Raw genomic sequence first — 54,397 nt, forward strand, 5'->3', positions numbered from 1 at the left:
GCCCCAGCGCCCGTGGCGGCCCCGATCCCCGTGCCGGCGCCCGCACCGGCCGAAGCGCTCGAGCTGGTCCCGCCGCCCGCCCAGACTGCTGAAGCGAAGCTGGGCTGGATGCATCGGCTGCGTACCGGGCTGTCCAAGACCAGCCGCAACATCGGCACGCTGTTCGTCGGCGTCAAGGTCGACGAGGCCCTGTTCGAAGAACTGGAAACCGCGCTGCTGATGGCCGATGCCGGCGTGGAAGCCACCGAGTACCTGCTGGGCGAGTTGCGCAAGCGCGTCAAGGCCGAGCGCATCGAGACCGCCGAAGGCGTCAAGGCGGCGCTGCGCGAGCTGCTGACGCAGCTGCTGCGCCCGCTGGAAAAAACCATGGCGCTGGGCCGCGAGCAGCCGCTGGTGATGATGATCGCGGGCGTCAACGGCGCCGGCAAGACCACCAGCATCGGCAAGCTGTGCAAGCACTTCCAGCGCTATGACCAGAAGGTGCTGCTGGCCGCCGGCGATACCTTCCGCGCCGCCGCGCGCGAGCAACTGACGATCTGGGGCGAACGCAACAACGTCACCGTGGTGGCGCAGGAAAGCGGCGACCCGGCGGCGGTGATCTTCGACGCCGTCAATGCGGCCAAGGCGCGCGGCATCGACATCGTCATGGCCGACACCGCCGGCCGCCTGCCGACGCAGCTGCACCTGATGGAAGAGCTCAGGAAGGTCAAGCGCGTGATCAGCAAGGCCATGTCGAGCGCGCCGCACGAGGTGCTGCTGGTGATCGACGCCAATACCGGCCAGAACGCCCTGCAGCAAACCCGCGCCTTCGACGACGCGCTGGGCCTGACCGGCCTGATCGTGACCAAGCTCGACGGCACCGCCAAGGGCGGCATCCTGGCGGCGATCGCGCGCCAGCGCCCGGTGCCGGTTTATTTCATTGGCGTGGGCGAGAAGGTGGAGGACCTGCAGCCGTTCAAGGCGGATGAGTTCGCCGAAGCGCTGCTGGGGTAAGGCCCGGCAACCCGTGCAAAGCAAAAACGCCCCGGCAGTGCCGGGGCGTTTTGCCTTGCAGGCCTGCGAACGCTTATTCCGCGTCAGGCTGCGCCTTCGGCTCCGCCTTCTGGAAAGCAGGCAGCTCCATGCAGGTTTCATAGATCCTGGCGATCGCCGGGTAGCGGGCCAGGTCGATATTGAAGCGCTGCGCGTTGAATACCTGCGGCACCAGGCAGATATCGGCCAGCGTGGGCGTATCGCCAAAGCAGAAGCGCCCGGCCTTGCCGCCGCGCTCCAGGTTGGCCTGCAGCGACGCAAAGCCCAGCTCGATCCAGTGGTGGTACCACGCGTCCTTGACCTCGTCGGTCACGCCCACGGTGTGCTTCAGGTACTTCAGCACGCGCAGGTTGTTCAGCGGGTGGATCTCGCACGCGATCTCCTGGGCCAGTCCGCGCACATAGGCGCGGTCCAGCGCCGTGCCGGGCAGCAGCTTCGGCTCGGGATGGACCTCGTCCAGGTATTCGACGATGGCCAGCGATTGCTGCAGCACGTGCTCGCCGTCGGCGAGCGCCGGCACCAGGCCGTCGGGATTCACGGCGCGAAACTCCGGCTTGAGCTGCTGGCCGCCTTCCTTCAGCAGGTGCACCGGCACATAGTCATACGACAGCCCCTTGAGTTCCAGCGCAATGCGCACGCGGAATGAGGCCGAACTGCGGAAATAGCTGTAAAGCTTTAGCATCGGATCAGACTACCTTGATGGTGAGATCGCCCACGCCGCCGACGTGGCACTGCATGACATCGCCCTTGACCACCGGGCCCACGCCTTCGGGCGTGCCGCTGAAGATCAGGTCGCCCGGCTGCAGCTCGAACAGCTTCGACAGGTACGACACCATCTCCGGCACCGACCAGATCAGGTCGGACAGGTCGCCGCGCTGCCTCTCCACGCCGTTGACCGCCAGCGTCACCGCGCCCTTCTCCGGATGGCCGATGGCCGAGACCGGCACGATCGGGCCGATCGGCGCGGACTGGTCGAAGGCCTTGCCGGTCTCCCAGGGGCGGCCGGTCTTCTTCGATTCGTTCTGCAGGTCGCGGCGGGTCATGTCCAGGCCCACGGCGTAGCCGAACACGTGGCCGGCTGCCTGGTCGACCGGGATGTCCCGTCCGCCCTTGCCGATCGCCACCACCAGCTCCACTTCATAGTGGCAGTTGCTGGTGCCCGGCGGGTACGGGAAGGCACCTTCGGTGCCGTCGGCGACGTAGCTGACCGCGTCGGACGGCTTGCAGAAGAAGAACGGCGGCTCGCGGTCGGGGTCCGAGCCCATTTCACGGGCGTGGGCAGCATAGTTGCGGCCGACGCAGTACACGCGCCGGACCGGGAAACTAGCATTGCTGCCGCGCACCGGCACGCCAACGGGCGCGGCCGGGGCGAACACGAATTCGGTCATGCATCTCTCCAGATTGTTCTGATCGGTGCTGCGGCGCGGGTGGGCAGGATTGCAGGATGCAGCCATGCGCGGCGTCGCCAGCAGACGCCCCGGCGCAGCAGGGCAACAGGATACACCGCGAGAGTTGGCTCTGCGTACGACCGCATACAATGAATCCAGGCATCCTCGCAGCGCCAGCGCACCGGACTGGCGCAGGTACCGGATACTTGCCCGGCGCGAATCTTGCATGGCGCACTGCAACAGAGCCTAGCCATGACACGACGCCACCCGCCCCCATCGCCCACCGCTGCTGCACCTGCCCCGCCCACTGCCGGCGGCCGGGTGTTGCGGATCCTGCTCGTGCGCGACCCGCATGACGCCGACCCGCTGAACGTCGAAACCATCCGCGGCGGGCTGGTCAGCGCGGGCTTTACCGAGATCCAGATCGTCGACGCCGACCTGCGCCTGCCGGATGTGATCACGGCCACCCAGCCCGACATGCTGATCATCGCGTCCGAATCCGCCGCGCGCGACACCATCGAGCATGTCTGCGTCTCGACCCAGCATGCGCCACGTCCGATCGTGCTGTTCACCGACAACGACGACAGCCAGCGCATCAAGGCAGCGCTGACGGCGGGGATCACCGCCTATATCGTCGACGGCCTGCGCGCCGAGCGCGTCAAGACCGTGCTCGACGTGGCCTACGCGCGCTTCGAACTGGACCAGCAGCTGCGCGCCGAGCTCGATGCCACCCGGCTCAAGCTGGCCGAGCGCAAAGTGGTCGAGCGCGCCAAGGGGCTGCTGATGCAGGCGCGCGGCCTCAGCGAGGACGAGGCCTACAAGCGCCTGCGCAGCATGGCGATGGAGCGCGGCCTGAAGCTGGTGGACGCGGCCCAGCGCGTGATCGACGTGATGGGCTGAGCCGCTCCCGCCTGCCAGCCGTGGTGCGCTGCCGCACGCGACTGGTGCAATGCACGCTCCTGGCGCTGCCGCGCTGCTCCACCTCCCTCCTATGCTCCCCCGAATGTGGCGGCGGCCAGCGCGCGCGCACCGCATCCGATCATTACCTCCCGATCCGTCACAAATCCGCCCTCGAATGCTGCACTGCACAGGCTGGCACACGCCTTGCGTTATGCAGGTATCGGCCAACGGCGGCCGACCAACAATTTCGGCGGACACGGCCAACGCGGGCTGCGTCACGCCACGGACAACGGCGTCCCTGCGCCGCACCGGTCTTCTGGCGAAGCCGGTCGCGGAGGGGACGCCTTTTTTCTTGGAGCCATGCAATGCCCTCTCGCCTCAGGATTGCCAAGCCGCTGCACGCAGCCGTCCACGTTCCCGACGCGGCTGCCGACGCCGTGCCGGCCAGCAGCGGCCGCCGCCGCGCGCTGGCCACCATCGCCGGCGCCAGCGTGATGACGCTGGTCGATCCGCTGGTGCGCGCCGGTGCGTGGGCAGCGGGCTCGGACGCGCCCGAGAAGGCCGACGTGCGCATCGGCTTTATCCCGCTGACCGACTGCGCCTCGGTGGTGATGGCCGCCACGCTCGGGCTGGACAAGAAATACGGCATCAAGATCACGCCGACCAAGGAAGCCTCATGGGCCGGCGTGCGCGACAAGCTGGTCAACGGCGAGCTGGACGCGGCGCACGTGCTGTACGGCCTGATCTACGGCGTGCAGCTGGGCATCGGCGGCCCGAAGAAGGACATGGCCGTGCTGATGAACCTGAACCACAACGGCCAGGCCATCACGCTGTCGTCCAAGCTCGCCGAGAAAGGCGTCAAGGACGGCGCCAGCCTGAAGGCGCTGATGATGAAGGAGAAGCGCGACTACACCTTCGCCCAGACCTTCCCCACCGGCACGCACGCGATGTGGCTGTACTACTGGCTGGCGGCCAACGGCATCAACCCGATGCAGGACGCCAAGGCCATCACGGTGCCGCCGCCGCAGATGGTGGCCAATATGCGCGTGGGCAATATGGATGGCTTCTGCGTGGGCGAGCCCTGGGGCGCGCGCGCCATCGCCGACAAGATCGGCTTCACCGCAGAGACCACGCAGGCCATCTGGAAGAGCCACCCCGAGAAGACCCTGGGCACCACCGCGGAGTTCGTGCAGAAATACCCCAACACCGCGCGCGCGATGGTGGCCGCGGTGCTGGAGGCATCGAAGTTCATCGATGCGTCGACCTCCAACCGCCGCAAGACCGCCGAGACCATTGCCGCCAAGTCCTACGTCAACACCGACATGGACATCATCCTGGACCGCATGCTGGGCCGCTACACCAACGGCCTGGGCAAGACCTGGGACGACCCCGACGCGATGAAGTTCTACCAGGACGGCAGCGCCAACTACCCGTACCTGTCAGACGGCATGTGGTTCCTGACCCAGCACAAGCGCTGGGGCCTGCTGAAGGAACATCCGGACTATCTCGCCGTGGCCAGGCAGGTCAACCGCATCGACGTCTACAAGCAGGCCGCCGCCGCCGCGCAGGTGCCGCTGCCCAAGAGCGACATGCGCAGCGCCAAGCTGATCGACGGCGTGGTCTGGGACGGCAAGGACCCCAAGGCCTACGGCGACGGTTTCAAGATCAAGGCCTGACGCAAGCCTTCCCCCACTGATCCGCAGTGCCCCTGACGAAAGGAGCCAGACGTGAATGCCATAGCCCACCCCACGCCCGATGGTGCAACCGTAGCCGCCAGCGCCGACCCCGACACCAAGGAGCGGGCGCGCCGGCGCGAGCAGGAAATCGCCGCGCAGGCACGGCGCTCGCAACGCCGCGAGGCGGTCGCCGCGCTGGTGCTCAAGGCCGTGCCACCGGCACTGGGCTTTGCCCTGTTCGTGCTGGCCTGGCACGGCATCGCCACGATGATCCCGGCCATCCCCACGCCGCAGGCCACATGGAACGCCGCGGTGCCGCTGTTTGCCGACCCGTTCTACCGCAACGGGCCCAATGACCAGGGCATCGGCTGGAACGTGCTGGCATCGCTGGCGCGCGTCGCGGCGGGCTTCGGCCTGGCCGCGCTGGTCGGCATCCCGGCCGGCTTCCTGATCGGGCGCTTCGCCTTCCTGAACGCGATGACCGCGCCGGTGATCAGCCTGCTGCGGCCGGTCTCGCCGCTGGCGTGGCTGCCGATCGGCCTGCTGCTGTTCAAGGCCGCCAACCCGGCCGCGATCTGGGCGATCTTCATCTGCTCGATCTGGCCGATGGTGATCAACACCGCGGTCGGCGTCACGCGCGTGCCGCAGGACTACCTGAACGTGGCGCGCGTGCTGGACCTGTCGGAATGGAAGGTGTTCACGCGGGTGCTGTTCCCCGCGGTGCTGCCCTACATGTTGACCGGCGTGCGGCTGTCGATCGGCACCGCGTGGCTGGTGATCGTCGCGGCCGAGATGCTGACCGGCGGCACCGGCATCGGCTTCTGGCTGTGGGACGAATGGAACAACCTGAAGGTCGAGCACATCGTGATCGCGATCTTCGTGATCGGCATCATCGGGCTGCTGCTGGAGCACGCGCTGCTGGCGCTGGCCCGGCGCTTCAGCTACGGCACCAACTGACACGCGGGGAGAATCGCCATGGACAAGTTCGTCAGCATCGAAAACGTCGGCCAGACCTTCAAGACCCGCAAGGGCCCGTTCGTCGCCCTGCGCGATATCAACCTGCATATCGCCGAGGGCGAGTTCATCACGCTGATCGGCCATTCAGGCTGTGGCAAGTCCACGCTGCTGAACCTGGTCGCGGGACTGGCCACGCCCACCACCGGCGCGCTGATCTGCGCCGGGCGCGAGATCGCCGGGCCGGGGCCGGAGCGCGCGGTGGTGTTCCAGAACCATTCGCTGCTGCCGTGGCTGACGTGCTTCGAGAACGTCTACCTGGGCGTGGAGCGCGTCTTCGCCGCCAGCGAGAGCAAGCCGCAGCTCAAGGCGCGCACGCACGACACGCTGGCGCTGGTGGGCCTGACGCACGCCGAGAACAAGTACCCGCATGAGATCTCCGGCGGCATGAAGCAGCGCGTGGGCATTGCCCGCGCGCTGGCGATGGCGCCCAAGGTGCTGCTGATGGACGAGCCCTTCGGCGCGCTCGATGCGCTCACGCGCGCGCACCTGCAGGACGAGCTGATCAAGATCGTGGCGCGCACCCGCAGCACCGTGGTGATGGTGACCCACGATGTCGACGAGGCCGTGCTGCTGGCCGACCGCATCGTCATGATGACCAACGGTCCGGCCGCGACCATCGGCGAGATCCTGAAGGTGGAGCTGCCGCGTCCGCGCGACCGCGTCGCGCTGGCCGACGACAAGGGCTACCACGCCTGCCGCACCGCGGTGCTGGACTTCCTCTACCGCAAGCAGCGCAACCCGGCGCTGCAGGAAGCCGCGTAGTGCCCGCCGGCCGCGTGCGGGTGGGCGGCCCTATGTGGCACAGGCGGCGATGGGCGCGGCGGCCTGGCTCCGCTATCATGAACCCAGAACAGACTACCCCCACGCCGCCATGACCACGCCAGCCACGTCCTTCCCTGCTGCCCGCTATATCAAGGAGATCGGCCGCGGCGTCAACGGCGCGCGGGCGCTGCCGCGCGAAGACGCGCAGGCCCTGTTCGACGCCATGCTGGCCGGGCGCGTCTCGGACCTGGAGCTTGGCGCCATCCTGATGGCCTACCGCATCAAGGGCGAGGCCCCGCACGAGCTGGCCGGCATGCTGGAAGCCGCCCATGCGCACTGCCAGCCGCTGCCGGCGCCGCCTGACCGGCAGGTGGTGGTGATCCCCAGCTACAACGGCGCGCGCAAGCAACCCAACCTGGTGCCGCTGCTGGCGCTGCTGCTGGCGCGCGAAGATGTCCCCGTGCTGGTGCACGGCACGCGCCTGTTCAATGGCCGCGTGACCAGCATGACGCTGTTCGAGGCGCTGGGCGTGCCCTTGTGCGCGACTACCGGCGAGGCCTCGGCACGGCTGCGCGAGGGCAGCGACCTCGGGCCGCTGGCGGTGCTGCCGGTGGATGTGCTGTCGCCCGGGCTGTCGCAGCTGCTGGAGCGGCGCACCGTGATCGGCCTGCGCAATTCGGCGCACACGGTGGCCAAGATGCTGCAGCCGGTGGGCGAGCATTCGCCCGCGGAAGGGTTGCGCCTGTACAGCTACACCCACCCCGAATACCGCGAGACGCTGACCGACTACTTCTCGCATGAACCCGCCAACGTGCTGCTGGCACGCGGCACCGAGGGCGAAGTGGTGGCCGATGCGCGCCGCACCAGCCGCATCGACTGGCTGCACGAGGGGCACCAGCAGACGCTGGTCGATCCGGCCGTGGGTTCGCTGGCCGAAGTGCCTGAACTGCCGCCCGGCAGCGACGCCGGCCAGACCGTGGCCTGGATCCGGCGCGTGCTGGACGGCGCGGCGCCGGTGCCGGCGCCGATCGCGATCCAGGTCGAGGCTATCCGCGAATGCCTGCGGCAAGGCACCCGCGTGACCTGGGCCAGCCCGGTCTGAGCCAGCCCCGGGACCGCTGTCAGGGCTTGCGCGGGGGCAGCGGGATGCGCTCGGTCTCGCCCGGCACGTGCGGGAACTGGTCGTCCTCCCAGCGCTGGGCGGCGGCCTCGATCGCCACCTTGCTGCTGGCAACGAAATTCCAGTAGATAAAACGGTGCCCGTCGGTCGGGTCACCGCCCAGCAGCATTACGCGCGACGGTGTCGTGGCCGTCAGCGTTGCGGGCTGGCCCGGCGTGAGCACCACCATATGCTCGGCCGGCAGCGGCTCGCCGTCGAGCGCCACCGCGCCATCCACCGGATAGATGCCCCGCTCGGCATGATCGGCCGGGATCTCCACGCTCGCGCCCGCATCCAGCTCGATCGCCACATACAGGGTGCGGCTGAAGATCTTGACCGGAGAGACCTGGCCAAAGGCATCGCCCGCAATCACCACCATGCGCACGCCCGGCCGCTCGATCCGTGGCAGCGTGGCGGCTGGATGGTGGAAAAACGACGGCTCGGCACCCTCATGCTCCTGCGGCAGTGCCACCCAGGTCTGGATGCCGTGCAGGCGGGCCCCGGCGGGGCGCACATGCTCGGGCGAGCGCTCCGAGTGCACGATGCCGTGCCCGGCGGTCATCCAGTTGACATCGCCCGGGCGGATCGCCTGGTCGCTGCCCAGGCTGTCTCGGTGGATGATCTCGCCCTCGAACAGATAAGTGACCGTGGCCAGCCCGATATGTGGATGCGGGCGCACGTCGGCTCCGCCGCCCGGCGGCAGTTGCACCGGCCCCATATGGTCGAAGAAGATAAACGGCCCGACAGTCTGGGCGGCGGCGGCGGGCAACAGCCGGCGCACGGTAAAATCGCCCAGGTCGCGCACATGCGGCTTGAGCAAGTGTTCGATAGCAGACATAACTCCTCCGGTGGAATGAGAGAGGCTTGCAAGGATGCCAGCGCGCCGCAGCTTGGTCGAGTGTAGCCGCTGCTGCAACAAATCATTGCAGCAGCGGGCAGAACCGCCGTGCCCCGCACCGCTCTAACATCCAGTGCGCCGAACCGTGGGTATCGTTCCCGCCGCTCGAAGTGGCAAGTAGCTATGCCAGCAGCAAGAGCAATCGAGAGGAACTATCACGACCATCGGGGCTCCAATTAGCACTCACCCGGCCTGAGTGCTAATATGTGTTGCAGTGCCACCGCCCCAACAGGCGCGGCATCCCGGCAACCGAACCGCCGGATGCGAAAGGAGCCATTGAGTGAACGCAGTCTTGTCTGCCGACCAAACCCTGAATAACCGTCTGCCGACGGCACCCCGGAGCATGGGCAGCTTCGCGCTGACCTTCCCGGCCACCGTTGGCAACCTCGACAGCTATATCCAGGCTGTCCACCGGATTCCGCTGTTGACCGCGGAGGAAGAGCAGCGCCTGGCGCGCGAGCTCCGCGACCACGATTCCGTTGATGCTGCCCGCCAGATGGTGATGTCCCACCTGCGTCTGGTGGTGTCGATCGCCCGCCAGTACCTGGGCTATGGCCTGCCCCACGCCGACCTGATCCAGGAAGGCAATATCGGCCTGATGAAGGCGGTCAAGCGCTTCGACCCCGACCAGGGCGTGCGCCTGGTGTCGTACGCGATGCACTGGATCAAGGCCGAGATCCACGAATACGTGCTGAAGAACTGGCGCATGGTCAAGGTGGCCACCACCAAGGCCCAGCGCAAGCTGTTCTTCAACCTGCGCAGCCACAAGCAGGGCGCGCACACGTTCACGCCGGAGCAGGTCGAGGCCGTGGCGCGCGAGCTGAACGTCAAGCCCGAAGAAGTGATGGAGATGGAGACCCGCCTGTCGGGCGGCGACCTGGCGCTGGAAGGCCAGATCGACGACGGCGAAGAGGAATTCGCCCCCATCGCCTACCTGGCGGACAACCACAACGAGCCCACCCGCGTGCTGGAAGCCAAGCGCCACGACCGCATGCAGGTCGAGGGCCTGGAAGAAGCGCTGGGCAAGCTGGACGAACGCAGCCGCCGCATCATCGAGGCGCGCTGGCTGCACGTCGAGGACGATGGCTCGGGCGGGTCCACGCTGCATGAGCTGGCTGACGAGTTCGGCGTCTCGGCCGAGCGCATCCGCCAGATCGAGGCCGCGGCCATGAAGAAGATGAAGGGGGCGCTGCAGGCGTTCGCCTGATCCGCACCCCCAGCCATGCAAAAGGCCGGTCCACTGGACCGGCCTTTTTGTTGCCCGCGAGAGGGTGAGTGCGACCTTATGCCGCACCCCTTCCCTCCCTTTCACGTCACGACAGCAGCTGTTTCAGGTCGTGCGCGATCGGATCCGGACCCTGGCCGTGGCGGATGAACAGCCGCAGCTTGCCGTCCGGGTCGAACACATAGCTGCCCGCGGAGTGGTCAACCGTGTAGTTGGTCGGGGAGCTGCCCGGCACCTTGGCGTAGAACACCTTGAAGTCCTTGGTCAACTTCTGCAGTGCGGCTTCGTCGGCCGGGCGCAGCCCCAGGAAGCGCGCATCGAAGGCCGGCACGTACTGGGCCAGCAGCGCCTGCGTGTCGCGTTCCGGGTCGACCGTGACGAACAGCACCTGCACGCGGTCGGCGTCGGGGCCCAGTTTCTCCACCACCGCCTTCAGTTCGGCCATCGTCGTCGGGCACACGTCGGGACAGTGGGTGTAGCCGAAGAACATCACCACCGCCTTGCCCTTGAAGTCGGCGATGGTGCGCACCTTGCCGTGATGGTCGGTCAGCGAGAAGTCCTTGCCGAAGTCCGCCGCGCCGGTGATGTCGACATTGCGGAACGAGGCCTTCTGCTGCCCGCAGGCAGCCACGGCCAGCGCAAGCGCGGCCAGCAGGGAAAAGCGGCGGAAGGCGGCGAACAGGCCGGAGGCGGGGCTTAGGCGGGGCATGCGGCGGAGACCGGTCAGGGGTGGGAGGAAACAGCGGCAGCGGAGGGCGGCGACATCACGCAGTATCGCCGATCGTGCCGCCACGCTGCGCCGGCCGCGACAAGATGCCGCAGCCGGTCGGCCACAGGTCAGACCTGCGGCACGAACTTGAAGTAGTGGTCGACCAGCAGCGCGGCGAACAGCAGCGACAGGTACAGGATCGAGAAGCGGAAGGTGCGCTGCGCCAGCTCGTCTGAATAGTTGCGGTACATCTTCCAGGCGTAGGCCAGGAAACCCGCGCCCAGCGCCAGCGCGGCCGCCAGGTAGATATAGCCGCTCATGCCGTAGACAAAGGGCAGCAGCGTCGCGGCGATCATGATCAGCGTGTACAGCAGGATATGCAGCAGCGTGTAGCGCTCGCCGTGCGTGACCGGCAGCATCGGCAGGCCGGACTTGGCGTAGTCGGCGCGGCGGTACAGCGCCAGGGCCCAGAAGTGCGGCGGGGTCCAGGTGAAGATGATCAGCACCAGGAACCAGGCCTCGGCCGGCACCTCGCCCGCCACCGCGGCCCAGCCCAGCGCCGGCGGCATCGCCCCCGACAGCCCGCCGATCACGATGTTCTGCGGCGTGGCCGGCTTGAGCAGGATGGTGTAGACCACCGCGTAGCCGAGGAAGGTGGCAAAGGTCAGCCACATCGTCAGGTCGTTGGCGTAGACGTGCAGCAGCCACATGCCGGCGCCGCCCAGGATGGCGGAGAACACCAGGGTCTGCGGCGTGGTGATCTCGCCGGTGGCCGACGGGCGCCACGCGGTGCGGCGCATCAGCGCATCGATCTTCTGCTCGACCAGGCAATTGATGGCAAAGGCCGCACCGGCCAGCAGCCAGATGCCGGCGGCGCCGCCGATCAGCACGCGCCACGGCACCATGCCGGGCGTGGCGAGGAACATGCCGATGATGGCGCAGAACACGGCCAGCTGCGTCACGCGCGGCTTGGTCAGGGCGGCATATTGTCGGGCAAGGTGCCGTATCCGGCTCAACTTGCCCAGCGAATGGGGGTGGGTAGCGGTAACCACGGAAGGGGTCTTGTCTTTCATGTGGCGCGGGCGGCGTTCGGCACGGCAGCGGGCACGCCGGCGGCCCGCATGGTGAGCCCTGCGAGCCCTGTATTGTAGTGGAGGCGGACCAGCAGCAGCAGGAGCAGCGCCGCGCCGCCGTTGTGCGCAACCGCGGCCACCAGCGGCCAGTCGAACACGATATTGGACATCCCGGTGGCCAGTTGCAGCACCAGCGTGGCCAGCAGCCAGCTGGCCGCGCGCGCGAGCCCTTCAAGTCTGCGCGCGCGCAGGCCAAGCCACGCCAGGTAGCCCAGCACGACAAAGGCAAAGCCGCGGTGCACCCAGTGGATCGCCACCAGCGCCGCGTGCGGGATGTAGTCGCCGTCGGCGGTCATGCCAAGCTGGCGCCACAGCGTGAAGCCGTGGCGGAAATCCATCTCGGGCACCAGCTGGCCGTTGCACAGCGGGAAGTCGGTGCAGGCCAGCACCGCGTAGTTGGTGCTGACCCAGCCCCCCAGGAAGATCTGGATCACCAGCAGCAGCAGGCCGATGCGCACCGGCCAGCGCAGCCGCGCGGCCTGCGCCGCGACCGGGTGCGGTGGATCGTTGCGCGAACCCAGCTGGATCAGCACGGCCAGCAGAGCCATGCCCAGCATCAGGTGCGTGACCACGATGATCGGCTGCAGCTTCAGGGTCACGGTGAAAGCGCCGAACGCACCCTGCACGCACACCAGCAGCAGCACCCCGGTGGCGAACCACGGCGACTGCTTCAGCTCGCGCCGCTTGACCCACGCCAGCACCATCAGCGTGATGATCAGCACCCCGACCGCCATGGCGAAGTAGCGGTGGATCATCTCGATCCACGCCTTGGCCAGCGTCACCGGGCCGCTGGGCAGCGCGGTCTCGGCCGCGCGGATCGGCTCCATCGCGGCGTGCGGGTTGGAGTGCCCGTAGCAGCCGGGCCAGTCGGGGCAGCCCAGGCCGGAGTCGGTCAGGCGCGTGAAGCTGCCGAACATGATCAGGTCCAGCGTCAGGAACGCCGTGATCCAGGCGAGCTTGCGGTACTTGTTGCGGTCCCCCTTCACCAGCACGTAGGACAGCGGGAACAACGCGATCAGGATGCCGATGATGGCCAGTTGCAGCAGCATGCCGTCCCCTTTTAGCCGATGCGCGAGACCTTGAGCAGCTTCTTCAGGTCGCCGCTCATCTTCTTGGGGTCCGGGTCCTGCGGGAAACGCATCATCAGGTTGCCCAGCGGGTCGACCAGGAACAGGGTGTCCTCGGCGCGCTTGCCGGGTTCGGCCGGCAGCCACTGATGCGCGGCCTGGCGGTCGATGCGCAGGAAGCGCACACCCGCGTAGGGCTCGTTGTAGGCGGCGTTCAGGCGCTCGTCGATCTTGCCGTCGTCGGTCACCAGCCACACCGGCACGATGCGTTCGCGGTCCTGGCCCTGCCCCGCGCGGATCTGGCGGATGGTGAAGAGCTTCTTCGCGCAGGCCTCGTCGCAGGCGGACGGATCGGTGGTCACCAGCAGCCACTTGCCGCGGAACTGCTCCAGCGGCACGGCCCGGCCCTGCTCGTCGGTGACGCGCACCGGCGGCATCGGCCGCTGCGGGTCGACCAGCGCGCCGTAGTTGGTGGCGCCGCCACGCGGCTTGATGACGTAATAGGTGAAGTAAGAGGCGATCACCGGCGACGCGCACACCAGCAACAGCATCAGCATCTGCAGGCGGCCGCGGCGCGTGCGCGCATCGATGCGGGTATCCGGCGGCGAGGCCGCGGCGGCCGGGGCGGAGTCTTGCTGTGCCATGGAGTACGTCTGTCCTTTGTCTTCGGCGAGCGCATGCGCCCGGTTCATTCGAGTTACGGTGCTGCCACCCGGCGCGCGCGGCGCCAGCCCAGCACGACCACCAGCACCACCGTCAGCGCGGCCAGCCCGAACCACTGGAAGGCATAGCCGTAGTGCCGCTCCGCGCCCAGGTCGGCCGGGGCCCAGTCGCGCGCCAGGCCATCGCCGCTGTCGCTGCGCTGCTCCAGCACCAGCGGGTGCAGCGCCAGGCCGGTTTCGGCCGCATAGGCAGCGAGGTCCAGGTTCTGGCGGATCTTGCTGCCGGCGGCGTCCTGGCCCAGGCTATAGACCCGCGGCACGGCCGCCAGTGCCGTGCCTTCGATCGTCACCTCGCCCTCGGGCGTGGGGAACGGCGCAATCCGGGTGCGGTCCTGGGCGTCGCGCGGCAACCAGCCGCGCAGCACCAGCACCGCCTGCATGGCGCCGGCGGCACCTGCGGGCGCCGGCGAGGCGGCTGAAATCCGTAGCGGCGTCAGCACCAGGAAGCCGGCGCGGCTATCCCCGGGGCTGCTGCCATTGCCGTGGGGGCGATTATCCAGCAATACGGTGCGGGCTGTGTCAAAGCGCCCGGTCACGCGGACCGTGCGGTCGGTCACAACTTGCGGCAGCGGGGCCGTGCCCAGCACCACCGGCGGCTGCGCCGACAGCGCCTGCAGCCGCGCCGCGCGCGCCTCCTTGTCGTGCGCGCGGTTGAGCTGCCAGTTGCCCAGCGCGCAGGTCACGGCGATCACCACCAGCGCAGCGGCCAGCGGCAGCGGGCTGAACCAGCGGCGCACCGTCATCGCCAGGCGGGACCGCTACGCGGGCCGGTGCGATAATGGGCTTTTCCGTCGCTCCTGGCCCCGACCTGCCCCGCCATGCGCTTTGTCATCATCGTTGCCTTCATCCTGATCATCGCCAGCCTGGCCTCCGCCCTGTTCTTCATGATGCGCGACCGCGGCACGACCCCCAACATGATGCGCTCGCTGATGCTGCGCGTCGGCTTCTCGGTGGCGCTGTTCCTGTTCATCCTGTTCGCGAACTGGATGGGCTGGATCCACAGCACGGGCATCCGCATGGCGCCCTGAACGCCAGCAAGCGGGCACCAGGCTCGCAAAAGACAAACGCCGCAGGCTGGACCACCTCCTGCGGCGTTTCTCTTTTGCGTTGGCGCCGGCGGCCTCCGGGAGACGCGCCGGCGGGTACGGCAGCCGGATTTACAGCCAGTACACCACGACGTAGAGGAACAGCCACACCACGTCAACAAAGTGCCAGTACCAGGCAGCGCCTTCGAATGCAAAGTGGTGGTCAGGCGTGAAGTGGCCCTTCAGCACGCGGACCAGCACCACGGCCAGCATGATCGCGCCCATGGTCACGTGGAAGCCGTGGAAGCCGGTCAGCAGGAAGAAGGTCGAGCCGTAGATGCCCGAGGTCAGCTTCAGGTTCAGTTCCGAGTAGGCGTGCATGTACTCGTACACCTGGAAGCACATGAAGACCGCGCCCAGCAGGATGGTCAGCGACAGGCCCTGGATCAGCTGGTTGCGCTTGCCGGCCAGCAGCGCGTGGTGCGCCCAGGTCAGCGTCAGGCCGGACATCAGCAGCAGCGCGGTGTTGATGGTCGGGATCGGCCACGGACCCATGGTCTGGAAATTTTCCACCACGCCGGCCGGGCCGGTGTTGGGCCACACCGCGGCAAAGTCGGGCCACAGGATCTTGTTGTTCAGGTCGCCCAGCCAGGGCATGGCGATGGTGCGGGCATAGAACAGCGCGCCGAAGAAGGCCGCGAAGAACATCACCTCCGAGAAGATGAACCAGCCCATCGACCAGCGGAACGACAGGTCGATGTTCTTGCCGTACATGCCACCTTCGGACTCGCTGATGGCGTCGCCAAACCAGCTCTTGAGCACGAACAGGAACCACAGCAGGCCGAAGCCGCACAGGTACGGCGCCCAGGGCTGCCCGTTTACCCAACCGGCAGCTCCCGCGCCCGTCATCAGCAGGCCGAAGCTTGCCGTGATCGGGTGGCGCGACGGGCCCGGTACGAAGTAGTACGGAGCGTTTGCGCGATTCGCACTCATTCTTTTATCTCCAGCTCAGAGTCTTTGATTCAGTATTCGTGATCCGCGCTTTGGCACTGCGGGCCGTCCCCTCCTCCGGGCCAGCCCCGCCGCCGCGGTTGCTTTGTTCTGCGACTGCTTTTGTTGTCTACCCTTCCTGCCCTGCTATCCCGCTGCCTGCCCCACCACGGTGCGCACGATGAGCACCAGCACCGCGATGAAGATGGCCGCCGCGATCACGCCGGCGATCACCACATGCACCGGGTTCAGCCGGGCCATGTCGCGCTCGTGCTCGGCGCCTTTGCGCAGGCCGATGAACGACCACAACACCGCGCGCATGGTCTGCCCGAACGACATCTTGCGCTTGACCGCGTCCTTCATCTCATCCATCGCCCGTCCTCCTCAGCCCCGGCATGCACCGCGGCCGCCTCAGATGCCCTTGCCGGCCGGTGCCGGCTGCGGCGCCAGCTGGCCCTCGGGCGCCTGCGCCACCGGCGCACCCACCTCGAAGAAGGTGTACGACAGCGTAATATTCTTCACATCCTTGGGCAGCGCGGGATCGATCACGAACACCACCGGCATCTCGCGCGCCTCTTTCGCCTTGAGCGTCTGCTGCTTGAAGCAGAAGCACTCCAGCTTCATGAAATACTGGGTCGCCTGCTTGGGCGCGTAGCTCGGGATCGCCTGCGCCGAGATATCGCGCGGCTGCCCGTTGGCCACCTCGTAGACGATCGTCGCCATCTCGCCCGGATGCACTTCCATGCTGTTCTTCACCGGCCGGAAGGCGAAGGGCCCGCGCGCGTTGGAGTCGAACTCCACCGTGACGGTGCGGCTCTTGTCGACCTGCGTGTTCTTCACCGCGCCGTGCAGCTCGCGCGTGGTGATCACGTTGATGCCGGTGATCTCGCAGATCTTCTTGTACAGCGGCACCAGCGCATAGCCGAAGCCGAACATCACGGCCACGATCACGACCAGGCGCAGCATCATGCCGCGGTTGAACCGCTTATCCGCTTCTTTGCCAGCCTGCTGGTCGATGCTCATCTCGCTACCCTGCCGCCTCAGCCAAGAAACATCATCTTGGCGAAGAACCCCAGAAAGAAAACCACCACGATCGACAGCAGGATCAGGCCAAGGCGCCGGTTGGCGGCCTTCTGGTCCGGGCGTGATGGGCTTTTGTCTGGAGACTGCATAGCTGCTTCTGTTGCTTGCCGGCGCGGGAGGCGACGCTGCCGCCTCCCGCTGCCTGATTACGCTGGCCGCGCCTTAGCGGACCTGCGGGGGAACTTCAAAGGTGTGGAACGGCGCCGGCGACGGCACGGTCCACTCCAGGCCCTCGGCGCCATCCCAGGGCTTGTCGGCGGCCTTCTCGCCACCGCGGTACGACGGCAGCACCACGAAGAAGAAGAAGTACACCTGCATCAGGCCGAAGCCCAGCGCACCGATCGACGCGATCGCATTGAAGTCAGCGAACTGGGTCGGGTAGTCTGCATAGCGACGCGGCATGCCGGCCAGTCCCAGGAAGTGCATCGGGAAGAAGGTCACGTTGAAGAAGATGATCGAACCCCAGAAGTGGATCTGGCCGCGGGTTTCGTTGTACATGAAACCGCTCCACTTCGGACCCCAGTAGTAGAAGCCCGCGAACAGCGCGAACAGCGAGCCGGCCACCAGCACATAGTGGAAGTGCGCCACGATGAAGTAGGTGTCCTGCAACTGGATGTCGATCGGGGCCACGGCCGGCATCAGGCCGGTAAAGCCGCCGATGGTGAACACGAAGATGAAGCCGATCGAGAACAGCATCGGGGTCTCGAAGGTCATCGAGCCGCGCCACATGGTGGCGATCCAGTTGAAGATCTTCACGGCGGTGGGCACCGCGATCAGCATGGTCGCGTACATGAAGAACAGCTGGCCGGTCACCGGCATGCCGGTCGTGAACATGTGGTGGGCCCACACGATGAACGACAGGATGGCGATCGAGGCGGTGGCGTACACCATCGAGCTGTAGCCGAACAGGCGCTTGCGGGCAAACGCCGGCACCACCTGCGAGACGATCCCGAACGCCGGCAGGATCATGATGTACACCTCGGGGTGGCCGAAGAACCAGAAGATGTGCTGGTACATCACCGGGTCGCCGCCGCCGGCGGCCGAGAAGAAGCTCGTGCCGAAGTGGCGGTCGGTCAGCACCATGGTAATGGCGCCGGCCAGCACGGGCATCACGGCGATCAGCAGGTAGGCGGTGATCAGCCAGGTCCAGCAGAACATCGGCATCTTCATCAGCGTCATGCCCGGGGCGCGCATGTTGAGGATGGTCACGATGATGTTGATCGAGCCCATGATCGACGACGCACCCATGATGTGCATGGCGAAGATGGCCATGTCCATGCCCGGGCCCATCTGCACCGACAGCGGCGCGTACAGGGTCCAGCCGGCGGCGGTGGCGCCGCCCGGGACCAGGAACGAACCGGCCAGCAGCAGCGCGGCCGGCGGCATCAGCCAGAAGCTGAAGTTGTTCATGCGCGCGAACGCCATGTCGGACGCGCCGATCTGCAGCGGGATCATCCAGTTGGCGAAGCCGACGAAGGCCGGCATGATCGCGCCGAACACCATCACCAGGCCGTGCATGGTGGTGAACTGGTTGAACAGCTCGGGGCGGAAGAACTGCAGGCCCGGCTCGAACAGCTCCAGGCGGATCAGCAGTGCCAGCAAGCCGCCCGACAGCAGCATGATGAACGAGAACAGCAGGTACAGCGTACCGATGTCCTTGTGGTTGGTCGCGAACAGCCAGCGGCGCCAGCCATGCGGGTGGTCGTGCGCGTGGTCGTCATGCGCATGATCGTGCGGATGGGCGAGCGCGTCCGGGGTAGCAGTACTCATCGCAAATGCTCCTCTAATCCTGTTCTGTCTTCAGCGGGTCAGCCCGCGACGCGGTTGCCCGCGAGGCTGGCCTGCTTGTCAGCCTTGTCGGCCGGCGTGGCTTCGGCCTTCGGCGCCGCGCCGCCTGCCGCGCCGCCGCCCTCGGGGAACTTGCCCGCACGGGCACCCACGAAGTCGCTCGGCTGGACCACTTCACCCGTCTTGTTGCTCCAGGCGTTGCGCGTGTAGGTCATGACCGCGGCCAGCTCGGTGTCCGAGAGCTGCTTCCACGACGGCATGGCACCCTTGCCTTCCATCATGATGTGCATCTGGCCGGCCTTGGGGCCATTGACCAGCTTGGAGCCGTCCAGCGCCGGGAAGGCGCCGCCGCCCTTGCCGTTGGGCTGGTGGCAGACCGCGCAGTTGGCGGCGTAGACCTTCTCGCCACGCACCTTCGACTCGTCCAGCGTCCAGGTCTTGTTGGGATCGTCGGCCTTGGCCGCCAGCTCCTTCTTCTTGCCGTCGACCCACTTGGTGTAGTCGGCGTCCGAAACCACGCGCACCACGATCGGCATGAAGGCGTGTTCCTTGCCGCACAGCTCGGCGCACTGGCCGCGGTACACGCCGATCTTCTCGGCCTTGAACCAGGTGTCGCGCACGAAGCCGGGGATCGCATCCTGCTTGACGCCGAAGGCCGGGATCATCCAGGCGTGGATCACGTCGTTGGCGGTGGTGACGATGCGGATCTTCTTGTTGACCGGCACGACCAGCTCGTTGTCCACCTCCATCAGGTAGGTGTTCGACTTGGGCTGCTCGTTGTTGATCTGCTCGCGCGGGGTGGTCAGGGTCGACACGAAGGAGATGCCTTCGCCTTCGCCCTTCAGGTAGTCATAGCCCCACTTCCACTGGTAGCCGGTGGCCTTGATGGTGATGTCGGAGTTGGTGGTGTCCTTCATCGCCACCACGGTCTTGGTCGCCGGCAGGGCCATCGCGATCACGATGATGAACGGGACGATGGTCCAGATCACTTCGACCGTGATGCTCTCGTGGAAGGCAGCCGGCTTGGCACCTTTGGCCTTGCGGTGCTTGAAGACGGAATAAAACATCACGCTGAATACCGCGATGAAGATCACCGTGCACATGATCAACATCATCCAGTTCAGCCAGTGAATCTGTTCGGCGATCTTGGTTACCGGCTCGGTCAGGTTGAGCTGGCGCACGGCGGGGCCGCCCGGCATGTCGCTGACCGCGGACGCCGCCTGGCTGGCAAGCAGGGACGCGCCGGCCAGACAAACTGCGGATGCCTTCTTCCACATTTTCATTTGTTATCTACCCAATTTACAGATTCAAATCTGTCCCCGCCGCCGCCACCGCCGCCTCTCAGAGGCGGCGCAAGGCCGCTGCGAGCTCCTGCGCGAACTTGCGTCGCCGGTACGGGTCCACGTAACACCCCACCTGTACCTCACGTCCGCCCGAGCGCAGCGTCACCAGCGCGCGGAACGATTCACCCAGTTCGACCCGCACCCAGCGCGGGTTGAATTCCTGGCGCGTCACCTTTGTGCCGCTGGCTGTCTCCACGACCAGCATGCCGTCGGTAATGCTGACGCGCTCATAGTCTGTCGCATGGCGCGCATACACCAGCAGCGCAATCCCCAGCCCGATCAGCTCGATGCTGGCAAACGGCAGCACGAGCCAGGACCCTTGCCACGCGAAAAACAACGCGATGGCAAGCGAAACCGTGAGGATCGAGAGGTAAAACCAGCCGACCTGGCGTGGACTCAGCGAGCAATTCCGCTTCATCAGCCAGTCGTGGGGCGCGGGGGGAGGTCCGTCGAGATTTCCGCCGGAGTCACCACCTGCCGTCTGGAATGCGATACCCAAGTCTTGCATCGCCAACCACTCTGCATCGGATGCACACCCGGGACGATGGCGTCCGGGCCGCACAGTGCAAGTGCAAAACCAGGACGTTCTTGTGCCAGGGGACCACTGCGACAAACTGGCGCATTATAGGGCGCTTCCCATACACGGACAAGGGCGCGCCTTGACCGGACGGCTTGCGCGCCGCTTGATTCTGTGCATAGGGAAGGGCCCCGCCATCGCCCTGCCCGCCGCGCCGGCGCTATGTTTGCGGCAATCCCGCACCGGCGCAAGTTAACTCTGTTTTAACTTGTCCGACGCGGCCTTGCACGGCCGATCTGGTCCAGCGGCACCACCGCGCGGCCCTGGTCGTCGAGCGCCTGGCCGCCACGCGGGGCCAGCTTCCAGGCGTGGCCGTAGACGATCTCGAAGGTCAGCGGGATCACGCCGTCGGCGTTGCGCCGGCGCTCCAGCGCCTGCGCCAGCGCCTGGTACCAGCCGCGGCCGCGCAGGCCCTGCGGCAGCGCCCCGGCCGGCCCGCGCAGGCCGCCGAAGGCCTGCACCTCGCGCAGCAGCGTGGCGGGGGACTCGTAGGTCACGGTCAGCGCCTCCATGTCCATCACCGGGGTGGACCAGCCGCTGTGCACCAGCATGTCGCCGATATCGTGCATGTCGACAAAGCGCAACGTATGGGGTGCCTGGTCGACTTCGGCAAAGGCCGCGCGCAGCTCCTTCAGGGTATCCGGGCCGAACAGCGAGAACAGCACCAGACCTTCGTCCCGCGCCACGCGGTGCCACTCCGGAAACACGCGGTGCGGCTCCGGATGCCAGTGCAGCGCCAGGTTGGACCACAGCAGGTCGAAGCTCGCGGGCGCAAAAGGCAGTGTGGCAAGATCGCCCTGGACCAGGTCAAAGAGCGGCCGCTTGCCCAGCATGCGGCCGATCCAGCCGGGCCGGCGCTGCGGGTCGCGCTGGCCGGCCTCGGCCAGCATCGCGCCGGAGATGTCCAGCCCGGCGATCTGCGCATCCGGGAAGCGCGCGCGCAGCCCGGCCAGGCCCTGGCCGTGGCCGCAGCCGATATCCAGCGCGCGCTGCGGCGCCAGGCGGATCACTTCCATGCGCTCCTGCATGCGGCGGCCGATCTCGCCCAGCAGGAAGTCCAGCTGGCCGAAGCCGCGGCTGCGCCGGTCGAAGGCTAGCCGGGTCAGGCGCGCGGGCGGCAGGAAGGCATCGGGGGAATCAGCGGCATGCAGGGACACGGGCAGACAGGGCAGCAAGAAAACCAGGAACCGGCGCGGGGACAGATACAGGATCAGGCCCGGACGCCGGATGAACGCGGCCGCCGCGCCCGATGGGCCGCGGCCGGACGGCAAGTATACGCGCGCGCCGCGCTGGCTGCCGGCGCCGCCGGCAAGGTGCTGGCCGGCGCCGGCGAACTGCTGCTGCCGAGCGCCTGCGCGCTGTGCGGCGCGGTGCAGCGGCAGGTGGTCTGCGCGCCCTGTGCCGCCGACTTGCTGCGCCCGGTGCGGCGCTGCCCCGCCTGCGCGCTGGCGCTGGGGCGCCACTTCCACTGCCCGGCCTGCGCGGCATCGCCCCCGGCCTACGACCAAGCCCACACGCTGGGCGACTACGCTTCGCCGCAGGACCAGCTGGTGCTGGCGCTCAAGTTCGGCCACGCCCTGCCGCTGGCGGGCTGGCTCGCGGCCAGGCTGGCCGCAGGACTGCAGGGGGCCTGGGCCCGACAGCCCGCGCCCGACCTGCTGGCGCCGATCCCGCTGTCGCCGCAGCGGCTGGCCGCGCGCGGCTTCAACCAGGCCTGGGAAATCGCGCGGCCGCTGGCGCGCCGCCTGGGACTGCGCGCCGACCCGGTGCTGCTGCAGCGCCAGCGCGACACCGGCAGCCAGAGTGCGCTGGACCTGGCCGCCCGTCAGGTGAACCTGCGCGGCGCCTTCAGGCTGGCGCGCGCCGCGCGGCTGGACGGCCTGCACGTGGCACTGGTGGACGATGTGATGACCTCCGGCGCCACCCTGCACGAAGCCGCCGGCGTGCTCAAAGCGCATGGCGCGGCCCGCGTCAGCGTGATCGTCGCGCTGCGCACGCCGTAGCTTTGGATGACAGTGGCCGGTGCGCGCGGTAAGCTGCGCACCGTTCTGACGAAAGGCGCCGCGCGCCCGCCATCCCCCGCATCATGTTCAACGTCGTCCTGGTCGAACCGGAAATCCCGCCCAATACCGGCAATGTGATCCGCCTGTGCGCCAACACCGGCGCGCAGCTGCACCTGGTCAAACCGCTGGGTTTTCCGCTGGAAGACGCGCGCATGCGCCGCGCGGGACTGGATTACCACGAGTACGCCACCATGCGCGTGCATGAAAGCTGGGACGCGCTGATGGCCAGCGAGCAGCCCGACCCGGCGCGCATGTTCGCGCTGACCACGCGCGGCTCGACACCGTTCGGCCAGGTGGCGTTCCGCCCCGGGGACTGGTTCGTGTTCGGTTCCGAAACACGCGGGCTATCGCCGGAGCGGCGCGACTGGTTCCCGGCCGCGCAGCGCATCCGACTGCCGATGCGGCCCGACAACCGCAGCCTGAACCTGTCGAACACGGTCGCCGTGGTGGTGTTCGAGGCGTGGCGCCAGAACGGGTTCGAAGGCGGCAGCTGAGCCGCCCGGCCAGTGCCTACTCCGGCTGCACGCCGGCGGCGCGGATCACCTTGTCCCAGCGCGCCTTCTCGCTCACCATGGTCTGGCGCAGCGAGGCCGGCGCGGTGCCGGCCGGCACGAAATACTGCGCGCGCATCTTGTCGCGCACGTCGGCGCTGCCGATGATCGCCACCAGCTCGCGGTAGAGCCGGTCGATCACAGCCTGCGGCGTGCCCGCCGGCGCCAGCACCGCCTGCCAGGAAATCGCCTCGAAGCCCGGGTAGCCGGATTCCGCCACCGTCGGCACCGACGGCAACACCGCCGTGCGCCCCGTCGTGGTCACGGCCAGCACGCGCAGCTTGCCCGCGTTGACCTGCGGCATCGCGATCGCCGGCACCATGAAGCCCGCCTGCACCTGCCCGCCCACCATCGCCGTGGTGATCTGCGGGAAGCCGGGGTATGGCACGTGCTGCAGGTCGATGCCCGCCATCGCCTTGAGTTGCTCCATCGCCAGGTGCGAGGCGCTGCCGTTGCCGGGCGAGCCATAGTTCAGCTCGGCCGGCTTCGACCGGGCCAGCGCGACGAACTCGCGCAGGTTGTGCACCGGCAGGCGTGCATCCACCACCAGCACGTTGGGCGAGGTCGCCACCAGCGTGACCGGCGCCAGCTGGCGGAACGGGTCGTAGTTCAGGTTGCGCGACAGCGTCGGCGCTGTCACCAGCGGGCCGTTGATGGTGAACAGCAGCGTATAGCCATCGGGGGCGGCGCGCGCCACCATGCCGGTGCCGATATTGCCGCCGGCGCCGGGACGGTTTTCCACCACCACCGGCTGGCCCAGCGCGGCGGCCAGCTTTTCGGTCACGATGCGCGCGATCAGGTCGGGCGATGAGCCCGGCGGGAACGGCACCACCATGCGGACCGGGCGCGCGGGCCAGGGTTGGGCGAAGACGCTGCCGGAAGTCCCGGCGGCGCAGGCGGCAGCCAGCGCGATCAGCGCTTGTCGTCGTGTGGGCATGCGGTGCGGAGGATCAGAAGGTGGATACGCGAGTCATCATTCGTCGCGCGCGTCGCGCTGCAGCAGCTGCGCCACCGCATCGGCGGCGCTCAGCCCGTCGAACAGCACCGCGCAGACCGCGCGGGCGATCGGCATCTCGACACCGTTAGCCGAGGCTAGCTCTGCCACGGCCTGGGCGCAGCGCACGCCCTCGGCGACGTGGCCCAGACCGGCCAGGATCTGCTCCAGGCTCTGCCCCGCCGCCAGCTGCTGGCCAACCTTGCGGTTGCGCGACAGGTCGCCGGTGGCGGTCAGGATCAGGTCGCCCACGCCGGCCAGGCCCATGAAGGTCTCGACCCGGCCGCCCAGCGCCAGCCCCAGGCGCGTCATCTCGGCCAGCCCGCGCGTCACCAGCGCGGCGCGCGCGTTCAGGCCCAGGCCCAGCCCGTCGCTGGCGCCGGTGGCAATGGCCAGCACGTTCTTGACCGCACCGCCGACTTCCACGCCGGTCAGGTCGTCGCTGCCGTAGATGCGCATCGCATGATGGTGGAAGGCCGCCTGCGCGCGCTCCGCCAGCGACGGCTCGTTGCCCGCCACGGTCAGCGCGCACGGCAGCCCCAGCGCCACCTCGCGCGCGAAGCTGGGGCCGGTCAGCACGCCGTAGGCAAAGCCCTCGGTGCGCCCGGCGGCGTCGAGTTCGGCCCGCACCATCTGGTGCGGCAGCAGGTGGGTGCCGGACTCGAAGCCCTTGCACAGCCACAGCATCGACACCGGCCTGGCGCCGCGCGCGGCCAGCCGGCGCGTCATCTCGCGCAGGCCCGCCACCGGCGTGGCCACCACCACGATGCCGTCGGCATCGTCGGCGGCATGCGCCACGGCCTGCTCGAAGTCCGCCTGCACCGCCAGCCTCTCGGACAGCGTCACGCCGGGCAGGTAGGCGGCGTTCTCACGCGTGGCCGCGATGGCCGCGAGTTGCGCGGGGTCGCGCCCCCACAGCACCACGTCATTGGTGGCCGCGGCATGGCTGGCGAGGGCGGTGCCCCAGGCACCGGCACCGAGGAAGGTCAGTTTCATGGCAGCTCGATCCGAGGATGGACGCAGTCGATGGTAGCCCAAAGGCAAAACGGGGCCGCAGCCCCGTTTCGATGATGGCTCAGGACGCCGGAATCAGTGGCGGGCCTGGCTGCCGTCGGGCATCACGATGCCGCTGTTGCCGCCTTCGGCACCCTGGGCTTCTTCCATGGCGGCCTGCAGGCGTTGCTCATACAGCGCCTGGAAGTTGATTTCCGACAGGTGGATGGCCTGGAAGCCGGCGCGGGTGATCACGTCAGCGATATTGCCGCGCAGGTACGGGTACAGGATGGTCGGGCAGGCGATGCCCAGCAGCGGGTCCAGCTGCTCCACCGGCACGTTGCGGATATCGAAGATGCCGGCCTGGTGCGCTTCCACCAGGAAGGCAACCTTGTCCTGCACCTTGGTCGTCACGGTGCCCGTCACCACCACCTCGAAGATCCCTTCCTGCAGCTGCGAAGCGCCGACGTTGACCTGCACCTCCACCGACGGGGCTTCCGATTCCAGGAAGATGCCGGGCGAATTGGGCTGCTCCAGCGACATGTCTTTCAGGTAGACGCGCTGGATGTTGAAGAAGGGTTGATCGTCCTGCTGGGTGTTTTGCTGGTCGCTCATGAAAGGCTTCCGGGAGGATGGGCTGGATGTGCATCGGGCGCGGCGGCCGCAGTCCTTGCGTCGTGCAAGGCTGGCCGGTGCCCGCTTGGAAAACGCATATGGTACATGACGCGGGTGGCGAATTCACCCGCGCCGGGGTATGCCGGAACCAGCGCGGCGCGGAATCAGACGATTCCGCGCCAGCGCCGGCGCAACCGGCTCAGGCGGCCAGCAACGGCACCAGGCCGCCCTGGCGGTCCAGCGCCGAGAGGTCGTCGAAGCCGCCCACGTGGGTCTCGTCGATGTAGATCTGCGGCACGGTGCGGCGACCGGTACGGGCCATCATCTCTTCACGCTTGCCGGGTTCGCGGTCGATCAGGATCTTCTCGATCGTTTCCACGCCCCTGGACTTGAGCAGGCGTTCAGCCATCAGGCAATACGGGCACACCACGGTGCTGTACATGACGACACGGGCCATGCGGGTTCTCCTTGACTGCAATGCGCGCGCGGCCCGGCCTGGCCGGGCGCGCGCGCTGTGACGGATACGGCGGTGCTGCCCGGGATTACTTCACCAGCGGCAGGCCTGCCTGCTGCCAGGCGGCGATGCCGCCCTCGAGCGCGTAGATCTCACTGTAACCGGCTTCCTTCAACGCTGCCTGGGCCTTGCCCGAGCGCTGGCCGGTCTGGCATACGACGATGATGGGGGCAGCCTTGTCCTTTGCAAGGCCGGCCGCGCGCGAGGGCAGGTCGGCCAGCGGCGCGCTCTTGGCTTGCGGCAGGTGACCCTTGGCATACTCGGCGGGCTCGCGGATGTCGACCACGACCGCGCCGCGCTTGTTGATCAGCTGGGTCGCGGTGGCCGTATTGACGGTCTTGCCGCGGGTGCTGCGCGAGATCGCGGGCCAGGCCAGCAGGCCGCCCGAGACCACGGCAAGGGCGATCAGAGCGAGGTTGTTGTAGTCGGCGAAGAAATTCACGTTGGCATTCCGGTAGGTTGGGTCGGCGGCATTATAAAATACGCGGTTTGGCGTCCAGGCCCTGCCGTCGCATGGCCATCCGCCATTGTCGCCTGTCTGAGACATGGGATGTCCAAAAGGAACCCATCAGCCCCTCCAGGTGACGGCGCGGACGCATGCAGGTTACCTACTCTCTGGAAGCAGCAGCATGTACAAGCTCGTCCTCATCCGCCACGGCGAATCCACGTGGAACCTTGAAAACCGCTTTACCGGCTGGGTCGACGTCGACCTGACCGAAACCGGCGCCAACCAGGCGCGCCAGGCCGGCAAGCTGCTCAAGGATGCCGGCCTGGGCTTTGACGTGGCCTATACCTCGGTGCTCAAGCGCGCCATCCGCACGCTGTGGCATGTGCAGGATGAAATGGACCTGATGTGGATCCCGGTGCGCAACGAATGGCGCCTGAACGAGCGCCACTACGGCGCGCTGGCCGGCCTGAACAAGGCAGAAACGGCCGCCAAGTTCGGCGACGAGCAGGTGCTGGTGTGGCGCCGCAGCTATGACACGCCGCCGCCCGCGCTGGAGCCCACCGATCCGCGTGCCTCGTACGACGATCCGCGCTACGCCAATGTGCCGCGCAATGAGATCCCGCTGACCGAGTGCCTGAAGGACACCGTGGCCCGCGTGATGCCGCTGTGGAACGAATCCATCGCCCCCGACATCCAATCCGGCAAGCGCGTGGTCATTGCCGCCCATGGCAACAGCATCCGCGCGCTGGTGAAATACCTGGACCAGATCTCGGATGACGATATCGTCGGACTCAATATCCCCAACGGCACCCCGCTCGTCTATGAGCTGGACGCCGACCTGCGCCCCCTGCGCCACTACTACCTGGGTGACCAGGACGCCATCGCCGCCTCGCTGGCGGCCGTGGCCAGCCAGGGCAAGGCACGCTGAAGGCGGCCCGGGCGGCCGCGCGCGGATGTGCGGCCGCCCACCCTGAGCCGGGACGGGACAGGCCCTTTTCACCACTCGCACTTATACTGTCGGACAAACCGCCCGGCGCCGGGCGGCCGCAGCCGGCATAATCCCCATACCGTACACCAGTACTTCGAGTACACGTTCAGGCAGCCCTCATGCGCAAGACGCTCAAGAACATCAGCCTAGTTTCTGTCGGTCTCGTCGCCGGCGTGCTCGCCACGCTGCAGATTTCGGCGACCGCCCAGAATTCATCGGGGCCCTTGCCGCTTGACCAGCTGCGGCTCATGGCCGATATCTTCGGGCAGATCAAGCGCGAGTACGTGGAGCCGGTCGATGACAAGAAGCTGCTGACCGAAGCCATCAAGGGCATGGTCGCCAGCCTCGACCCGCATTCCTCCTATCTCGACGAGAAAGACTTCAAGGAACTGCAGGAAGGCACGCGCGGACGCTTCGCCGGCCTGGGCATCGAGATCTCGCAGGAAGAAGGCCTGGTCAAGGTGATCAACCCGATCGAGGACACCCCTGCCTTCCGCGCCGGCATCCAGCCGGGCGACCTGATCACCCGCATCGACGACAAGCCCGTGCGCGGCCTGCCGCTGGAGCAGGCGGTCAAGCGCATGCGCGGCGAACCCGGCACCAAGGTCACGCTGACCATCTACCGCAAGAGCGAGGAACGCACCTTCCCGGTCTCGATCACGCGCGCCGAGATCCGCGTGCAGTCGGTCAAGGCCAAGATGCTGGACAACAATATCGGCTGGATCCGCCTGACCAGCTTCCAGGAACGCACCATCGCCGACCTGTCCCGCAAGCTGGCCGAGCTGGCGCAGAAGAACCCCAACATGAAGGGCCTGGTGCTGGACCTGCGCAACAACGGCGGCGGCGTGCTGCAGGGCGCGGTCGGCGTGGCCGCGGCCTTCCTGCCGGAAGACGCCACGGTGGTGTCCACCAACGGCCAGGTGCCAGATGCCAAGCGCGTGTACAAGGCGACGTACAACAACTACCGCCTGTCGTCGCTGGAAGACGATCCGCTCAAGGACCTGCCCGCGCTCTACAAGAAGATCCCGATGGTGGTGCTGACCAACGCCTACTCGGCCTCGGCCTCCGAGATCGTGGCGGGCGCGCTGCAGGATCATCACCGTGCGCAGATCATGGGCAAGACCACCTTCGGCAAGGGCTCGGTGCAGACCGTGCGCCCGCTGACCAACGACACCGGCATCAAGCTGACGATCGCGTACTACTACACGCCGAGCGGCAAGTCGATCCAGGCCAAGGGCATCCGTCCGGACATCCCGGTCGACCAGAACCCCGAAGGCGATCCGGACGACGCGCTGATCACGCGCGAGATCGACACCGAGCGCCACCTGCACAACAAGCAGGAATCGGAACAGCCGGAAATGACCGAGCGCGAGCAGCGCCGCGTGGACGAGCTGCGCCGCCTGGAAGAAGAGAACGCGAAGAAGACGCCGGAAGAGCGCGAGAAGGATCGCCGCAAGAAGCCGGTGGAATTCGGCACGGCCGACGACTTCATGCTGCAGCAGGCCATCGCCCAGCTCAACGGCCAGCCGGTCAAGCGCTCCAAGTCGAAGCTGGAAACCAATCCGCCTGCCGACAATGGCAAGGCGGCAAAGCCCTCGGGCAAGAGCGGCGCCAAGGGCGCCAGCGCACCGGCAGCCAAGCCGGCGGCACCGGCCCCCGGCAAGCAGCCGCCGGCCAGCGCCCCGATCGGCGAGCCGCTGGGCACGCCGACGGGCAAGGCACCCTGAGACCCTGGGGCTTTAGTCAGGCTGCCGGTTTGCTCCCCGCTCCCGCTTGCGGGAGAGGGGCAGGGGGAGAGGGCAGGAGTGTCAAAGGCTGAGGGCGGTGGGTTAACACCCCTGGCTTCGCTTGAAGTGGTTCCTTGCCAGTCCACCCCTCTCCCCAACCCTCTCCCCCTGAGGGGAGAGGGAGAACACCTTGCTTGGGCTAGCTCGGGCGGCTTTGGAGCACCCAAAACCGCCCTCCCCTTCAGCACTCGAGGGATTACCTCATGAGCGACGACGGCCTCAACGACGAACAACTGCTGCGCTACTCGCGCCACATCCTGCTGGAAGAGCTCGGCATCGAGGGCCAGCGGCGCCTGCTTGCCGGCCATGCGCTGGTGATCGGCGCCGGCGGCCTGGGCGCAGCCGCGCTGCCCTTCCTGGCCTCGGCCGGGGTGGGCCGCATCACGGTGGTCGACAACGATGAAGTCGACCTGACCAACCTGCAGCGCCAGATCATCCACACCACCGCCAACGTGGGCCGGCCCAAGGTGGATTCGGCGCGCGAAGGCATGCTGCGCATCAACCCGGGGCTGGAGATCGTGACGGTGACCGCGCGCGTGGGCGACGCAGAGCTTGACCAGCTCGTCGCCACGGCCGACGTGGTGCTCGACTGCTGCGACAACTTCGCTACGCGCCAGGCAGTCAACCGCGCCTGCGTGCGCCACAAGGTGCCGCTGGTGTCAGGCGCGGCGCTGCGCTTCGATGGCCAGATCAGCGTGTTCGACCGGCGCCAGCCCGACGCGCCCTGCTACGCCTGCCTGTTCCCGCCGGCCGAACCCGCGCCGGAAGTGGCCTGCGCCACCATGGGCGTGTTCGCGCCGCTGGTCGGCATGGTCGGCACGGTGCAGGCGGCCGAGGCGCTCAAGCTGCTCGCGGGTGTCGGCGAGAGCCTGGCGGGCCGGCTGCTGATGGTCAATGCGCTGTCGATGGAATGGACCACGATGCGGCTGGCACGCACGCCGGATTGCCCGGTCTGCGCCGGGCACTGAAGCCGCAGACTAGTCGCGCTGCGCCGTGTGCGCCCGCAGCCAGTCGGTGACTGCGGCGCGGTCACCGCGAAAGACGATGCGCGCCTCACGCTGTTCGCGCTGGAAGGCGTACATCGGATCGTAGTACTCGCGCAGCAGCACTTCGATCCAGCCGCGGTGCAGATCCACCTCGCCCCGCTCCGCCTGCTGCGCCAGCGCCTGGTCCAGCAACGCCGACAGCTTGCCGTAGCGGGCACCGCCCAGCCGCGGCGAGATCCCGGCCATGGCCTCGCGCAGGCGCGTGGCGTAGGCTTCGAAGCCTTCCGTGCTGCCCTTCTCGGCAATGAACTCCGCCGCCAGCCCCTGCACATAGTCGCGCAGCACGCGCCCCACGCGTTCGTCGAACGACGCTTCCAGCCACACCAGCGGGCTGGCCTGCATGCGCTGCGTCAGCGCCTGCGGCACGTCGCGGCTGCCGATAAAGCGGCCCTCGTCCTCCACCAGCAGCGCGCGCCAGCCTGCGTCAATATGCCGCAGCACGTCGATGGCCAGCGCGTTCTCGAAATCGATCTGCGGCGGCTGCGCCAGCGCGCGCCGCCCGAAGGCCGAGCCGCGGTGCCGCGCATGGCCTTCGAGGTCGATCGCGGCGGGCACATCGGCCAGCACATCGGTCTTGCCGCTGCCGGTCAGGCCGCCCAGCACGAACCACTGCTGCTCGGCCGCCGCGGCATCGGTGGTCTCGATCAGGAAGCCGCGCATGGCCTTGTAGCCGCCGGTCACGCGGGGGTAATCGACACCGGCCGCGTGCAGCCATTGCTGCACCAGCTGCGAGCGCAGCCCGCCGCGGAAGCAATAGAGGTAGCCGTCCGGATGCGCGCGCGCAAACTCCGCCCAGGCCGCGATCCGCGCGGCCTTGCGCAGCCCGGCCACCAGCTGGTGGCCAAGTTCGATTGCCGCCTGCTGGCCCTTCTGCGCATAGCACAGGCCCACCTCGTGGCGCTCGGCATCATCCATCAGCGGCAGGTTGACCGCGCCGGGGAAGGCCCCGCGTGCGAATTCCAGCGGCGCGCGCACGTCCAGCATGGCCACGCCGCTGAGGAACAGGGTGCGGAAGTCCGCGGTGTCAGGGCGCATCATTGGTCATAGGGTGAGATTTGCGCGGCGCCATGGCGGGACAGGAGCCTTTGCCCGCCAGGGACGCCTGGATAAAGAACAGGAATCGGAATGAGAAGGGTTACTGCCTGCAGGCGAGCAACAAGGCGGAGCCGAACGGCGCCGCGCGCTGGGGCGGCCGCTCATCGAGAGCGCCCACGCCGGAGACCGGCTTATTGCTCGCCCGGCTCCATCTGCGACTGCAGGTAGTTCTGCAGCCCGACCTTGTCGATCAGGTCCAGCTGCGTTTCCAGGTATTCGATATGTTCCTCGGTATCGGTGAGGATATCGACCAGGATTTCGCGGCTGACGTAATCGCCCACGGATTCGCAGTAGGCGATGCCTTCCTTGACGGTGGCATGCGCGGTCTGCTCGAGCTTCAGGTCGCACTTGAGCATCTCGGGCGTGTCTTCGCCGAGCAGCAGCTTGTGCAGATCCTGCAGGTTGGGCAGGCCGTCCAGCATCAGGATGCGCTCGATCAGGCGGTCGGCGTGCTTCATTTCGCCGATCGATTCCTTGTACTCCACGTCGCCGAGCTTCTTCAGGCCCCAGTGGCGATACATGCGGGCGTGCAGGAAATACTGGTTGATCGCAGTCAGCTCGTTCTTGAGCTGGGCGTTCAGATGCTGGATGACCTTCTTGTCACCTTTCATTGGCGGCTCCTGTTGCATCGGGCCCGCGCAAAAACACGAAACGGCGCCAATGGCGCCGTGCAGTCAGTGAAAAAGGAAAAAGCACAAAAGCGCGCCGTGAACTGGATCTTCAGTTCATGGGCGCGTTCAGGCCACCAGCGCCTTGCGCTGGTCGTTCGCGACTGCCGGGTCCCGAGTGTCCATTATGGTACATGGGCCCGACGCGGAACAGGAAGAAATCTCCACAACCTGGATGTTGGCGAGGGTCGCCACGGTGACGTTGCGCACCGCCGCCACGCCTTCCTGCAACACCTGGTGCGCGCACTCGCGGCAGCGGCCGCAGCAGGTGCCGACGCCAAGCGTTTCGGCCAGTTCGTCGAGGGTTTCGATGCCCAGGTGCGCAGCACCGTGAATCTCACGATCGGTGATCTGGTTGCAGATGCAGACGTACACAAGTCCCTCCGTTGGGGCGCGTGGCACCGGCATGCCACTGCGAATGAACGTCAGAATATCAGAGATCAATAATGATAACAATTCCCATTAAGCCACATTGGGAGAGGTCGGGTAGACGCCACAGGATGCAAAAAGAAGGCGGCTTGGGCGGCACTTTCCGGCTTGCGGAAGTGCTGCACCAGCCGCCTTTCTGCATCAGAAAACCCTGATGGCTTCAGGGTCGTGCCAGCTGCCGCAGGGCGGCCGCCTGCTCCTCGGGATCGAAGGCCTGCAGGACCTGGTCGACCAGCGGCTCGAGCCGCTCGCAGTGGGCATGCAGGATCTCCTGCTTGACCCGCAGCAGCTGCGCCGGGTGCATCGAGAACTCGCGCAGCCCCATGCCCAGCAGCAGCCGGGTCATGGACGGGTCGCCCGCCATTTCGCCGCACACGGCCACCGGCACGCCGGCGCGGTTGGCCTCGCGGATGGTGCGCGCCACCAGCTGCAGCACCGCCGGGTGCAGCGGGTCGAACAGGTGCGCCACCGCGTTGTCGGCACGGTCGATCGCCAGCGTGTACTGGATCAGGTCGTTGGTGCCGATGGACAGGAAGTCCATCTTGCGCAGGAACAGCGGCAGCAGCAGCACCGCCGCCGGGATCTCGATCATGGCGCCGACCTTCATGCCCGGGTCGTAGGCCTCGCCGCGCTCGTCGAGCTGGCGCTTGGCCTTGGCGATCAGCGCCAGGGTCTGGTCGATCTCGCTGGCGTGCGCCAGCATCGGCACCAGCAGCCGCACCGGGCCGAAGGCCGAAGCCCGCAGCAGCGCGCGCAGCTGGGTCAGGAACATGCCCGGCTCGGACAGCGACCAGCGGATCGCGCGCAGGCCCAGCGCCGGGTTCAGCGCGGTCTCGAATTCATCGCCGCGGCCGTCGCCGCGGGCATCGAGCGGCTTGTCGGCGCCGATGTCGATGGTGCGGATGGTCACCGGCAGCCCGTGCATGGCATCGACCGCGCCGCGGTAGGCCTGGAACTGCTCGTCCTCGCCCGGCAACTCGTCGCGCCGGTTCATGAACAGGAATTCAGAACGGAACAGGCCCACGCCGACCGCGCCGGCCGACAGCGCCGCGCCGGCGTCCTCGGCCATCTCGATATTGGCCAGCAAGTCGATTTCCAGCCCGTCCAGCGTCACCGCCGGGGTATGCCGCAGCCGCTGCAGGCGCTTCTTTTCCAGCGCGCGCTCGCTCTGCCGGTGGCGGTATTCTTCCAGGATGATGGCGGTCGGGTCGACGATCACCAGCCCGGCATCGCCGTCGATGATGATCCAGTCGTCCTGGCGGATCAGCTCGCTCGCGCTCTGCACCCCGACCGCGGCCGGAATGTCCAGGCTGCGCGCGACGATGGCGGTATGCGAGGTGCGCCCGCCCATGTCGGTGACAAAGCCGTGGAAGATGGTATGGCGGAACTGCAGCATGTCGGCCGGGGCGATATCGTGGGCCACCACGATCACCCCGGTCGCGGCCTCGCCGTCGGCGGCCAGCGCCGGCACCGGCGCGGGCACCAGCACCGGAGCCCCGGCCAGCGCCTTCAGGATGCGCTCGACCACCTGCCGGATATCGGTCTTGCGCTCACGCAGGTATTCATCCTCGATCTCGTCGAACTGGCGCATCAGCTCTTCGAGGCGCGTGGTAAGTGCCCACTCTGCATTGTAGCGGCGGCCCCGGATCAGGGCCTCGGGCTCGCGCGCCAGCGCCTCGTCGTCGAGGATCATCGCGTGCACGTCCAGGAACGCGCCCAGCTCCTCGGGCGCATCGCGCGGCAGGTCGCGCTTGAGCGCGGCCAGTTCCGCGCGCACCGCGGCGCGCGCTGCGCGCAGCCGTTCGACCTCGGCGTCGAGCTGGTCTTCATCGACCAGGTAGTGCGACACGTCCAGCGCCGCGGGCGCAAGCAGGTGCGCGCGACCGATGGCGACGCCGCGCGAGACCGGGATGCCGTGCAGGGCGAAAGGCATGTACCGCTCCGTCAGGAACGTTTAAGAATTCGGGTCGAGGCCGCCGGCCTCACTCTCCCTCACCAAAGCGGTTGGCGATCAGCGCCAGCAGCGCGTCCATCGCCTCCTGCTCGTCGGGGCCGTCGGTCTCGAGGGTCACCGTGGAGCCGATCCCGGCGGCCAGCATCATGACACCCATGATGCTCTTGGCGTCGACCTGGCGACCATTGCGGGACATCTTGACCTGGCTGACAAAGTTGCCGGCGAGCTGGGTCAGCTTGGCGGACGCGCGCGCATGCAGGCCGAGCTTATTGATGATGGTGGTGTCCCTCTGCAGCATATTTGTCGGGATGGTTTGCGGTTTGGTTCTGGACAGTCGTGGTGCCGACCTGCAGCACACCCTGCGAGCCGCCGGCCAAGGCCTTGGTGGCAAGCTGGTCGAGCTTTTCGCCGCGGTAGCAGATCGCGCGCACGAGCATGGGAAGGTTGACGCCGGCCAGCACGCGCACGCGGCCCGGCTCGGCCAGGCGTGCGGCGATATTGGCGGGGGTGGCGCCGAAGATATCGGTGAGGACCAGCGCGCCGTTGTCTTCGCAGATGGCCGCCAGCCGGCGCCTGGCCTCGGCCAGCACGACGGCGGGGTCGGCATCGGGAAGGACGTCGATGGCTTCCAGCCGCTGCGGCTGGCCGCAGTAGACGTGGGCGGCGCAATCGCGCAGCGCCGAAGCCAGCGGGGTGTGCGCGATGATCAGAATGCCTGCCATGATGGTGAATCCGTTGGATTGCCCCGATTGTAGCAGGCGCCCCCGGCGCTCCCGCTGCCGGCCAGGCTCAGCGCCCGGCCGCGTCCACGGCGTGCTCCAGCGCGTCGATGAACATCGCCGCGACATGGAAGCCGGTTTGCTGGGTGATCTCCTGGAAACAGGTCGGACTCGTCACATTGACCTCGGTCAGGTAGTCGCCGATGACGTCCAGGCCCACCAGCAGCAGGCCCTGCTCCCACAGCCCCGGCGCCAGTGCCTCGGCGATCTCGCGGTCGCGCGGGCTCAGTTCCTGCGCGCGGCCGGTGCCACCGGCAGCCAGGTTGCCGCGCACCTCGCCGGCCATCGGCACGCGCGCCAGCGAATATGGCACCGGCACGCCGCCGATCAGCAGGATGCGCTTGTCGCCGTCCTTGATCGCCGGGATATAGCGCTGCACCATCAGCGTACGGGCGCCGTCGTGGCCCAGCGTCTCGACGATCGCGGCCAGGTTCATGCCGTCCGCGCCGACGCGGAACACACCCATGCCGCCCATGCCGTCCAGCGGCTTGACGATGATGTCGCGATGCTCGGCGTGGAAGTCGCGGATGCGTGCCAGGTCGCGCGTGACCAGGGTCGGCGTGATGTATTCCGGATACTGGGCAATGGCCAGCTTCTCGGAATGGTCGCGGATCGCGCGCGGCTTGTTGAACACGCGCGCGCCCTGCGTCTCGGCCAGCTCCAGCAGCCAGGTGCTGGTGACGTACTCCATGTCGAAGGGCGGGTCCTTGCGCATCAGCACCGCGTCGAAGGCCGACAGCGGCTCCAGCGCGCTGTTGCCCTCGCGGTACCAGGCGCTGTGGTCGGCGTCGCTGGTCTCGCCGGTCAGGTGCAGGCGCGTGGCCACGGTCTCGACGGTGCGGCCGGACAGCGCCAGCTGCGGCTGCAGGCACCAGTACAACTCGTGGCCGCGCGCGGCGGCCTCGGTCATCATGGCGTAGGTGGAGTCCTTGTATGTCTTGAAGGTCTCCAGCGGATCGGTGATGAAGAGGATGCGCATGGCGGCGGCTCAGATAATCGGGTTCGGGTCGGTCTTCTCGAGTTCCAGCGACGCCGCCAGCAGTGCCAGCCGGGCCACCACGCCATACATGTAGAAGCGGTTCGGCACGGCGGCGCCAGGCTTGGCGTGGCTGTCCGGGATGCCGTTGGGCGCAAACGCCAGCGGCACGAAATGCATGCCCGGCGCGTTCAGGTTCTCGTCGTTGCCGCGGCCCGTGTGCACGCGGTAGAAGCCGCCGACCACGTAGCGGTCGATCATGTACACCACCGGCTCGGCCACCGCTTCATTGACCTTCTCGAAGGTGTGCACGCCTTCCTGGATGATGACGTCGCTGACCTCAAGGCCTTCCTTGACGACGCTCATCTTGTTGCGCTCCTTCCGGTTCAGGCCCTTGACCTCGGACGGGTCGCGCACGGTCATGATGCCCATGCCGTAGGTGCCGGCATCGGCCTTGACCACCACGTACGGGGTCTCCTTGATGCCGTACTCGCGGTACTTCTTGGCCACCTTCTTGAGCACGCCCTCGACCGCGTCGGCGAGTTCTTCCTCGCCCACGCGCTCATGGAAGTCCACGCCGGAGCAGCGGGCGAAGTACGGGTTGACCATCCACTGGTCGATGTCGATCAGCTTGGCGAACTTCTTGGCAACCTCGTCATAGGCGGCAAAGTGGCTGCTCTTGCGGCGGGTGGACCAGCCGGCGTGCAGCGGCGGCAGCAGGTACTGCTCGTTGATGTTTTCCAGGATCGGCGGGATCCCGGCCGACAGGTCGTTGTTCAGCAGGATCGAACAGGGGTCGAAGTCCTTCAGCCCGAGCCGGCGGCCCTTGGTGCCCAGGCGCGCGAGCGGCTCGACCACCAGGGTCTGGCCGTCGGGCAGCTCGATCGGGGTCGGTTCGGTGATTTCCTCGGAGAGCGAGCCCAGGCGCACGTTCAAGCCCGCCTGGCGCATGATCAGCGACAGCCGCGCCACGTTCTGCAGGTAGAACATGTTGCGGGTATGCCGCTCGGGGATCAGCAGCAGGTTCTTGGCGTCCGGGCAGATCTTCTCGATCGCCGCCATCGCCGCCTGCACCGCCAGCGGCAGCATTTCCGGGGCCAGGTTGTTGAAGCCGCCCGGGAACAGGTTGGTGTCGACCGGCGCCAGCTTGAAGCCGGCGTTGCGCAGGTCCACCGAGCAATAGAACGGAGGGGTATGCTCCTGCCATTCCAGCCTGAACCAGCGCTCGATGGACGGCGTGGCGTCCAGGATCTTCTTTTCCAGTTCGAGCAGCGGACCGTTCAGCGCGGTGATGAGATGCGGGACCATATCCATCCTATAAATCGTCGTCTTAATCGTTCGCCCCGATTGTAGAGGAACGGCCAACCAGGCGCTGGCACCCCTTTATAAGGATATGCATGGCCGGGCCTAAGGGATAACGATATGGGGATGGGCGGCGCGAAATAAAGAGCCGGCCGCACAGGCAAAAAAAAGCGCGGCGATGCCGCGCTCTTAAATGGCCTGACAGATACGGGGAGCGTTCTGCAGGTGGAGGAAACTGCCTCACTGGCAATGTATGTGCCCCGCACATTAAAGACAATTGAAGCTTTTTAAGATCGGAGTTAAGCACTTTGCGAAAAACCCGCGCGGGGCGCGGGGGGATCGCCTGCCAGCCCTTGCCGGCACTCGGCTGGCGGGTTTTGCGAGGAACCACGGAAGTCCTCCAGGAGCATTCGCGACACGCGTGGTTCGGCGCGGCTGAGCGGCAAATGTCTGCAATCTCAGGCAATGCCGGAAAGAAAAAAGCCCGGCACGCGGCCGGGCGAAAACTCCTGAGAGAAGATTCCCAATCAGCTCTCCAGCACAACACTTTTGCGGTCAGACTTCATACGCGGTCTCGCCGTGCGAGGTGATATCCAGGCCCTCGCGTTCTTCGTCTTCCGGCACCCGCAGGCCGATCAGCATGTCCACCAGCTTGTAGGCCACGAAGGCGACCACGCCGGACCACACCACGGTGGTCAGCACGCCTTCGAACTGGATCCAGAGCTGGCCGGCGATCGAGTAGTCGTCCGCCACCTTGTTGGCCACGTAGTCGTAGATGCCCGTGCCGCCGAGGCTGGGCGCGGCAAACACGCCGGTCAGCAGCGCACCCACGATGCCGCCCACGCCGTGCACGCCGAACACATCCAGCGAGTCGTCCATGCCCAGCATGCGCTTCAGGCCGGTCACGCCCCACAGGCACAGCAGGCCGGCGATCAGGCCCATCACGATCGAGCCCATCGGGCCGACAAAGCCGGCCGCCGGGGTGATCGCCACCAGGCCGGCCACCGCACCCGAGGCACCGCCCAGCATCGACGGCTTGCCCTTGCCGATCCACTCGCCGAAGGTCCACGCCAGTACGGCGGCGCAGGTGGCCAGCAGCGTGTTGACGAAGGCCAGCGCGGCCGAGCCGTTGGCTTCCAGCGCCGAGCCGGCGTTGAAGCCGAACCAGCCGAACCACAGCAGCGAGGCACCCACCATGGTGAAGGTCAGGCTGTGCGGACGGATCGCCTCACGGCCGAAGCCGATGCGCTTGCCGAACATATAGGCGCCGACCAGGCCGGCCACGGCCGCGTTGATGTGCACCACGGTGCCACCAGCGAAGTCGAGCGCGCCCTTCTGGAACAGCCAGCCCGACTTGGCGGTCGCGGCGGCGCCGGCAGCAGCGTCGGTGTAGGCGTCAGGACCCGGCCAGAACCAGACCATGTGGGCCATCGGGATGTAGGAGAAGGTGAACCACAGCACCACGAACACCAGCACGGCCGAGAACTTGGCGCGTTCGGCGAAGGCGCCGATGATCAGGCCGCAGGTGATGCAGGCGAAGGCGCACTGGAAGGCGAAGTAGCCCAGTTCCGGCACCACCACGCCCTTGCTGAAGGTGGCAGCCACGGCCTCGACCGTCAGCCCCTTCATGAAGAGCCGGTCGGTGCCGCCGAAGAAGGCGTTGCCCTCGGTGAAGGCAAAGCTGTAGCCGTAGATCGCCCACAGCAGCGCCACCAGCGAGAAGATCACCAGGCACTGCATCAGCACCGACAGCATGTTCTTGGAGCGCACCAGGCCGCCGTAGAACAGCGCCAGGCCAGGCAGCGTCATCAGGATCACGAAGGCGGTCGAGACCAGCAGCCAGGCGGTGTCGCCCTTGTTGGGCACCGGTGCGGCCGGCGCGGCGGCAGCTTCCGCGGGGGCGGCGGCCGGTGCTGCCGCGGCAGGCGCAGCGGCAGCAGCCGGCGCCGACGCTTCGGCAGCGGCTGCGGCGGGGGCGGCGGAGGCGGCCGGGGCAGATGCCTCGGCGGCCGGCTTGTCCTGTGCGGCGGCCGGCGTGGAGATGCCCACGCCCGCCGTGCCGATGGCCAGCGCCATCGCGCCGGCCGTCAGGAATCGCTTGAACCAGGTTTTCATGTGCTTAACCTCTTGTGATGTGCTGTCTCGGGTCACAGGGCATCGCCGCCGGTCTCGCCGGTGCGGATGCGGATGACCTGCTCGATCGGTGCCACGAAGATCTTGCCGTCGCCGATCTTGCCGGTGCGGGCCGATTTCTCGACCGCCTCGATGGCGCGCTCGACCACGTCGTCGGGCACCGCCACCTCGATCTTCACCTTGGGCAGGAAGTCGACGATGTATTCGGCGCCGCGGTACAGCTCGGTGTGGCCCTTCTGGCGGCCGAAGCCTTTCACTTCGGTCACGGTAATGCCGGACACGCCCACGTCCGACAGCGCTTCGCGCACTTCGTCGAGCTTGAACGGCTTGATGACTGCGATGATGAGTTTCATCCGATTTCTCCTCGGGGCAGGCCGGTGCTGCCCGCCCGGCCTGCGGCAATGATTAGAAAGTCTTGGTGATCGAGGCCCAGGCCGTGGCCTTGCCCAGGTAGCGGCCGCGGTTGGCGCTGGTGTAGGCCACTTCCTTGGCGTTGGTATCGACATAGGCAACCGCCAGCGCGAAGCCCTTGCCCAGGTCCTTGGTCAGGCCGATCTTCCAGTCGGTGTACGAGGCGTCGCTGTTGTGCTTGACGCCCTGGTAGCCGACGTGCGCGTTCAGCGTCAGGTCCCAGAAATTCAGCGGGACATTGGCGCTCAGATCGACGTAGTAGCTGTTCTTGCTGTCGGCCCAGCCAAACAGGTTGGTGACCGAGTGCGAGTACTTGAGCATGACCGGGCCCCAGCCGATGCCGGCGTACAGTTCCGTGGTGTAGGGGCGCGGGTTGTTGTAGCCGCCCGGGTAGTAGTACTCGAGCACGCCCAGGTCATAGTTGAACTCGGTGCCGGCGACCTTGAAGGTGTTCTTGAAGCCGCCGTAGAAATCCATTTCGACCGGGGCCGAGACCGCCGGGTTGGCATCCTCGAGCCAGCTGATGCTGGAGTTCCAGTTGCCCACATAGAAGCCGCTTTCGTGGGCGTAGTCAAAGCCACCCTGGATGGCCGGGCGCAGGTTGGTCTGGCTGATGCCGCGATAGCGGTAGTCCGAGACCAGCGACACGTTGGCCGTGAACGTATGCGGCGATGCCGGCTCGGCAGCGGCGGCGGCCGGTGCCGGGGCCGCCGCTTCCGTGCTTTGCGCGTAGGCGGTGGCGGCGGCACTGGTCAGGACAACCGCGCTGACTGCAAGGGCCAACTTCTTCATGGGTTTCTTCTCCTTATTCCTGAGGCTCGGATTTCGTTTATTGGATTTCGGTGATTCAATGAGGCAGGCGCACCTACTACTGCAACTGCCATGCCAGCTCCCCGGAAATCTGCGGTCCATGGCGGCCGTGATGGCGTGCCGTGACCAAAGCCAGACTTGAATCTGCCCTGCAGCGAAGCCAGATCGGGTTAAAAGGTGTGAACGCCGATGCGCCGGAGCTTTCGCCCACGTGCCTCACGGGCGATAATTGAGTCCTGACGGTGGCTGCGTGCGCGACACCCAGGCTGCGCGCCCGCAATCGGGGCGCCCAATTCCTGTGCGAAAGCGCGCTAAACGCCAGATGCCCACCCGGATTGGCACCAGTTAGGTGCGCAAAGGAGAAACCATGAAACCGACCGATCTCTTCAACGACCTGCAGAACAAGGTCAGCGAGGCGCTGCGCAACTCGCCGGCAAGGGACATCGAAAAGAACGTGCGCAGCATGATGACCCAGGGCTTTGCCAAGCTGGACCTGGTCACGCGCGAGGAATTCGACGTCCAGTCGCAGGTGCTGGCCCGCACCCGCGCCCGCCTGGAGGAACTGGAGGGCCGCGTGGCGGAGCTTGAGCGCCGCGCCGGCATCACGCCCGGCGCCGGCTCGGTGGACTCGACCGGGGGCGCGTGAGCACGCCGGTCCTGCCCGATCCAACCCGCCGCCTGAAGGCCGCCACCCCTGGCGGCCTTTTTCGTTAACAGTTCGATGACATGAGCCTTGCCGTCCTACGCAGCCGGGCACTGACCGGCATCGCCGCGCCGTCGGTGCGGGTCGAGACCCACCTCGCCAACGGCCTGCCGGCATTCACCATCGTCGGCCTGGCCGACACCGGCGTGCGCGAAAGCCGCGAGCGCGTGCGCGCCGCCATCCTCAACAGCGGTTACGAGTTCCCCAACCGCCGCATCACCGTCAACCTGGCCCCGGCCGACCTGCCCAAGGAATCCGGCCGCTTCGACCTGGCCATCGCGCTGGGCATCCTGGCCGCCAGCGGCCAGATTCCGTCCGAGGCACTGGATGCACATGAGTTCGCCGCCGAGCTGTCCCTGTCCGGCGAACTGCGCCCCGTGCGCGGCGCGCTGGCCATGGCCATGGGCCTGGCGCGCGACAACGCCGCCGCCGGCGAGTCGCCGCGCGCCTTCCTGGTGGCCGCAGGCAATGGCGCCGAAGCCGCGCTGATCGAGGACCTGGCGGTGCATGCCGCGGCCACGCTGCGCCAGGCCTGCGACCACCTCTGCCCCGTGCCGGAGGCACGGCTGCCCCGCGCCATGCCGGCGTTGCTGCCCGCCACCACGGACCGCGGCCCCGACATGCGCGACGTGCGCGGCCAGGCCCAGGCGCGCCGGGCCATGGAAGTGGCCGCCGCCGGCCAGCACTCCGCCCTGCTGGTGGGGCCGCCGGGCACCGGCAAGTCGATGCTGGCGCAGCGCCTGCCCGGGCTGCTGCCGCCGATGACGCTGCAGGAAGCACTGGAGTCCGCCGCGGTCATGAGCCTGACGCCGGGCGGCTTCCGCACCGCGCTATGGGGCCAGCGCCCGTTCCGGTCGCCGCACCACACGGCATCCGGGCCGGCCATGGTCGGCGGCGGCGGCAACCCGCGCCCGGGCGAGATCTCGCTGGCGCACCACGGCGTGCTGTTCCTGGACGAGCTGCCCGAATTCGACCGCAGGGTGCTGGAAGTCCTGCGCGAGCCGCTGGAATCCGGCCGCATCACCATCGCCCGCGCCGCCGGCCACGCCGACTTCCCCGCCTGCTTCCAGTTCGTCGCGGCGATGAACCCCTGCCCGTGCGGCTACCTCGGCCATCCCGACCGCCCCTGCCGCTGCACGCCCGACCAGGTGCGGCGCTACCAGTCCCGCATCTCCGGCCCGATGCTCGACCGCATCGACCTGCAGGTGGAAGTCCCCGCGCAGGACCAGGGCGAGATGCTCGACGGCCCGCCCGGCGAACCCAGCGCCATGGTGCGCACCCGCGTGCTGGCCGCGCGCGAGCGCCAGCTGGCCCGGCAGGGCAAGCCCAACAATGAACTCGGCGGACGCGAGATCGAACAGCACTGCACGATGGAACCGCAGGCGCAGGCGCTGCTGCGCGGCGCGATGACGCGGCTGGCGTGGTCGGCGCGTTCGTACTACCGCGTGCTGAAGGTGGCCCGCACCATCGCGGACCTGGAAGGTGCCGAGGTGCTGACCGCCGCGCATGTGGGCGAGGCGATCCAGTACCGGCGGGCGTTGCGGATGGCGGGCGGTTGAATGCTTAACCTAAAAGCGATGCCAGCGTCGCAGCCCCCACCGGATCCATCTCCTTGGGCACCTCGCGCCGCGCCAGGCACCCCTGCATGTCCGACGCGATCGCCTTGCCCAGTTCCACACCCCACTGGTCATAGGCATGGATGCCCCAGATCGCGGCCTGCACGAAGACCTTGTGCTCGTACAGCGCGATCAGCGCGCCCAGCGATGCGGCGTCGAGCGTGTCGAGCCAGAGCAGGCTGACCGGCACGTTGCCGGGGAAGGTGCGATGCGGCGCGAGCCGCTCGGCTTCCTGCGGCGGCAGGCCGAATGCCGCCAGCGCGGCCAGCGTTTCATCGTGGGCGCGTCCTCGATGCCCGCGTCTTGCGCCAGGGCCAGCAGCGCTTCATGGACAGCGCGGTTGATGCGTTGCCGTGTGAAGTCCAGTTCGATGCCGGCAGCCGACAAGCGCGCGTAGTCGCCACGGCCCGGCTCGTGCACCAGTTCACGCAGATGCGGCAGCGGCTGCGCGGCCAGCGCGCCAAGAGCCCGCCATGCAGGGCATTCGGTCAGCCGCATCACGCCTCCTCCGACCACTGCACGCCTTCGCGCGCCATGAACGCCGACGATGCCGCCGGGCCCCAGGTGCCGGCGGTATAGGGGCGCGGACCTTGGTCCTGCTGGCGCCACGCTTCCAGGATCGGGTCGACCCAGGTCCAGGCGGCCTGCAGTTCGTCGCGCCGCACGAACAGCGCCAGCCGGCCGCGGATCACGTCGAGCAGCAGGCGCTCGTAGGCTTCGGCGCGCCGGGTGGTGAAGGCCGAGTCCAGGTTCAGCGCCAGGCTCAGCGGTTTCAGCTTCATGCCCTCGCCCGGCTGCTTGACCATCAGCGTCAGCCGCACCGATTCCTCCGGCTGCAGCCGGATCACCATGCGGTTGGGCTGCAGCGTGCTGCCGGCATCGAAGATCGAATGCGGCACCTCGGCGAAGTTGATCACCACCTCGGTCACGCGCTCCTGCATGCGCTTGCCGGTGCGCAGGTAGAACGGCACCTTGTTCCAGCGCCACGTGCCCAGCTCGGCGCGCATCGCGACGAAGGTCTCGGTGCGGCTGTCGGGCGGAATGCCTTGTTCCTGCAGGTAGCCGCGCACCAGCTCGCCGGCGATGGCGCCCGCGGTGTACTGGCCGCGCACGGTATTGCGGCGCACGTCCTCGGGCGACATCGGCCGCAGCGAGCGCAGCACCTTGAGCTTTTCATCGCGCACCGCATCGGAGGTGAGCGATGCCGGCGGCTCCATCGCCAGGATGCTGACCAGCTGCAGCAGGTGGTTCTGCACCATGTCGCGCATGGCGCCGGCCTCGTCGTAGAAGCCGCCGCGCGTGCCCACGCCCACGGTCTCGGCCACGGTGATCTGCACGCTGCGCACGAACGGCGTGCGCCACAGCGGCTCGAAGATCGAATTGCCGAAGCGCAGCGCCATCAGGTTCTGCACCGTTTCCTTGCCCAGGTAGTGGTCGATCCGGTAGGTGCGGTCCTCGCTGAAGTAGCGGCTGACCACCTCGCCGATGCCGATGGCCGAGGCCAGGTCCACGCCCAGCGGTTTTTCCAGCACCAGCCGCGTGTCGTTGGCGATCAGGCCATGGCTGGCAAGGTTGTCGCACGTGGCCGCGAACAAGCCGGGCGGCATCGCCATGTAGTAGATGCGCAGCGCGTCCTGGCGCAGCTGCGCGGCCAGCGCCGGATAGTCCCCGGACTGCGAGGCGTCAACGTGCACGAAATCCAGCCGCTGCAGGAAGGTCTGCCATTTGGCCGGCTCGAGATAGCGCGCTTCGACAAAGGGTTGCGCGCTTTCATCGGCAAAATTGACAAAGGCCTCGCGGTCCCAGCGGTGCCGGCCCACGCCGATGATGCGGGTGCCGTCGGGCAGGTTGCCGTCGCGGTGGCACATGTATAGCGATGGCAGCAGCTTGCGCGCCGACAGGTCGCCGGCGCCGCCGAAGATGACGAGGTCCAGCGGCCGCGCGTCGGCAGTGCCGGAAGAAGAGGCGGTTCGGGTGGTTTGCATGACGGACTCCTTGCTTGCCGGGGCGGCGTGGGGCGGTATTGGGGCAGTATTGGCCAGCTCAGCGCGTCTCGGTCACCTTGCGCAGGTACTGCGGCTGGTCGGGATTGCGGCCGCGCGCCAGCGCCAGCGCCTGCGCCGCGACATAGAAGCTCTGGATGGCGCAGACCGGATCGAGCTGCGGATGGCCGGCCGGCACCAGCGGCAATTCCAGGGGCAGCTCCGCATCAACCGTGCCAGGAGGCGCCGCCAGCAGCACGCGCGCGCCACGCTTGCGCATCTCGGCGGCCAGCGCCAGCAGCCCGGCCTGTTCCGGTCCGCGCGGCGCGAACACCAGCAGCGGGTAGCCGTCGCCGATGATTTCCATCGGACCGTGCCGCACTTCGGCGCCGGAGAAAGCCTCGGCCTGGATGCCGGAGGTCTCCTTGAGCTTGAGCGCCGCTTCCTGTGCGATCGCCAGGCCCGCGCCGCGGCCCAGCACGATCATGCGCTCGACGTCGCGCAGCGCGGGCACCAGCGCCGACCAGTCCTGCGCGGCCGCTTGCGCCAGCGCGGCCGGCAAGCCTGCGCAGGCATCGACCAGCTCGCGCTCGCCGCTGCGCGCGGCCTCGAGATGCCCCACCAGCAGCGCCGACATCGACAGCATGGCGATATAGCTCTTGGTCGCGGCCACGCTCTGCTCGGGGCCGGCAAGCAGCGGCAGTTCATGCGCGCACGCCTGCGCCAGCGGCGAATCCGGGGCGTTGACCAGCGCCACGGTGGCGGCGCCGCCGTCGCGCAGCGCCTGCATGGTCTCGACCAGGTCGGGGCTGCGGCCCGACTGCGAGAACGCCACCGCCAGCTGCCCGGCCACGCGCAGCGCGCTGTCGTGCAGCGTCACCGTCGACATCGGCAGCGAAGCCACCGGCACGCCCAGGCGGCGCGTGACCAGCGTGGCGAAGTAGCTGGCGGCATGGTCCGAGCTGCCGCGCGCCACGGTCAGCGCCGCGGGCCAGGCCTGCGCGGCGAGTTGCGCAGCGAGCGCGGCCACGCGCGGCGCCTGCGCCAGCTGCGCAGCCACCACGGCCGGCGCACTCAGCGCCTCTTCAAGCATTCTCGACACAGCATTCTCCTTCGACATAAACGGTGCGCACCGAGAGCGCGCGGTCCAGCACGACCACGTCGGCCCAGCAGCCCTGTGCCAGCAGGCCGCGGTCGGACATGCCCAGGTACTGGGCCGGATACAGCGACACGCGCCGCGACGCATCGGCCAGGTCCAGCCCGATCGAAACGAAGTTGCGCAGCGCCTGGTCCATGGTCAGCACGCTGCCGGCCAGGGTGCCGTCGGCCAGGCGCACGCTGCCGTGGACCTTGTAGACGGTCTGGCTGCCCAGGTGGTACACGCCGTCCGGCATGCCCGCGGCGGCGGTGGCATCAGTCACCGCATACAGCCGCGGGATCGCGCGCAGCGCGGCGCGGATGGCGCCGGGGTGTACGTGCAGCAGGTCGGGGATCAGCTCGGCAAATTCGGCATGGGCCAGCGCTGCCGCCACCATGCCGGGTGCGCGATGCTGCAGCGGGGTCATCGCGTTGAACAGGTGGGTGAAGCCGCTGGCGCCGGCGTCCAGCGCGGCCACCGCGTCTTCATAGGTGCCCAGCGTGTGGCCCAGCTGCACGCGCACGCCGCGCGCGGCCAGCAGGCGGATGATGTCCAGATGTCCCGGCAGTTCGGGCGCCAGCGTCACCACCTTCAGCGGCGCGGCGCCCAGGTACTGCTCCAGTTCTTCGGGCGTGGCAGTGGCCGAGGTATCCGGCTGCGCGCCCAGCTTGCCGGGGTTGATATACGGCCCTTCCAGGTGCACGCCCAGCATGCGCGCCGCGCCGGGCGGGCGCTGCGCGCAGGCCCGGTTCAGCGCCTGCAGTGCGGGCAGCAGCACGTCGCGCGGCGAGGTCATGGTGCTGCCCAGCAGGCTGGTGGTGCCAAAGCGCACATGCGCGCGCAGGATCACCGGCACCGCGGCCTCGCCATCCATGAAGTCCTTGCCGCCGCCGCCGTGGTTGAGCAGGTCGACAAACCCCGGCAGCACGTACGGGGCATCGTTGTGCTCAGGCGTGGCGGGCACGCCCTCGATGCGCGCGATGCGTCCGTCCGGGCCGGCATGGATCTCTCCGAAGATCCAGCCGGCCGGCGTCAGGATGTTCCCTTTCATGGCAATGCTCTCCAATACATTGGAATCACCGGCCAGCCGCCGTCAGAACAGGTGGATGATGCCGGCATAGGCGCCCTGCTGGTTCGCCCCGGCGCCCGGCATGGTGTCCGGCGACGCCTCCACCGAAAAGGTGGCATTGCGCGAGTTGAACACCGACGCCACCGTGCCATACAGCGAGGTGCGCTTCGACAAGTCATACTTTGCGCCCAGTGTGACAAGCGTGCCATGCCCGCCGCTCTTGTTCAGGGTGGCGTAGTAGACGCCGGACAGCAGCGTCAGCGCCGGCAGCAGGCGGTAGTTGGCGCCGACCCATGCCATCTGGCTGCGCGTGGCGGCGTAGGGGTTCTCCGGCGTGGCCACGGTACCGCCCGAGGACACGGTCAGGTTGTAGCCGGCGAACAGGCGCAGGTTGTTCAGCGCATAGCTGCTGCCGAGCGTGTACTGGCGCGAATTGCCATACAGGTTGTCCATGCGGCCCTGCGCGTCGCGCAGTTCCTCGTAGATGCCGGTCAGGTTCAGGTTGCCCTGCGCGTACTTGACGGCCGCGCTCAGCTGCTTGCCGCTGTTGAAGCTGCCCGCCACGCCGTCGCTGCCGGCCTGCGCGCGCACGCTCAGCCCGCCCCACACCGGCGAGTTGTAGGTCACGGCATTGGCGCGCGAGCCCCAGTTGCGGCCATAGACCAGCGTGGCGACCGAACTGGCCTGCAAGCCCATCGGGTCGATCGCGCCGCTCTCGTCGTCGGTCAGGCTCATGGCCCGGCCCAGCAGCAGCGCGCCCCAGTTGTTGCTGGCCAGGCCCACCTGCGCGCGGCGGTTGAACAGCGGATCGGAGCGCCCGGTGCCGGAGGTGATCATGCCCTCCAGGTTGAACACCCCGCGCAGGCCGCCGCCAAGATCCTCGGCGCCGCGCATGCCCCAGAAGCTGACGCCGTACTGGTTGCTGCCGAAGCGAAAGGTGTCCACGTCGCCGCCCGGGCGGGCGATGCCGCTGACATAGTCGAGGCCGGCCACGGCGCGGCCGTACAAGGTGATGCCGGTGCCGGCGGACTGGGCGCAGGCGCCCCCGGCCGACGCTGCGAGCAGCGCCGTCAGTGCAATGCGTTTCACGATCAATGACTCCTGGATAGGCAGACGGTATCCACCGGCGCGGCTGTCGTCGCGGCCGTCGTTGTTGTGGCCGATGGGAAAGGTCGACCGCAGCCGCGCACGGCTGCGGCGGCGGGGGTCAGGTGGGCATGGCTTGCAGGGCGCGCTCGAAGGCGGCCGCGTGTCCGTCGGCGGCATGGCCGAAGGCGATGTGGGCGGTGTCATCGCCGATCCACATCAGCTGGCTGCCGGCAAGGTGGTCGGCACGCACCCGGGCGCGCTCGCGCACCACCACGCGCAGCCGCGTCAGTGCCACCACGCCGACCGAGGCGATATTGGCGGCGCCGCCCAGTGCATCGATCCACCAGGCGGGATCGAAGGCGCCGGCAACCGGCACGGGCGCCTGGGTTGCAGCGGCGGGCGCAGCAGCCACCACGGCCGTGGCCTGCGGCGCCTGCTGCAGCACCGCGCGGATATCACCGGCAACCTGCTCGGCCTGCGGCCCGATCACCACCTGCACCACATTGGGCGGGCGCTTGAGCACGCCGCGCACGCCCAGCGCCTTGAGCCGCGGCTCTGACACCGCGCTGATATCGGCCACATTCAGCCGCAGACGCGTGGTGCAGGCATCGACCACGACCAGGTTGGCAAGGCCGCCCAGCGCTTCGACATACTGTTGCGCCACGCTGCCCGCGGCCGGCTGCGCGCCACCGTCGACGGCCGCCACGGGCACCACTTCATCGCGGCCCGGCGTCAGCAGGTTGAAGCGGCGGATGAAGAAGCGGAACAGCCCGTAATAGACCAGCGCATAGGCCAGCCCCAGCGGAATCGCCAGCCAGCCGCGGCTGGACAGCCCGTAGCCCAGCACATAGTCGATCGCGCCCGCCGAGAAGGTGAAGCCCAGCCGGATATCGAGCGCATGGCACAGCGCCATCGACAGCCCGGTCATCAGCGCATGCAGGCCGTACAGCACCGGCGCCAGGAACATGAAGCTGAACTCGATCGGCTCGGTGATGCCGGTCAGGAACGAGGTCAGCGCCATCGAGAACAGCATGCCGCCCACCAGCGCGCGCCGCGCCGGCGGCGTCTCGTGGTACATCGCCAGGCAGGCGGCGGGCAGGCCGAACATCATCACCGGGAAAAAGCCGGTCATGAACAGGCCCGCGCCGGGGTCGCCGGCAAAGTAGCGGTGCAGGTCGCCCGATACCGCCGCCCCCGTGGCCGGATCGGCGTAGCTGCCGAACACGAACCACGCCAGCATGTTGATCAGGTGGTGCAGCCCGGTCACCAGCAGCAGCCGGTTCAGCAGCCCGAACACAAAGGCGCCGGCCGAACCCGCCGTGGTCAGCCACGCGCCGGCCGCGTTGATGCCGGCCTGCACCGGCGCCCACGCATAGGCCAGCACGATGCCCAGCAGCAGGCAGCACAGGGCGGTGACGATGGGCACGAAGCGCTTGCCGGCGAAGAAGCCCAGATGGGGTGGCAGCGCGACGTTGCGATAGCGGTTGTAGAGCCCGCCCGCCACCGCTCCGGCGACGATGCCGGCCAGCACGCCCATGTCGAGCGACTTGTCGATGGTCTTCATCACCGTGGTCAGCACCAGGTAGCCGATGGTGCCGGCCAGCGCCGCCGCGCCGTTGTTGTCGCGCGCAAAGCCCACCGCCACGCCGATCGCGAACAGCAGGGCCAGGTTGGCAAAGACCGCATTGCCGGCCTCGGCCATCAGCTTGATGTCGAATACGTCGGGCTGGCCCAGGCGCAGCAGCAGGCCGGCCACCGGCAGCACCGCAATCGGCAGCATCAGCGTGGCGCCCAGGCGTTGCACCCTGGGCAGCAGGTCCATCTTCATTGGCGTTCTCCGAATCTGTGCGCGCGTGGCGCGTATTGGGTTGTGGTCGACCGGCGCTTATGCCGGCCAGTAGCGGCGGCACGCGTCGCGCACCGCTGCGGCTGACGGCAGCCGCAGCAGTTCGCCTGCGCGCTGCCGGCAATCGGCATGCGAGAGCGCGCGCACGCGCGCCTTGACGCCCGGCACCAGCCCGGCGTCGACGGAAAGCTCGGTCACGCCCAGCCCGACCAGCACCGGCACGGCCAGCGGGTCGCCCGCCAGCGCGCCGCACACGCCTACCCAGCGCCCGTGGCGCGCGGCGCCCTCGGTGGTGGCGGCGATCATGCGCAGCACCGCGGGATGCAGGCCGTCCATGCGCGCCGCCAGTTCCGGCTGGCAGCGGTCCATGGCCAGGGTGTACTGGGTCAGGTCGTTGGTGCCGATCGAGAAGAAATCGGCGTGCTCCGCCAGCTGGTCGGCCAGCAGCGCGGCGGACGGGACTTCGATCATCACGCCGACCTCGATCTCGGGATCGGCGCCGGCTTCGGCCGCCAGCGCACGGATGCGTTCGCGCCAGGCCAGCAGTTCGCCGACCTCGCTGACCATCGGCAGCAGGATGCGCAGCGGCGCGCTCGCGCGCACGGCCAGCAGGCCGCGCAGCTGGTCGTCCAGCAGTTGCGGGCGCACCTGTGCCAGGCGCACGCCGCGCAGGCCCAGGGCGGGGTTGTCTTCGGCAGGCAGGTGCAGCCAGGCGGCGTCCTTGTCGGCGCCGATATCAAGCGTGCGCACGATCGCGCTGCGGCCCTGCAGGGCATCGGCAATGGCCTGGCAACTGGCGGTATGGTCCGCCGCCGCGGGGGCTGCGTCGCCGTGCAGGAACAGCAGTTCGGTGCGCAGCAAGCCGACCGCATCGGCACCATGCGCCACGGCATTGCGGGCGTCGTCGAGGCTGCCGATATTCGCGGCCACCTCGACAGGCACGCCGTCGCGGGTACTGGCGGCGGCGTGCGCGGCGCGCAGGTCGGCCTCGTGCTGCTGCGTGCGCAGCCTGACGGCGCTGGCGGCGGCGGCCAGCAAATGCGCATCGGGGCAGGCGTGCAGGCGGGCGCTGTCGCCGTCGGCGATGACCGGCGTGCCGTCCTGCAGGCGCTCCAGCGCGCTGCCCAGCGCCACCAGGCAAGGGATGCCGAGCTGGCGCGCGATGATGGCCGCGTGCGAGGTCGGGCCGCCGCGCGCCATCACCAGTGCGGCAACCCGGGTGCGGTCCAGTCCGGTCAGGTCGGAGGGCGTGAATTCCCCGGCGGCCAGCACGATGACATCGCCGTCGGCGGCCGGTGCGGGCAGCTGGACCGGGACACTGCCCGCCGGGGCCAGCGCACGCAGCACGCGCTTGCCCAGATCCAGCAGGTCGGCGGCACGTTCGGCCATGCGGCGGTCGGCCATCGCGGAAAGCATGGCGGCTTCGGCCCGGGTGGCCTCGCGCCAGGCAAAGCCCGCGCTCTTGCCGGCGGCGATCATGGTCTCGGCCGCGGCCTGCAGGGCCGGGTCTTCCAGCAGCGCGCGATGCATGGCGAAGATGCCGGCCTCGGCGCCGGCGCGGCGCGCGGCGGCTTCGCTCTCATGGGCCAGCTGGGCGTCGATGGCCGCCAGCGCGGCGCGCAGGGTCTCGCGCTCGGCAGCAATGCCCTGGCCGGCCTCGGCCGGCTCCGGCGTGGTCTCGCGCCACCAGTGCAGCGTGCCGATCGCGATGCCGGGGGCGGCGGCCACGCCGGGGATGCCACCCGCCGGCAGGTCGGCGCCCGGGCCGGGCTGCGCCACCGATGCGGCCACCGTGGGTACGGGTTCTTCTTCGCCCACGCCGGCGCGTTGCAGTTCGTACGCGACCGCATCGAGCGCGGCGCCGGCATCGCGCCCGGTCGCGACCAGCTCGACCGTGGCGCCCTCGCCGGCGGCCAGGCCCAGCAGCGCCACCAGGCTGGCCAGGCTCGCCTGCCGGCCGCCGTAGTGCAATGCGACGGTGGCGTCCAGGCCGCGCGCGGCTTCGCGCGCCCGTGCCGCGGGCCGGGCGTGCAGGCCGCCCGGGCAGGCCAGCGTGACCGAGCGCCGCTGTTCGGCCGCGGTCGCGTGGTCTTCCCGCGCAGGCGCCGCAGCATTCGCGGCACGCACCTGCAGCAGCACCGTGCGGCCTGCCTCGGCCTGCGCCGCGTCGGTCCTGGCGGCGACCGTGAAGGCATCGCCATTGGCGATCGCCATCACCGTCACCAGGCTCGGCGCCTGCTGCGCGACGCGGTCGACATCGAAACGGATCAGCGCATCGCCCTGGCGCACGGCAGCGCCCTGCGCCACGCAAGGCGCAAAGCCTTCGCCGCGCAGCGACACCGTATCGATGCCGACATGCAGCAGCACCTGCGCCCCGCACGGGGCCTGCAGCGTCAGGGCGTGGCCGGTAGCAGCCAGGTGGACGATGGTGCCGTCGCAAGGCGCCACGAGCGTGTCGCTCAGGGGGTCGATGGCCAGGCCGTCGCCGAACATGCCGTCGGCAAAAACCGGGTCCGGCACCGCCGCGAGGGGAAGCAGCACTCCGCTCACCGGAGCCCGCAGCAACAGGGTTTCGCTCGTCTCAGCCATCTTGCTTCCAGAAATCGCGGCAGCCGGCGCGGGAATGCGGCGGCGCCAGGGTCAGGGGAAAGATAGACGGCCACCGACAATAAAAATACCAGTGAAAACCACTACAACGCTATTGTATCTAAGTGGCATCTTTATTGAGGTGAGGCAAAGCAGCGCTTGCACGGCCCGCACATTTGGCAGATTCATCACACAATCCTTGAAGACGGCCAGGATTTCCCTCAACCCCGGCAGCGCTTTCCGCCAGCATAATCAGTGAAACCTTTTTAATACCAATTGACGACAAGCGAGGCTGTGGCGCCTTCATCACCCAGGCGGCGCAAGTCCATCCACATCGACTTGACATGTCCTAAAGTGGTATCATCATCCCCCACATTCTGGTACCTACGAGGATTCGCAATGGATCAACGGCTGCAGGCCCTCAAGCCAGACGAAGCGGAGGCGACGCCGATCTACCTGCAAGTGGCGCGCAGGCTGGCTGCGGCCATCCAGGCCGGCCAATGGCGGGTGGGCGACGCGCTGCCGTCCGAGCGCACGCTGGTGGATTCACTGGGGATTTCACGCGTCACGGCCCGGCGCGCGCTGCAGATGCTGGCAGAGGAAGGCGCGATCACGCGCAGCCGCGGCGCGGGCACCTTTATCGCGCCGCGCCCTGAGCAGAAAGCGGCGCGGCTGGACAACTTCAGCGAGCTGGCGCGCCGGCGCGGCATGACGCCGGCCAGCGAGCTGGTGGCGTTCGAACGCCGCCGCGCCACGACGCAGGAGGCCGCGGCGCTGGCACTGCCGGAAGGCGAAGAGATCGTCAGGCTGACCCGGCTGCGCAAGGCCGACGGCCAGACCTTCTGGATGGACGTGACCACGCTGGCGCTGGCGGTTCTGCCGGACGCCAGCGCCATCGGCGAATCACTCTATGCCTACCTGGAGCGGATCGGCCAGCCAGTGCTGCGCGTGACCGAGAAGCTGCGCGCGATCGTCGCCAGCGAGGAACTGGCCACGCGCCTGAATATCGCGCCGGGGGAGCCGCTGCTGCATATCCTGCGCACCGGCTATACCCATGGCGACAAGCCGGTCGAACTGACCGACGCCTACTGCCTGAACGACTTCTACGAGCTCAAGCAGTAGCGGCCGGCCACAGGCGGCTCGACCGGGGATGGGGTCGGGTCTTCCTCTGGCGGCAACGGCAAGTTCGGAGGCACGCCCGGCGGCGCGGGCTCTTCGTCCGGGGGCACGGTATGGCGCGGCTGCAAGCGCGCACCGGCGTAGGGGTTCAGCGAGGCGGGCATGCGGAGTCTCCGTGACCGGGGTACCTCCTCATTGA

56 protein-coding genes are annotated in these 54,397 nt (G+C 68.1%); 16 read left to right on the forward strand and 40 right to left on the reverse strand.

All coding sequences use genetic code 11. From position 1 onward, the window contains the following. The coding region (ftsY, locus tag AC3WON_RS20995) for a signal recognition particle-docking protein FtsY (RefSeq protein ID WP_492352672.1) at nt 1–993 on the forward strand (993 nt) is incomplete at its 5' end. Between the two features lie 73 nt (nt 994–1,066). Here ftsY and maiA read toward each other — a convergent pair. Further along, nucleotides 1,067–1,714, reverse strand: coding sequence for a maleylacetoacetate isomerase (maiA, locus tag AC3WON_RS21000; protein ID WP_010814801.1), 648 nt, complete (start codon nt 1,712–1,714; stop codon nt 1,067–1,069). A 4-nt stretch (nt 1,715–1,718) separates the two neighbouring features. Next, on the reverse strand, nt 1,719–2,420 hold the full coding sequence (locus tag AC3WON_RS21005; RefSeq protein ID WP_492352673.1) for a fumarylacetoacetate hydrolase family protein: 702 nt from the start codon (nt 2,418–2,420) through the stop codon (nt 1,719–1,721). 252 nt (nt 2,421–2,672) lie between these two features. Between AC3WON_RS21005 and AC3WON_RS21010 the strand changes: the two genes are divergently transcribed. From AC3WON_RS21010 to ybiB, 5 genes are all read left to right on the forward strand, one after another. Then, entirely contained in the window at nt 2,673–3,320 is a 648-nt protein-coding gene (locus tag AC3WON_RS21010; RefSeq protein WP_035822600.1) for an ANTAR domain-containing response regulator, read from the forward strand. Nucleotides 3,321–3,685: 365 nt separating this feature from the next. Beyond that, nucleotides 3,686–4,996: a CmpA/NrtA family ABC transporter substrate-binding protein gene (locus tag AC3WON_RS21015; protein WP_492352674.1), complete on the forward strand. Its 1,311-nt coding sequence runs from the start codon at nt 3,686–3,688 to the stop codon at nt 4,994–4,996. 51 nt (nt 4,997–5,047) lie between these two features. After that, nucleotides 5,048–5,953 (forward strand): nitrate ABC transporter permease, encoded by a 906-nt coding sequence (gene ntrB, locus AC3WON_RS21020; RefSeq protein ID WP_492318945.1) that lies wholly within the window; start codon nt 5,048–5,050, stop codon nt 5,951–5,953. 18 nt (nt 5,954–5,971) lie between these two features. Continuing rightward, the gene (locus tag AC3WON_RS21025; protein ID WP_492318944.1) at nt 5,972–6,775 is read left to right on the forward strand and encodes an ABC transporter ATP-binding protein; all 804 of its coding nucleotides are present in this window, start codon (nt 5,972–5,974) and stop codon (nt 6,773–6,775) included. A gap of 109 nt (nt 6,776–6,884) precedes the next feature. Further along, entirely contained in the window at nt 6,885–7,877 is a 993-nt protein-coding gene (gene ybiB / locus AC3WON_RS21030; protein WP_492318943.1) for a DNA-binding protein YbiB, read from the forward strand. A 19-nt stretch (nt 7,878–7,896) separates the two neighbouring features. Here ybiB and AC3WON_RS21035 read toward each other — a convergent pair whose 3' ends face one another. Then, nucleotides 7,897–8,772, reverse strand: coding sequence for a pirin family protein (locus AC3WON_RS21035; RefSeq protein WP_492318942.1), 876 nt, complete (start codon nt 8,770–8,772; stop codon nt 7,897–7,899). 340 nt (nt 8,773–9,112) lie between these two features. On the opposite strand from AC3WON_RS21035, the gene rpoH reads away from it, so the two are divergent. Further along, on the forward strand, nt 9,113–10,039 hold the full coding sequence (rpoH, locus tag AC3WON_RS21040) for an RNA polymerase sigma factor RpoH (protein ID WP_492352675.1): 927 nt from the start codon (nt 9,113–9,115) through the stop codon (nt 10,037–10,039). A gap of 106 nt (nt 10,040–10,145) precedes the next feature. Here rpoH and AC3WON_RS21045 read toward each other — a convergent pair whose 3' ends face one another. The 5 genes from AC3WON_RS21045 to AC3WON_RS21065 form a co-directional block, all read right to left on the reverse strand. Beyond that, nucleotides 10,146–10,766 carry an SCO family protein gene (locus AC3WON_RS21045; RefSeq protein ID WP_492352676.1) on the reverse strand — a complete coding sequence of 207 codons (621 nt, stop codon included), beginning with the start codon at nt 10,764–10,766 and terminating at the stop codon, nt 10,146–10,148. 128 nt (nt 10,767–10,894) lie between these two features. After that, nucleotides 10,895–11,839: a heme o synthase gene (gene cyoE, locus AC3WON_RS21050; RefSeq protein WP_013955446.1), complete on the reverse strand. Its 945-nt coding sequence runs from the start codon at nt 11,837–11,839 to the stop codon at nt 10,895–10,897. Then, entirely contained in the window at nt 11,836–12,948 is a 1,113-nt protein-coding gene (locus tag AC3WON_RS21055) for a COX15/CtaA family protein (RefSeq protein WP_492352677.1), read from the reverse strand. The genes cyoE and AC3WON_RS21055 overlap by 4 nt, the downstream gene beginning before the upstream one ends. Before the next feature lie 11 nt (nt 12,949–12,959). Beyond that, on the reverse strand, nt 12,960–13,610 hold the full coding sequence (locus tag AC3WON_RS21060) for an SCO family protein (protein ID WP_492352678.1): 651 nt from the start codon (nt 13,608–13,610) through the stop codon (nt 12,960–12,962). A gap of 53 nt (nt 13,611–13,663) precedes the next feature. Beyond that, entirely contained in the window at nt 13,664–14,431 is a 768-nt protein-coding gene (locus AC3WON_RS21065; protein ID WP_492318937.1) for an SURF1 family protein, read from the reverse strand. Between the two features lie 75 nt (nt 14,432–14,506). On the opposite strand from AC3WON_RS21065, the gene AC3WON_RS21070 reads away from it, so the two are divergent. After that, nucleotides 14,507–14,716, forward strand: a complete 210-nt coding sequence (locus AC3WON_RS21070; RefSeq protein WP_492318936.1) for a twin transmembrane helix small protein — start codon at nt 14,507–14,509, stop codon at nt 14,714–14,716. Nucleotides 14,717–14,845: 129 nt separating this feature from the next. Here AC3WON_RS21070 and AC3WON_RS21075 read toward each other — a convergent pair whose 3' ends face one another. The 8 genes from AC3WON_RS21075 to AC3WON_RS21110 all read right to left on the reverse strand — a co-directional run bounded on the left by AC3WON_RS21075 (nt 14,846) and on the right by AC3WON_RS21110 (nt 21,651). Further along, on the reverse strand, nt 14,846–15,706 hold the full coding sequence (locus AC3WON_RS21075; RefSeq protein WP_492318935.1) for a cytochrome c oxidase subunit 3: 861 nt from the start codon (nt 15,704–15,706) through the stop codon (nt 14,846–14,848). Between the two features lie 144 nt (nt 15,707–15,850). Next, the gene (locus AC3WON_RS21080; protein ID WP_010814817.1) at nt 15,851–16,075 is read right to left on the reverse strand and encodes a DUF2970 domain-containing protein; all 225 of its coding nucleotides are present in this window, start codon (nt 16,073–16,075) and stop codon (nt 15,851–15,853) included. A 39-nt stretch (nt 16,076–16,114) separates the two neighbouring features. Next, the gene (locus AC3WON_RS21085; protein ID WP_492318934.1) at nt 16,115–16,726 is read right to left on the reverse strand and encodes a cytochrome c oxidase assembly protein; all 612 of its coding nucleotides are present in this window, start codon (nt 16,724–16,726) and stop codon (nt 16,115–16,117) included. Between the two features lie 17 nt (nt 16,727–16,743). Continuing rightward, complete coding sequence (locus AC3WON_RS21090) at nt 16,744–16,875, reverse strand: cytochrome oxidase small assembly protein (RefSeq protein WP_010814819.1); 132 nt, start codon at nt 16,873–16,875, stop codon at nt 16,744–16,746. Nucleotides 16,876–16,948: 73 nt separating this feature from the next. Continuing rightward, a complete protein-coding gene (gene ctaD / locus AC3WON_RS21095) occupies nt 16,949–18,556 on the reverse strand; it encodes a cytochrome c oxidase subunit I (protein ID WP_010814820.1) in 1,608 nt (535 codons plus the stop codon). 38 nt (nt 18,557–18,594) lie between these two features. After that, on the reverse strand, nt 18,595–19,857 hold the full coding sequence (gene coxB, locus AC3WON_RS21100; RefSeq protein WP_492352679.1) for a cytochrome c oxidase subunit II: 1,263 nt from the start codon (nt 19,855–19,857) through the stop codon (nt 18,595–18,597). A 58-nt stretch (nt 19,858–19,915) separates the two neighbouring features. Continuing rightward, complete coding sequence (locus AC3WON_RS21105) at nt 19,916–20,425, reverse strand: DUF2244 domain-containing protein (RefSeq protein ID WP_492319069.1); 510 nt, start codon at nt 20,423–20,425, stop codon at nt 19,916–19,918. Between the two features lie 272 nt (nt 20,426–20,697). Next, nucleotides 20,698–21,651, reverse strand: a complete 954-nt coding sequence (locus tag AC3WON_RS21110) for a methyltransferase domain-containing protein (protein ID WP_492318932.1) — start codon at nt 21,649–21,651, stop codon at nt 20,698–20,700. Between AC3WON_RS21110 and AC3WON_RS21115 the strand changes: the two genes are divergently transcribed. Continuing rightward, nucleotides 21,640–22,497 (forward strand): ComF family protein, encoded by an 858-nt coding sequence (locus AC3WON_RS21115; RefSeq protein WP_492352680.1) that lies wholly within the window; start codon nt 21,640–21,642, stop codon nt 22,495–22,497. The genes AC3WON_RS21110 and AC3WON_RS21115 overlap by 12 nt on opposite strands. Nucleotides 22,498–22,580: 83 nt before the next feature. Continuing rightward, complete coding sequence (gene trmL, locus AC3WON_RS21120) at nt 22,581–23,051, forward strand: tRNA (uridine(34)/cytosine(34)/5-carboxymethylaminomethyluridine(34)-2'-O)-methyltransferase TrmL (RefSeq protein WP_492318930.1); 471 nt, start codon at nt 22,581–22,583, stop codon at nt 23,049–23,051. A 16-nt stretch (nt 23,052–23,067) separates the two neighbouring features. On the opposite strand, the gene AC3WON_RS21125 is transcribed toward trmL, so the two are convergent. The 5 genes from AC3WON_RS21125 to AC3WON_RS21145 form a co-directional block, all read right to left on the reverse strand. Beyond that, the gene (locus AC3WON_RS21125) at nt 23,068–24,045 is read right to left on the reverse strand and encodes a Bug family tripartite tricarboxylate transporter substrate binding protein (protein WP_492318929.1); all 978 of its coding nucleotides are present in this window, start codon (nt 24,043–24,045) and stop codon (nt 23,068–23,070) included. A gap of 36 nt (nt 24,046–24,081) precedes the next feature. Further along, entirely contained in the window at nt 24,082–25,098 is a 1,017-nt protein-coding gene (locus tag AC3WON_RS21130) for an NAD(P)H-dependent glycerol-3-phosphate dehydrogenase (protein ID WP_492318928.1), read from the reverse strand. A 93-nt stretch (nt 25,099–25,191) separates the two neighbouring features. Beyond that, nucleotides 25,192–25,710, reverse strand: a complete 519-nt coding sequence (gene secB, locus AC3WON_RS21135) for a protein-export chaperone SecB (protein ID WP_010814828.1) — start codon at nt 25,708–25,710, stop codon at nt 25,192–25,194. A gap of 199 nt (nt 25,711–25,909) precedes the next feature. Beyond that, nucleotides 25,910–26,167, reverse strand: coding sequence for a glutaredoxin 3 (grxC, locus tag AC3WON_RS21140; RefSeq protein WP_492318927.1), 258 nt, complete (start codon nt 26,165–26,167; stop codon nt 25,910–25,912). Between the two features lie 85 nt (nt 26,168–26,252). Beyond that, nucleotides 26,253–26,666, reverse strand: coding sequence for a rhodanese-like domain-containing protein (locus AC3WON_RS21145; protein WP_010814830.1), 414 nt, complete (start codon nt 26,664–26,666; stop codon nt 26,253–26,255). A 187-nt stretch (nt 26,667–26,853) separates the two neighbouring features. On the opposite strand from AC3WON_RS21145, the gene gpmA reads away from it, so the two are divergent. From gpmA to AC3WON_RS21160, 3 genes are all read left to right on the forward strand, one after another. Continuing rightward, nucleotides 26,854–27,600 carry a 2,3-diphosphoglycerate-dependent phosphoglycerate mutase gene (gene gpmA / locus AC3WON_RS21150; protein WP_492318926.1) on the forward strand — a complete coding sequence of 249 codons (747 nt, stop codon included), beginning with the start codon at nt 26,854–26,856 and terminating at the stop codon, nt 27,598–27,600. A gap of 179 nt (nt 27,601–27,779) precedes the next feature. Continuing rightward, nucleotides 27,780–29,387 carry a S41 family peptidase gene (locus tag AC3WON_RS21155; RefSeq protein ID WP_010814832.1) on the forward strand — a complete coding sequence of 536 codons (1,608 nt, stop codon included), beginning with the start codon at nt 27,780–27,782 and terminating at the stop codon, nt 29,385–29,387. Between the two features lie 263 nt (nt 29,388–29,650). Next, nucleotides 29,651–30,415: a HesA/MoeB/ThiF family protein gene (locus AC3WON_RS21160; protein WP_492352681.1), complete on the forward strand. Its 765-nt coding sequence runs from the start codon at nt 29,651–29,653 to the stop codon at nt 30,413–30,415. A gap of 9 nt (nt 30,416–30,424) precedes the next feature. On the opposite strand, the gene mnmH is transcribed toward AC3WON_RS21160, so the two are convergent. The 11 genes from mnmH to AC3WON_RS21215 form a co-directional block, all read right to left on the reverse strand. Beyond that, nucleotides 30,425–31,528, reverse strand: coding sequence for a tRNA 2-selenouridine(34) synthase MnmH (mnmH, locus tag AC3WON_RS21165; RefSeq protein WP_492352693.1), 1,104 nt, complete (start codon nt 31,526–31,528; stop codon nt 30,425–30,427). A 191-nt stretch (nt 31,529–31,719) separates the two neighbouring features. Then, complete coding sequence (bfr, locus tag AC3WON_RS21170) at nt 31,720–32,199, reverse strand: bacterioferritin (RefSeq protein WP_010814835.1); 480 nt, start codon at nt 32,197–32,199, stop codon at nt 31,720–31,722. Nucleotides 32,200–32,325: 126 nt separating this feature from the next. Next, a complete protein-coding gene (locus AC3WON_RS21175; protein WP_010814836.1) occupies nt 32,326–32,631 on the reverse strand; it encodes a (2Fe-2S)-binding protein in 306 nt (101 codons plus the stop codon). Between the two features lie 214 nt (nt 32,632–32,845). Then, nucleotides 32,846–34,618 carry a phosphoenolpyruvate--protein phosphotransferase gene (gene ptsP, locus AC3WON_RS21180; RefSeq protein WP_492352682.1) on the reverse strand — a complete coding sequence of 591 codons (1,773 nt, stop codon included), beginning with the start codon at nt 34,616–34,618 and terminating at the stop codon, nt 32,846–32,848. 49 nt (nt 34,619–34,667) lie between these two features. Next, on the reverse strand, nt 34,668–34,937 hold the full coding sequence (locus AC3WON_RS21185) for an HPr family phosphocarrier protein (RefSeq protein ID WP_010814838.1): 270 nt from the start codon (nt 34,935–34,937) through the stop codon (nt 34,668–34,670). After that, nucleotides 34,906–35,361, reverse strand: coding sequence for a PTS sugar transporter subunit IIA (locus AC3WON_RS21190; protein ID WP_013955422.1), 456 nt, complete (start codon nt 35,359–35,361; stop codon nt 34,906–34,908). Before AC3WON_RS21190 ends, AC3WON_RS21185 begins: the two co-directional genes overlap by 32 nt. Nucleotides 35,362–35,428: 67 nt before the next feature. After that, the gene (gshB, locus tag AC3WON_RS21195) at nt 35,429–36,397 is read right to left on the reverse strand and encodes a glutathione synthase (protein WP_492318923.1); all 969 of its coding nucleotides are present in this window, start codon (nt 36,395–36,397) and stop codon (nt 35,429–35,431) included. A gap of 9 nt (nt 36,398–36,406) precedes the next feature. Further along, a complete protein-coding gene (gshA, locus tag AC3WON_RS21200; RefSeq protein WP_492318922.1) occupies nt 36,407–37,702 on the reverse strand; it encodes a glutamate--cysteine ligase in 1,296 nt (431 codons plus the stop codon). Nucleotides 37,703–38,251: 549 nt separating this feature from the next. Beyond that, nucleotides 38,252–39,811, reverse strand: a complete 1,560-nt coding sequence (gene amt, locus AC3WON_RS21205) for an ammonium transporter (protein ID WP_492318921.1) — start codon at nt 39,809–39,811, stop codon at nt 38,252–38,254. Nucleotides 39,812–39,843: 32 nt separating this feature from the next. Continuing rightward, nucleotides 39,844–40,182 (reverse strand): P-II family nitrogen regulator, encoded by a 339-nt coding sequence (locus tag AC3WON_RS21210; protein WP_010814843.1) that lies wholly within the window; start codon nt 40,180–40,182, stop codon nt 39,844–39,846. A 52-nt stretch (nt 40,183–40,234) separates the two neighbouring features. Next, complete coding sequence (locus AC3WON_RS21215) at nt 40,235–41,032, reverse strand: TorF family putative porin (protein ID WP_492318920.1); 798 nt, start codon at nt 41,030–41,032, stop codon at nt 40,235–40,237. A gap of 385 nt (nt 41,033–41,417) precedes the next feature. Between AC3WON_RS21215 and AC3WON_RS21220 the strand changes: the two genes are divergently transcribed. Continuing rightward, nucleotides 41,418–41,696, forward strand: a complete 279-nt coding sequence (locus AC3WON_RS21220) for an accessory factor UbiK family protein (RefSeq protein WP_010814845.1) — start codon at nt 41,418–41,420, stop codon at nt 41,694–41,696. 80 nt (nt 41,697–41,776) lie between these two features. Then, nucleotides 41,777–43,312, forward strand: coding sequence for a YifB family Mg chelatase-like AAA ATPase (locus AC3WON_RS21225; protein ID WP_492352683.1), 1,536 nt, complete (start codon nt 41,777–41,779; stop codon nt 43,310–43,312). A gap of 4 nt (nt 43,313–43,316) precedes the next feature. Here AC3WON_RS21225 and AC3WON_RS21230 read toward each other — a convergent pair whose 3' ends face one another. The 8 genes from AC3WON_RS21230 to ptsP (AC3WON_RS21265) form a co-directional block, all read right to left on the reverse strand. Further along, entirely contained in the window at nt 43,317–43,559 is a 243-nt protein-coding gene (locus AC3WON_RS21230; RefSeq protein WP_492352684.1) for a phosphoglucose isomerase-related protein, read from the reverse strand. Then, nucleotides 43,502–43,867, reverse strand: coding sequence for a hypothetical protein (locus AC3WON_RS21235; RefSeq protein ID WP_492352685.1), 366 nt, complete (start codon nt 43,865–43,867; stop codon nt 43,502–43,504). Before AC3WON_RS21235 ends, AC3WON_RS21230 begins: the two co-directional genes overlap by 58 nt. Further along, nucleotides 43,867–45,354, reverse strand: a complete 1,488-nt coding sequence (gene zwf / locus AC3WON_RS21240) for a glucose-6-phosphate dehydrogenase (RefSeq protein WP_492340227.1) — start codon at nt 45,352–45,354, stop codon at nt 43,867–43,869. The genes AC3WON_RS21235 and zwf overlap by 1 nt, the downstream gene beginning before the upstream one ends. 58 nt (nt 45,355–45,412) lie before the next feature. After that, the gene (locus tag AC3WON_RS21245) at nt 45,413–46,444 is read right to left on the reverse strand and encodes an SIS domain-containing protein (protein WP_492352694.1); all 1,032 of its coding nucleotides are present in this window, start codon (nt 46,442–46,444) and stop codon (nt 45,413–45,415) included. Continuing rightward, the gene (gene nagA, locus AC3WON_RS21250; protein WP_492352686.1) at nt 46,437–47,540 is read right to left on the reverse strand and encodes an N-acetylglucosamine-6-phosphate deacetylase; all 1,104 of its coding nucleotides are present in this window, start codon (nt 47,538–47,540) and stop codon (nt 46,437–46,439) included. The genes AC3WON_RS21245 and nagA overlap by 8 nt, the downstream gene beginning before the upstream one ends. A gap of 42 nt (nt 47,541–47,582) precedes the next feature. Further along, nucleotides 47,583–48,647: a porin gene (locus AC3WON_RS21255; RefSeq protein ID WP_492352687.1), complete on the reverse strand. Its 1,065-nt coding sequence runs from the start codon at nt 48,645–48,647 to the stop codon at nt 47,583–47,585. A gap of 118 nt (nt 48,648–48,765) precedes the next feature. Beyond that, nucleotides 48,766–50,469: an N-acetylglucosamine-specific PTS transporter subunit IIBC gene (gene nagE / locus AC3WON_RS21260; protein ID WP_492352695.1), complete on the reverse strand. Its 1,704-nt coding sequence runs from the start codon at nt 50,467–50,469 to the stop codon at nt 48,766–48,768. A gap of 63 nt (nt 50,470–50,532) precedes the next feature. Continuing rightward, entirely contained in the window at nt 50,533–53,082 is a 2,550-nt protein-coding gene (ptsP, locus tag AC3WON_RS21265) for a phosphoenolpyruvate--protein phosphotransferase (RefSeq protein WP_492352688.1), read from the reverse strand. A 396-nt stretch (nt 53,083–53,478) separates the two neighbouring features. On the opposite strand from ptsP (AC3WON_RS21265), the gene AC3WON_RS21270 reads away from it, so the two are divergent. Further along, entirely contained in the window at nt 53,479–54,201 is a 723-nt protein-coding gene (locus AC3WON_RS21270; protein WP_492318912.1) for a GntR family transcriptional regulator, read from the forward strand. Nucleotides 54,202–54,397: the final 196 nt, after the last annotated feature.

It is taken from the genome of Cupriavidus sp. FW305-46 (assembly GCF_058787075.1).

What these genes read in the sequence shown, in the direction of transcription:
- nagE (WP_492352695.1), bottom strand. Translation starts at nt 50,469, where the DNA reads ATGGACCTGCTGCCCAGGGTGCAACGCCTGGGCGCCACGCTGATGCTG.
- ptsP (WP_492352682.1), bottom strand. Translation starts at nt 34,618, where the DNA reads ATGCCTTTCGCCCTGCACGGCATCCCGGTCTCGCGCGGCGTCGCCATC.
- AC3WON_RS21035 (WP_492318942.1), bottom strand. Translation starts at nt 8,772, where the DNA reads ATGTCTGCTATCGAACACTTGCTCAAGCCGCATGTGCGCGACCTGGGC.
- AC3WON_RS21235 (WP_492352685.1), bottom strand. Translation starts at nt 43,867, where the DNA reads ATGCGGCTGACCGAATGCCCTGCATGGCGGGCTCTTGGCGCGCTGGCC.
- mnmH (WP_492352693.1), bottom strand. Translation starts at nt 31,528, where the DNA reads ATGCGCCCTGACACCGCGGACTTCCGCACCCTGTTCCTCAGCGGCGTG.
- AC3WON_RS21075 (WP_492318935.1), bottom strand. Translation starts at nt 15,706, where the DNA reads ATGAGTGCGAATCGCGCAAACGCTCCGTACTACTTCGTACCGGGCCCG.
- coxB (WP_492352679.1), bottom strand. Translation starts at nt 19,857, where the DNA reads ATGAAAATGTGGAAGAAGGCATCCGCAGTTTGTCTGGCCGGCGCGTCC.
- AC3WON_RS21105 (WP_492319069.1), bottom strand. Translation starts at nt 20,425, where the DNA reads ATGCAAGACTTGGGTATCGCATTCCAGACGGCAGGTGGTGACTCCGGC.
- amt (WP_492318921.1), bottom strand. Translation starts at nt 39,811, where the DNA reads ATGAAAACCTGGTTCAAGCGATTCCTGACGGCCGGCGCGATGGCGCTG.
- AC3WON_RS21270 (WP_492318912.1), top strand. Translation starts at nt 53,479, where the DNA reads ATGGATCAACGGCTGCAGGCCCTCAAGCCAGACGAAGCGGAGGCGACG.
- AC3WON_RS21010 (WP_035822600.1), top strand. Translation starts at nt 2,673, where the DNA reads ATGACACGACGCCACCCGCCCCCATCGCCCACCGCTGCTGCACCTGCC.
- AC3WON_RS21125 (WP_492318929.1), bottom strand. Translation starts at nt 24,045, where the DNA reads ATGCCCACACGACGACAAGCGCTGATCGCGCTGGCTGCCGCCTGCGCC.
- AC3WON_RS21245 (WP_492352694.1), bottom strand. Translation starts at nt 46,444, where the DNA reads ATGCTTGAAGAGGCGCTGAGTGCGCCGGCCGTGGTGGCTGCGCAGCTG.
- ptsP (WP_492352688.1), bottom strand. Translation starts at nt 53,082, where the DNA reads ATGGCTGAGACGAGCGAAACCCTGTTGCTGCGGGCTCCGGTGAGCGGA.
- AC3WON_RS21220 (WP_010814845.1), top strand. Translation starts at nt 41,418, where the DNA reads ATGAAACCGACCGATCTCTTCAACGACCTGCAGAACAAGGTCAGCGAG.
- ctaD (WP_010814820.1), bottom strand. Translation starts at nt 18,556, where the DNA reads ATGAGTACTGCTACCCCGGACGCGCTCGCCCATCCGCACGATCATGCG.
- AC3WON_RS21070 (WP_492318936.1), top strand. Translation starts at nt 14,507, where the DNA reads ATGCGCTTTGTCATCATCGTTGCCTTCATCCTGATCATCGCCAGCCTG.
- AC3WON_RS21185 (WP_010814838.1), bottom strand. Translation starts at nt 34,937, where the DNA reads ATGCTGCAGAGGGACACCACCATCATCAATAAGCTCGGCCTGCATGCG.
- AC3WON_RS21055 (WP_492352677.1), bottom strand. Translation starts at nt 12,948, where the DNA reads ATGCTGCTGCAACTGGCCATCATCGGCATCCTGATCGCGTTGTTCCCG.
- AC3WON_RS21045 (WP_492352676.1), bottom strand. Translation starts at nt 10,766, where the DNA reads ATGCCCCGCCTAAGCCCCGCCTCCGGCCTGTTCGCCGCCTTCCGCCGC.
- gshB (WP_492318923.1), bottom strand. Translation starts at nt 36,397, where the DNA reads ATGCGCATCCTCTTCATCACCGATCCGCTGGAGACCTTCAAGACATAC.
- trmL (WP_492318930.1), top strand. Translation starts at nt 22,581, where the DNA reads ATGTTCAACGTCGTCCTGGTCGAACCGGAAATCCCGCCCAATACCGGC.
- AC3WON_RS21160 (WP_492352681.1), top strand. Translation starts at nt 29,651, where the DNA reads ATGAGCGACGACGGCCTCAACGACGAACAACTGCTGCGCTACTCGCGC.
- AC3WON_RS21065 (WP_492318937.1), bottom strand. Translation starts at nt 14,431, where the DNA reads ATGACGGTGCGCCGCTGGTTCAGCCCGCTGCCGCTGGCCGCTGCGCTG.
- AC3WON_RS21155 (WP_010814832.1), top strand. Translation starts at nt 27,780, where the DNA reads ATGCGCAAGACGCTCAAGAACATCAGCCTAGTTTCTGTCGGTCTCGTC.
- AC3WON_RS21015 (WP_492352674.1), top strand. Translation starts at nt 3,686, where the DNA reads ATGCCCTCTCGCCTCAGGATTGCCAAGCCGCTGCACGCAGCCGTCCAC.
- AC3WON_RS21115 (WP_492352680.1), top strand. Translation starts at nt 21,640, where the DNA reads ATGCAGGGACACGGGCAGACAGGGCAGCAAGAAAACCAGGAACCGGCG.
- AC3WON_RS21025 (WP_492318944.1), top strand. Translation starts at nt 5,972, where the DNA reads ATGGACAAGTTCGTCAGCATCGAAAACGTCGGCCAGACCTTCAAGACC.
- AC3WON_RS21225 (WP_492352683.1), top strand. Translation starts at nt 41,777, where the DNA reads ATGAGCCTTGCCGTCCTACGCAGCCGGGCACTGACCGGCATCGCCGCG.
- maiA (WP_010814801.1), bottom strand. Translation starts at nt 1,714, where the DNA reads ATGCTAAAGCTTTACAGCTATTTCCGCAGTTCGGCCTCATTCCGCGTG.
- cyoE (WP_013955446.1), bottom strand. Translation starts at nt 11,839, where the DNA reads ATGAAAGACAAGACCCCTTCCGTGGTTACCGCTACCCACCCCCATTCG.
- AC3WON_RS21130 (WP_492318928.1), bottom strand. Translation starts at nt 25,098, where the DNA reads ATGAAACTGACCTTCCTCGGTGCCGGTGCCTGGGGCACCGCCCTCGCC.
- bfr (WP_010814835.1), bottom strand. Translation starts at nt 32,199, where the DNA reads ATGAAAGGTGACAAGAAGGTCATCCAGCATCTGAACGCCCAGCTCAAG.
- AC3WON_RS21210 (WP_010814843.1), bottom strand. Translation starts at nt 40,182, where the DNA reads ATGAAACTCATCATCGCAGTCATCAAGCCGTTCAAGCTCGACGAAGTG.
- AC3WON_RS21060 (WP_492352678.1), bottom strand. Translation starts at nt 13,610, where the DNA reads ATGGCACAGCAAGACTCCGCCCCGGCCGCCGCGGCCTCGCCGCCGGAT.
- secB (WP_010814828.1), bottom strand. Translation starts at nt 25,710, where the DNA reads ATGAGCGACCAGCAAAACACCCAGCAGGACGATCAACCCTTCTTCAAC.
- gshA (WP_492318922.1), bottom strand. Translation starts at nt 37,702, where the DNA reads ATGGTCCCGCATCTCATCACCGCGCTGAACGGTCCGCTGCTCGAACTG.
- ybiB (WP_492318943.1), top strand. Translation starts at nt 6,885, where the DNA reads ATGACCACGCCAGCCACGTCCTTCCCTGCTGCCCGCTATATCAAGGAG.
- gpmA (WP_492318926.1), top strand. Translation starts at nt 26,854, where the DNA reads ATGTACAAGCTCGTCCTCATCCGCCACGGCGAATCCACGTGGAACCTT.
- AC3WON_RS21215 (WP_492318920.1), bottom strand. Translation starts at nt 41,032, where the DNA reads ATGAAGAAGTTGGCCCTTGCAGTCAGCGCGGTTGTCCTGACCAGTGCC.
- AC3WON_RS21085 (WP_492318934.1), bottom strand. Translation starts at nt 16,726, where the DNA reads ATGAGCATCGACCAGCAGGCTGGCAAAGAAGCGGATAAGCGGTTCAAC.
- nagA (WP_492352686.1), bottom strand. Translation starts at nt 47,540, where the DNA reads ATGAAAGGGAACATCCTGACGCCGGCCGGCTGGATCTTCGGAGAGATC.
- AC3WON_RS21190 (WP_013955422.1), bottom strand. Translation starts at nt 35,361, where the DNA reads ATGGCAGGCATTCTGATCATCGCGCACACCCCGCTGGCTTCGGCGCTG.
- zwf (WP_492340227.1), bottom strand. Translation starts at nt 45,354, where the DNA reads ATGCAAACCACCCGAACCGCCTCTTCTTCCGGCACTGCCGACGCGCGG.
- grxC (WP_492318927.1), bottom strand. Translation starts at nt 26,167, where the DNA reads ATGGCCCGTGTCGTCATGTACAGCACCGTGGTGTGCCCGTATTGCCTG.
- AC3WON_RS21005 (WP_492352673.1), bottom strand. Translation starts at nt 2,420, where the DNA reads ATGACCGAATTCGTGTTCGCCCCGGCCGCGCCCGTTGGCGTGCCGGTG.
- AC3WON_RS21090 (WP_010814819.1), bottom strand. Translation starts at nt 16,875, where the DNA reads ATGCAGTCTCCAGACAAAAGCCCATCACGCCCGGACCAGAAGGCCGCC.
- AC3WON_RS21080 (WP_010814817.1), bottom strand. Translation starts at nt 16,075, where the DNA reads ATGGATGAGATGAAGGACGCGGTCAAGCGCAAGATGTCGTTCGGGCAG.